This is a genomic window from Streptomyces cucumeris (genome assembly GCF_024295805.1).
Taxonomy (GTDB): Bacteria; Actinomycetota; Actinomycetes; order Streptomycetales; family Streptomycetaceae; genus Streptomyces; species Streptomyces cucumeris.
In genome coordinates, this window is sequence record NZ_JANCLX010000049.1 from 1 (window position 1) to 50,034 (window position 50,034).

General features: G+C 71.5%; 45 protein-coding genes, 1 rRNA gene, 1 pseudogene and 1 riboswitch. Of the genes and pseudogenes, 25 read left to right on the forward strand and 22 right to left on the reverse strand.

From position 1 onward, the window contains the following. Positions 1 to 7 precede the first annotated feature (7 nt). From rrf to NMK44_RS38860, 11 genes are all read left to right on the forward strand, one after another. A 5S ribosomal RNA gene (gene rrf / locus NMK44_RS38805) occupies positions 8 to 124 on the forward strand. A 147-nt stretch (positions 125 to 271) separates the two neighbouring features. Further along, positions 272 to 880, forward strand: coding sequence for a cardiolipin synthase ClsA (clsA, locus tag NMK44_RS38810; protein ID WP_254752376.1), 609 nt, complete (start codon positions 272 to 274; stop codon positions 878 to 880). 110 nt (positions 881 to 990) lie between these two features. Further along, complete coding sequence (locus tag NMK44_RS38815) at positions 991 to 3,486, forward strand: mannose-1-phosphate guanyltransferase (RefSeq protein WP_254752378.1); 2,496 nt, start codon at positions 991 to 993, stop codon at positions 3,484 to 3,486. A 107-nt stretch (positions 3,487 to 3,593) separates the two neighbouring features. After that, positions 3,594 to 4,538, forward strand: coding sequence for a DUF881 domain-containing protein (locus NMK44_RS38820; RefSeq protein ID WP_254752380.1), 945 nt, complete (start codon positions 3,594 to 3,596; stop codon positions 4,536 to 4,538). Then, complete coding sequence (locus tag NMK44_RS38825; RefSeq protein WP_014058688.1) at positions 4,535 to 4,867, forward strand: small basic family protein; 333 nt, start codon at positions 4,535 to 4,537, stop codon at positions 4,865 to 4,867. Before NMK44_RS38820 ends, NMK44_RS38825 begins: the two co-directional genes overlap by 4 nt. Before the next feature lie 5 nt (positions 4,868 to 4,872). After that, entirely contained in the window at positions 4,873 to 5,982 is a 1,110-nt protein-coding gene (locus tag NMK44_RS38830; protein ID WP_254752382.1) for a DUF881 domain-containing protein, read from the forward strand. Between the two features lie 130 nt (positions 5,983 to 6,112). Beyond that, entirely contained in the window at positions 6,113 to 6,967 is an 855-nt protein-coding gene (locus NMK44_RS42835; protein WP_374215405.1) for an FHA domain-containing protein, read from the forward strand. Between the two features lie 140 nt (positions 6,968 to 7,107). Beyond that, positions 7,108 to 7,800, forward strand: a complete 693-nt coding sequence (gene ftsR, locus NMK44_RS38845) for a transcriptional regulator FtsR (protein ID WP_374215406.1) — start codon at positions 7,108 to 7,110, stop codon at positions 7,798 to 7,800. Between the two features lie 52 nt (positions 7,801 to 7,852). Further along, positions 7,853 to 8,326, forward strand: a complete 474-nt coding sequence (locus tag NMK44_RS38850) for a bifunctional nuclease family protein (protein WP_014058684.1) — start codon at positions 7,853 to 7,855, stop codon at positions 8,324 to 8,326. A gap of 214 nt (positions 8,327 to 8,540) precedes the next feature. Beyond that, entirely contained in the window at positions 8,541 to 9,170 is a 630-nt protein-coding gene (locus tag NMK44_RS38855) for a MerR family transcriptional regulator (protein ID WP_254752385.1), read from the forward strand. A gap of 88 nt (positions 9,171 to 9,258) precedes the next feature. Beyond that, positions 9,259 to 10,764, forward strand: coding sequence for a DNA polymerase IV (locus NMK44_RS38860; RefSeq protein ID WP_254752387.1), 1,506 nt, complete (start codon positions 9,259 to 9,261; stop codon positions 10,762 to 10,764). Here the strand turns inward: NMK44_RS38860 and NMK44_RS38865 are convergent. Next, complete coding sequence (locus NMK44_RS38865) at positions 10,740 to 11,057, reverse strand: PRC-barrel domain-containing protein (RefSeq protein WP_069873699.1); 318 nt, start codon at positions 11,055 to 11,057, stop codon at positions 10,740 to 10,742. The genes NMK44_RS38860 and NMK44_RS38865 overlap by 25 nt on opposite strands. Before the next feature lie 125 nt (positions 11,058 to 11,182). Next, positions 11,183 to 11,281: riboswitch (glycine riboswitch) on the forward strand. A gap of 185 nt (positions 11,282 to 11,466) precedes the next feature. Here NMK44_RS38865 and gcvP point away from each other — a divergent pair. Continuing rightward, positions 11,467 to 14,379, forward strand: a complete 2,913-nt coding sequence (gene gcvP, locus NMK44_RS38870; protein ID WP_254752389.1) for an aminomethyl-transferring glycine dehydrogenase — start codon at positions 11,467 to 11,469, stop codon at positions 14,377 to 14,379. A gap of 135 nt (positions 14,380 to 14,514) precedes the next feature. Here gcvP and NMK44_RS38875 read toward each other — a convergent pair whose 3' ends face one another. Then, on the reverse strand, positions 14,515 to 14,721 hold the full coding sequence (locus NMK44_RS38875) for a DUF5999 family protein (RefSeq protein ID WP_302889135.1): 207 nt from the start codon (positions 14,719 to 14,721) through the stop codon (positions 14,515 to 14,517). Positions 14,722 to 14,984: 263 nt separating this feature from the next. Next, positions 14,985 to 15,572, reverse strand: coding sequence for a hypothetical protein (locus NMK44_RS38880; protein ID WP_254752393.1), 588 nt, complete (start codon positions 15,570 to 15,572; stop codon positions 14,985 to 14,987). 454 nt (positions 15,573 to 16,026) lie between these two features. Here NMK44_RS38880 and NMK44_RS38885 point away from each other — a divergent pair, with 454 nt between their 5' ends. Continuing rightward, a complete protein-coding gene (locus NMK44_RS38885; protein ID WP_254752395.1) occupies positions 16,027 to 17,529 on the forward strand; it encodes a glutamate-cysteine ligase family protein in 1,503 nt (500 codons plus the stop codon). Positions 17,530 to 17,554: 25 nt separating this feature from the next. On the opposite strand, the gene NMK44_RS38890 is transcribed toward NMK44_RS38885, so the two are convergent. Both NMK44_RS38890 and NMK44_RS38895 read right to left on the reverse strand, forming a co-directional pair. Further along, positions 17,555 to 17,971, reverse strand: a complete 417-nt coding sequence (locus tag NMK44_RS38890; protein ID WP_254752397.1) for a VOC family protein — start codon at positions 17,969 to 17,971, stop codon at positions 17,555 to 17,557. Positions 17,972 to 17,981: 10 nt separating this feature from the next. Then, positions 17,982 to 18,410, reverse strand: coding sequence for a helix-turn-helix transcriptional regulator (locus NMK44_RS38895; protein ID WP_254752399.1), 429 nt, complete (start codon positions 18,408 to 18,410; stop codon positions 17,982 to 17,984). Positions 18,411 to 18,618: 208 nt separating this feature from the next. Between NMK44_RS38895 and NMK44_RS38900 the strand changes: the two genes are divergently transcribed. Both NMK44_RS38900 and NMK44_RS38905 read left to right on the forward strand, forming a co-directional pair. Further along, a complete protein-coding gene (locus tag NMK44_RS38900; RefSeq protein ID WP_254752401.1) occupies positions 18,619 to 21,006 on the forward strand; it encodes an ATP-binding cassette domain-containing protein in 2,388 nt (795 codons plus the stop codon). 165 nt (positions 21,007 to 21,171) lie between these two features. Beyond that, positions 21,172 to 21,972 carry a CPBP family intramembrane glutamic endopeptidase gene (locus NMK44_RS38905; protein ID WP_254752403.1) on the forward strand — a complete coding sequence of 267 codons (801 nt, stop codon included), beginning with the start codon at positions 21,172 to 21,174 and terminating at the stop codon, positions 21,970 to 21,972. A 39-nt stretch (positions 21,973 to 22,011) separates the two neighbouring features. Here the strand turns inward: NMK44_RS38905 and NMK44_RS38910 are convergent, their stop codons facing one another. Further along, a complete protein-coding gene (locus NMK44_RS38910) occupies positions 22,012 to 22,827 on the reverse strand; it encodes a PhzF family phenazine biosynthesis protein (RefSeq protein ID WP_254752405.1) in 816 nt (271 codons plus the stop codon). A 149-nt stretch (positions 22,828 to 22,976) separates the two neighbouring features. Here NMK44_RS38910 and NMK44_RS38915 point away from each other — a divergent pair, with 149 nt between their 5' ends. Beyond that, positions 22,977 to 23,627 carry a PadR family transcriptional regulator gene (locus NMK44_RS38915; protein WP_254752407.1) on the forward strand — a complete coding sequence of 217 codons (651 nt, stop codon included), beginning with the start codon at positions 22,977 to 22,979 and terminating at the stop codon, positions 23,625 to 23,627. A 124-nt stretch (positions 23,628 to 23,751) separates the two neighbouring features. Here the strand turns inward: NMK44_RS38915 and NMK44_RS38920 are convergent, their stop codons facing one another. Both NMK44_RS38920 and NMK44_RS38925 read right to left on the reverse strand, forming a co-directional pair. Next, positions 23,752 to 24,180, reverse strand: coding sequence for a type II toxin-antitoxin system Rv0910 family toxin (locus NMK44_RS38920; RefSeq protein WP_254752409.1), 429 nt, complete (start codon positions 24,178 to 24,180; stop codon positions 23,752 to 23,754). A 32-nt stretch (positions 24,181 to 24,212) separates the two neighbouring features. Then, positions 24,213 to 24,839 (reverse strand): HAD domain-containing protein, encoded by a 627-nt coding sequence (locus NMK44_RS38925; protein WP_254752411.1) that lies wholly within the window; start codon positions 24,837 to 24,839, stop codon positions 24,213 to 24,215. Positions 24,840 to 25,057: 218 nt separating this feature from the next. Between NMK44_RS38925 and NMK44_RS38930 the strand changes: the two genes are divergently transcribed. The 3 genes from NMK44_RS38930 to NMK44_RS38940 all read left to right on the forward strand — a co-directional run bounded on the left by NMK44_RS38930 (position 25,058) and on the right by NMK44_RS38940 (position 28,445). Next, positions 25,058 to 25,627, forward strand: a complete 570-nt coding sequence (locus NMK44_RS38930; RefSeq protein WP_254752413.1) for a Clp protease N-terminal domain-containing protein — start codon at positions 25,058 to 25,060, stop codon at positions 25,625 to 25,627. Between the two features lie 31 nt (positions 25,628 to 25,658). Next, positions 25,659 to 26,672, forward strand: a complete 1,014-nt coding sequence (locus tag NMK44_RS38935) for an EamA family transporter (RefSeq protein WP_254752415.1) — start codon at positions 25,659 to 25,661, stop codon at positions 26,670 to 26,672. Positions 26,673 to 27,455: 783 nt separating this feature from the next. Beyond that, positions 27,456 to 28,445 carry a DMT family transporter gene (locus tag NMK44_RS38940; protein ID WP_254752417.1) on the forward strand — a complete coding sequence of 330 codons (990 nt, stop codon included), beginning with the start codon at positions 27,456 to 27,458 and terminating at the stop codon, positions 28,443 to 28,445. 29 nt (positions 28,446 to 28,474) lie between these two features. On the opposite strand, the gene NMK44_RS38945 is transcribed toward NMK44_RS38940, so the two are convergent. Continuing rightward, on the reverse strand, positions 28,475 to 29,131 hold the full coding sequence (locus NMK44_RS38945) for an FMN-binding negative transcriptional regulator (protein WP_254752419.1): 657 nt from the start codon (positions 29,129 to 29,131) through the stop codon (positions 28,475 to 28,477). Between the two features lie 22 nt (positions 29,132 to 29,153). Beyond that, a complete protein-coding gene (locus tag NMK44_RS38950; RefSeq protein ID WP_254752421.1) occupies positions 29,154 to 29,837 on the reverse strand; it encodes a pyridoxamine 5'-phosphate oxidase family protein in 684 nt (227 codons plus the stop codon). 36 nt (positions 29,838 to 29,873) lie between these two features. Between NMK44_RS38950 and NMK44_RS38955 the strand changes: the two genes are divergently transcribed. Next, a complete protein-coding gene (locus NMK44_RS38955) occupies positions 29,874 to 31,202 on the forward strand; it encodes an aminotransferase class I/II-fold pyridoxal phosphate-dependent enzyme (protein WP_254752423.1) in 1,329 nt (442 codons plus the stop codon). A 23-nt stretch (positions 31,203 to 31,225) separates the two neighbouring features. Here the strand turns inward: NMK44_RS38955 and NMK44_RS38960 are convergent, their stop codons facing one another. Beyond that, positions 31,226 to 32,215, reverse strand: a complete 990-nt coding sequence (locus tag NMK44_RS38960; RefSeq protein WP_254752425.1) for a DMT family transporter — start codon at positions 32,213 to 32,215, stop codon at positions 31,226 to 31,228. A gap of 74 nt (positions 32,216 to 32,289) precedes the next feature. On the opposite strand from NMK44_RS38960, the gene NMK44_RS38965 reads away from it, so the two are divergent. After that, the gene (locus tag NMK44_RS38965) at positions 32,290 to 33,198 is read left to right on the forward strand and encodes a LysR family transcriptional regulator (protein WP_254752427.1); all 909 of its coding nucleotides are present in this window, start codon (positions 32,290 to 32,292) and stop codon (positions 33,196 to 33,198) included. 48 nt (positions 33,199 to 33,246) lie between these two features. Here NMK44_RS38965 and NMK44_RS38970 read toward each other — a convergent pair whose 3' ends face one another. Continuing rightward, on the reverse strand, positions 33,247 to 33,777 hold the full coding sequence (locus NMK44_RS38970) for a pyridoxamine 5'-phosphate oxidase family protein (RefSeq protein ID WP_254752429.1): 531 nt from the start codon (positions 33,775 to 33,777) through the stop codon (positions 33,247 to 33,249). Between the two features lie 96 nt (positions 33,778 to 33,873). On the opposite strand from NMK44_RS38970, the gene NMK44_RS38975 reads away from it, so the two are divergent. Then, the gene (locus NMK44_RS38975) at positions 33,874 to 34,518 is read left to right on the forward strand and encodes a cysteine hydrolase family protein (RefSeq protein WP_374215407.1); all 645 of its coding nucleotides are present in this window, start codon (positions 33,874 to 33,876) and stop codon (positions 34,516 to 34,518) included. An 18-nt stretch (positions 34,519 to 34,536) separates the two neighbouring features. Here NMK44_RS38975 and NMK44_RS38980 read toward each other — a convergent pair whose 3' ends face one another. Beyond that, positions 34,537 to 35,061, reverse strand: a complete 525-nt coding sequence (locus NMK44_RS38980; protein WP_254752431.1) for a Rieske (2Fe-2S) protein — start codon at positions 35,059 to 35,061, stop codon at positions 34,537 to 34,539. A 61-nt stretch (positions 35,062 to 35,122) separates the two neighbouring features. Beyond that, positions 35,123 to 37,246, reverse strand: a complete 2,124-nt coding sequence (locus NMK44_RS38985; protein ID WP_254752433.1) for a S9 family peptidase — start codon at positions 37,244 to 37,246, stop codon at positions 35,123 to 35,125. Between the two features lie 81 nt (positions 37,247 to 37,327). Here NMK44_RS38985 and ku point away from each other — a divergent pair, with 81 nt between their 5' ends. After that, complete coding sequence (gene ku / locus NMK44_RS38990) at positions 37,328 to 38,266, forward strand: non-homologous end joining protein Ku (RefSeq protein WP_254752435.1); 939 nt, start codon at positions 37,328 to 37,330, stop codon at positions 38,264 to 38,266. 24 nt (positions 38,267 to 38,290) lie between these two features. On the opposite strand, the gene NMK44_RS38995 is transcribed toward ku, so the two are convergent. After that, positions 38,291 to 40,252, reverse strand: a complete 1,962-nt coding sequence (locus NMK44_RS38995; RefSeq protein WP_254752437.1) for a heavy metal translocating P-type ATPase — start codon at positions 40,250 to 40,252, stop codon at positions 38,291 to 38,293. A 95-nt stretch (positions 40,253 to 40,347) separates the two neighbouring features. Between NMK44_RS38995 and NMK44_RS39000 the strand changes: the two genes are divergently transcribed. Beyond that, entirely contained in the window at positions 40,348 to 40,731 is a 384-nt protein-coding gene (locus NMK44_RS39000; protein WP_254752439.1) for an ArsR/SmtB family transcription factor, read from the forward strand. Between the two features lie 42 nt (positions 40,732 to 40,773). Here the strand turns inward: NMK44_RS39000 and NMK44_RS39005 are convergent, their stop codons facing one another. After that, complete coding sequence (locus NMK44_RS39005; protein ID WP_254752441.1) at positions 40,774 to 43,557, reverse strand: ATP-binding protein; 2,784 nt, start codon at positions 43,555 to 43,557, stop codon at positions 40,774 to 40,776. Positions 43,558 to 43,829: 272 nt separating this feature from the next. Between NMK44_RS39005 and NMK44_RS42305 the strand changes: the two are divergent. Then, a pseudogene (locus tag NMK44_RS42305) lies at positions 43,830 to 43,952 on the forward strand (HipA family kinase); the annotation flags it as partial. 408 nt (positions 43,953 to 44,360) lie between these two features. Here the strand turns inward: NMK44_RS42305 and NMK44_RS39010 are convergent. From NMK44_RS39010 to NMK44_RS39035, 6 genes are all read right to left on the reverse strand, one after another. Further along, positions 44,361 to 44,555, reverse strand: coding sequence for a hypothetical protein (locus tag NMK44_RS39010; protein ID WP_254752443.1), 195 nt, complete (start codon positions 44,553 to 44,555; stop codon positions 44,361 to 44,363). Continuing rightward, positions 44,552 to 45,328 carry a hypothetical protein gene (locus NMK44_RS39015; RefSeq protein ID WP_254752444.1) on the reverse strand — a complete coding sequence of 259 codons (777 nt, stop codon included), beginning with the start codon at positions 45,326 to 45,328 and terminating at the stop codon, positions 44,552 to 44,554. The genes NMK44_RS39010 and NMK44_RS39015 overlap by 4 nt, the downstream gene beginning before the upstream one ends. After that, the gene (locus NMK44_RS39020) at positions 45,325 to 47,343 is read right to left on the reverse strand and encodes a hypothetical protein (RefSeq protein WP_254752446.1); all 2,019 of its coding nucleotides are present in this window, start codon (positions 47,341 to 47,343) and stop codon (positions 45,325 to 45,327) included. The genes NMK44_RS39015 and NMK44_RS39020 overlap by 4 nt, the downstream gene beginning before the upstream one ends. After that, positions 47,343 to 48,125: a hypothetical protein gene (locus NMK44_RS39025; RefSeq protein ID WP_254752448.1), complete on the reverse strand. Its 783-nt coding sequence runs from the start codon at positions 48,123 to 48,125 to the stop codon at positions 47,343 to 47,345. The genes NMK44_RS39020 and NMK44_RS39025 overlap by 1 nt, the downstream gene beginning before the upstream one ends. 110 nt (positions 48,126 to 48,235) lie before the next feature. Then, entirely contained in the window at positions 48,236 to 48,940 is a 705-nt protein-coding gene (locus NMK44_RS39030) for a Crp/Fnr family transcriptional regulator (protein WP_254752450.1), read from the reverse strand. An 18-nt stretch (positions 48,941 to 48,958) separates the two neighbouring features. Continuing rightward, positions 48,959 to 49,453, reverse strand: a complete 495-nt coding sequence (locus NMK44_RS39035) for a Pycsar system effector family protein (protein WP_254752452.1) — start codon at positions 49,451 to 49,453, stop codon at positions 48,959 to 48,961. Positions 49,454 to 50,034: the final 581 nt, after the last annotated feature.

Below are 50,034 nucleotides of genomic sequence, written 5' to 3' on the forward strand. Positions count from 1 at the left end.
ATAGTGTTTCGGTGGTCATTGCGTTAGGGAAACGCCCGGTTACATTCCGAACCCGGAAGCTAAGCCTTTCAGCGCCGATGGTACTGCAGGGGGGACCCTGTGGGAGAGTAGGACGCCGCCGAACAATTTGTGCAAAAGCCCCCGAAGGGAACATCAATTCCCGTCGGGGGCTTTTTGCTGTCTCTGTGGTCCCGACCCGGTGCGAGGGTGGTACCTCCCTACCGGTAAGGTCATGAAGCATCATCGGAACGTTCTCGCAGGAGGCTCCCGGGTGGAGGTCCAGGAGACACGCGTTCAGACGGACCGTGTACTCACGATCCCGAACATCCTCAGCGCCGCGCGCCTCCTCGGCGTGCCGCTTTTCCTGTGGTTGATTCTCCGGCCCGAGTTCGGCGGGCCCAAGAGCGATGGCTGGGCCCTGCTGGTTCTGCTGCTCAGCGGTGTGAGCGACTATCTCGACGGCAAGCTGGCCCGCCGTTGGAACCAGATCTCCAGTCTCGGCCGGATCCTCGATCCGGCGGCCGACCGCCTCTACATTCTGTCTACACTCGTCGGCCTCACCTGGCGCGAGATCCTGCCCATCTGGTTGCCGGCGGTACTTCTCGCCCGGGAGCTGGTGCTGCTCGTGATGGTGTGGATCCTCCGCCGTCACGGCTATCCGCCACCCCAGGTGAACTTCCTCGGCAAGGCTGCCACGTTCAACCTGATGTACGCCTTCCCCTTGCTCCTTCTGAGTGATGGAACCGGCTGGCTTCACACGACCGCCGCCATTTTCGGATGGGCGTTCGCCGGATGGGGTACAACACTCTATTGGTGGGCAGGAGTCCTCTACGTGGTTCAGGTCCGCCGACTTGTCAGGGCGGACGCCGCGGCCGACTGAGCTCGCTGTTGCGCCAGCCTGTGGAGGCCGGGTGCCCGTAGCGCGGCCCAGGGCCATCGGGCGTGCGCGGTCGGCATGACCGTCGTCTCTTCAAGGAGGACGCTTCCGACATGAAGGCCGTCGTGATGGCGGGAGGCGAGGGAACTCGTCTGCGCCCGATGACCTCGACCATGCCCAAACCGCTGCTGCCTGTGGCCAACCGGCCCATCATGGAGCATGTGCTGCGGCTGCTGAAGCGGCATGGGCTGTCCGAGACCGTGGTGACCGTCCAGTTCCTCGCCTCCCTGGTGAAGAACTACTTCGGTGACGGCGAGGAGCTCGGCATGGAGCTCACGTACGCCAACGAGGAGAAGCCACTCGGTACCGCCGGCAGCGTCAAGAACGCGGAAGAGGCACTCAAGGACGATGCCTTTCTGGTCATCTCCGGTGATGCCCTGACAGATTTTGACCTGACCGAGCTGATCAATTTCCATAAGGAAAAGGGTGCGCTCGTCACCGTCTGTCTGACCCGTGTCCCCAATCCGCTGGAATTCGGCATCACCATCGTCGACGAGGGCGGGAAGGTCGAGCGCTTCCTGGAGAAGCCCACCTGGGGCCAGGTCTTCTCCGACACGGTCAACACCGGCATCTACGTCATGGAGCCGGAGGTCTTCGACTACGTCGAGCCCGATGTTCCCGTGGACTGGTCCGGCGATGTCTTCCCGCAGCTCATGAAGGAAGGCAAGCCGATCTTCGGCTATGTCGCCGAGGGCTACTGGGAGGACGTAGGCACCCATGAGAGCTATGTGAAGGCCCAGGCCGACGTCCTCGAGGGGAAGGTCGACGTCGAGATCGACGGATTCGAGATCTCGCCCGGTGTCTGGGTCGCCGAAGGCGCCGAGGTCCATCCGGACGCCGTGCTCCGCGGCCCGCTCTACATCGGCGACTACGCCAAGGTCGAAGCGGACGCCGAGATCCGTGAGCACACCGTCGTCGGTTCCAACGTCGTGGTGAAGACCGGTGCCTTCCTCCACAAGGCGGTGGTGCACGACAACGTCTACGTCGGCCAGCAGAGCAATCTGCGCGGCTGCGTCATCGGGAAGAACACCGACATCATGCGCGCCGCCCGGATCGAGGACGGCGCGGTCATCGGTGATGAAGTCCTGATCGGCGAGGAGTCGATCGTCCAGGGCAACGTCCGGGTGTATCCGTTCAAGACCATCGAGGCGGGCGCCTTCGTCAACACCTCGGTGATCTGGGAGTCCCGGGGCCAGGCCCATCTGTTCGGCACCCGAGGGGTCTCCGGGATCCTGAACGTGGAGATCACCCCGGAGCTCGCGGTGCGGCTGGCCGGGGCGTACGCGACCACCCTGAAGAAGGGCTCCACGGTCACCACGGCACGTGACCACTCCCGTGGTGCGCGCGCCCTCAAACGGGCGGTGATCTCCGCCCTGCAGACCAGCGCCATCGATGTGCGGGACCTGGAGAACGTACCGCTGCCGGTGGCCCGTCAGCAGACCGCACGCGGCAGCGCAGGCGGCATCATGATCCGTACCTCACCCGGGGTGCCGGACTCGGTCGACATCATGTTCTTCGACGAGCGCGGCGCCGATCTGTCGGCCACCCGCCAGCGCAAGCTGGACCGGGTGTACGCGCGCCAGGAGTACCGCCGGGCGTTCCCCGGCGAGATCGGTGACCTCAGCTTCCCGTCCAGCGTCTTCGACTCGTACACCGGGTCGTTGCTGCGGGCCGTGGACATCAGCGGTATCGCCGAGTCCGGTCTCAAGGTCGTCGTGGACGCCTCGAACGGAAGTGCCGGTCTGGTCCTTCCCAGCCTGCTCGGCCGACTCGGGGTGGACGCCCTGACGATCAACCCGGGTCTCAACGAGTCCCGTCCGACGGAGACCGCCGACGCCCGCCGTTCCGGCCTGGCTCGGCTCGGTGAGATCGTCGCCTCGGCCCGTGCCGCCTTCGGGGTGCGGTTCGACCCGGTCGGTGAGCGGCTGTCCCTGGTGGACGAGCGCGGCCGCATCGTGGAGGACGACCGGGCGCTGCTCGTCATGCTGGACCTGGTGGCCGCCGAGCGGCGCAGCGGACAGGTGGCGCTCCCGGTCACCACCACCCGTATCGCCGAGCAGGTCGCGGCGTACCACGGCACCCAGGTGGAGTGGACGACCACGGCCGCGGACGACCTGACCCGGGTGGCCCGCGCGGATACGACCGTTTTCGGTGGCGACGGGCGCGGCGGTTTCATCATCCCCGAGTTCAGCAGCGTCTTCGACGGCACGGCGGCCTTCGCGCGGCTCATCGGGCTGGTGGCACGTACGCAGTTGACGTTGAGTCAGATCGACGCCAGGATCCCGCGCGCCCATGTGCAGCGTCGTGATCTGGCCACCCCCTGGGCGGTCAAGGGCCTGGTGATGCGGCATGTGGTGGAGGCCGCGGGCGACCGGTCGGTGGACACCACCGACGGGGTGCGCGTGGTCGAGGCCGACGGACGCTGGGTGATGGTGCTGCCCGATCCGGCCGAGGCCGTCACCCATCTGTGGGCCGAGGGTCCGGACGACGCCTCCGCGCAGGCCCTGCTGGACGAGTGGTCGGGCGTCGTGGACAGCGCGGGGCGCTGACCTGGGGGGCGTTCCGTCGCCTTTGCGCGCGTCGGGGCGCCGCCTCGCGGCCCCGGATCCGGCACGCCGGTGGGGCCATTGGGTGACGGCGCCCCCGACGTGCGACGATGTGCGGCATGTCGCAGGAGCCCCCCGTTCGGAGCACAGCATCGCCGAGCCCGCGCCCGCGTCTCGACGCGTCCATGTCGTTGCTGACCAATGTGATGGACCACAGCCTCGACGACGGCTATGCGGAGGCGGCGGCACGGCGCGGCGAAACCGGGCGCTCGAGGCTGCCCCGGACGCTGCGCGCCAAGCTGGGGCTGGCCTTCGGCCTGGTGCTGGTGGCGGTCGTGGTGACGATCGGGGCCGCCGAGGCGCGGATATCTGCGCCCACGCTCGCCAAGGAGCGGGAGGAGCTCATCGACCGCATCGAGCGGGGCAACGCGGATGCGGACGAGCTCACCGAGAATGTGGACGAGCTCCGCGACGAGGTCGGGGAGATGCAGCGGCAGGCGCTGGAGAAGCACGGCGGGGACAAGGGGGAACTGGTCGCGCTGCTGTCGGGGGCGACCGAGGTGACCGGTCCCGGTCTGAAGCTGGTCGTCAATGACGCCAAGCACGCCGAGAGCAGTGGCGGGGGGCCGCGGGAGCGCTCCGACTTCTCCGACACCGGGCGGGTCCGCGACCACGACATGCAACGCGTGATCAACGGGCTGTGGGAGGCGGGGGCGGAAGCCGTCTCGATCAACGGTCAGCGGCTGACCGCACTGTCGGCGATCCGGGCCGCCGGTGACGCCATACTGGTCGACAACAAGCCGCTGGCGCCGCCCTATACGGTGCTCGCGGTGGGGGACGGCCAGCGGCTGAGCACCCGCTTCCAGGACAGTGCCGACGGACAGTATCTCCATGTCCTCAAGGAGAACTACGACATCCGCACCAGCATTACCGCCCAGGACACGGTCCGGCTCCCGGCCGCGCCGAGTCTGATCGTACGTACCGCGGAACCGATAGCCGGTGGCGCGGGCAAGGGTGGCGCCGAAACCGCCGACACAGGGAAGGGCACATCGTGATCGCCGTATTGGGCCTCATCGTGGGAGTCGTGGTCGGACTTGTGGTCCGACCCGTGGTGCCGACGGTGGTCGAGCCCTATCTGCCGATCGCTGTCGTCGCGGCACTCGACGCGGTCTTCGGCGGCTTCCGCGCGATGCTGGACGGCATCTTCGACGACAAGGTCTTCGTCGTGTCGTTCCTGTCCAACGTGGTGGTGGCCGCGCTGATCGTCTTCCTGGGCGACAAGCTGGGCGTCGGCGCCCAGCTGTCCACGGGGGTCGTGGTGGTCCTCGGTATCCGGATCTTCTCCAATGCCGCCGCGATCCGGCGCCATGTGTTCCGGGCGTGAGGCCGATGACGACTGACAACACCCCCGAGCAGCCGGAGCGGCCCGGACAGGAGCCGCGACCCGAGCGACCTGAGCGGACCGAGCGACCTGAGCCGGAGGCCGGGAGCCAGGGGCGCCCGGAGCGGAACGGCCCGGGCGAGCGGCCCGAGCGGTCCCAGCCCCAGAAGCCTCAGCAGTCCCGTGGGCCTCAGACGTCCCGACCGCAATCCGATGAGCCGGGCACGGCCGATCGTCCCGCCGCGGCCGGACGCCCGCTTCCGCCCGAGCGGCCGCGCGATGAGCGTGCCGGGGACGAGCAGTCCGCCGCCCCGTCCGGCGAGGAGCCGCGTAAGGGTGCCCACGACGCCGCGGGGCCCGCGCCCGACCGGTCGGCCGAGGAGGACGCGGAGGAGCCGCTCACCGGCCGTCAGCGCCTGGTGAAGGGCCTCTGGCCGCCCCGGATGACGCGTGCCCAGCTGATCGTCGCCCTGCTGCTGTTCGGACTCGGCCTCGGTCTGGCCATCCAGGTGCGCTCGACCAACGAGAACAGCGTGCTGCGCGGCGCCCGCCAGGAGGATCTGGTGCGGATCCTCGACGAGTTGGACGACCGCACCCAGCGGCTCCAGGACGAGAAGCGCCGTCTGGAGGGGCAGCGCACCGAACTGGAGAACAGCTCGGACCAGGCCGAGGAGGCCCGTAAGCAGACGCTCCAGAAGGAGCAGCAGCTCGGGGTGCTCGCCGGTACGGTCGGTGCCCAGGGACCCGGGATCACGATGACGATCAACGACTCCCGGGGCGCCGTGGAGGCCGACATGCTGCTGGACACCGTCCAGGAACTGCGGGCCGCGGGCGCGGAGGCGATCCAGATCGGCAATGTCCGGGTCGTCGCGAACACCTACTTCGCGGACACCGGCGGAGGGGTCGAGATCGATGGACGGAGGGTGACGCGCCCGTACGTCGTCAAGGTGATCGGCAAGCCGGAGGATCTGGAGCCGGCGCTCAACATTCCGGGCGGTGTGGTGCAGAGTCTGGAGAAGGAGCAGGCCACTGTGTCCATCGTGCGGCAGAAGAAGATCATTGTGGATGCCTTGCGGTCCACGAAGCGGCCTGACTACGCTCGGTCGTCATCACGGTGAGGCGGTTCGAAATGAGGGTCTCTCAGGGAGACCATGTGGACGCGGGGGGTCAACGCACCGGAAGAGTCCCGCGTGATGGAAACTGTCTGGTGGTCACGGACGTTGTGAGGGTGTCCGGACCGTCTGGTGTGTGCGTAGAGGGTTTGTCCTGCCCCACGGGCGGGTCTGTTTCAGTCAAGGGGAATCGCCCGTGAAATTGTTCGGGAAGTTGTTCGGCAAGAGTGCTCGCCAGGACGGCGGCAGCAGCACCGCCCGCCACCGTGCCCCGCGTGCCGCGGAAGAGAGCGGAGGGGGGAGCGAGGAGCGCCCGCTGTTCCGGGATCAGGTCGGTGGTCCGCAGGGCGGCGACATTTCGGGCGGACGGGGCGCGTCTTCTGTTGACCCCTCGACGGCCGGACGCATAGGTTTCGAAGAACCATCGACCTCGAGTGGTGGAGGGTTCGGCTTGCCTGTTTGTACGAGGTGCGGGCATCGGAATGCCGAGGCCAGCCGGTTCTGCTCCAACTGTGGCGCGCCCCTGCGGGGCGGTGCCCCGTCCGAGCGTGCGTCCGAGACCACCTCGACCATCTCGATCTCCGGTCTCGAGGCGTACGACGCCGAGGTCACCGGGCAGACGCAGCTGCCCTCGCTCAGCCCCGAGGCCCAGGCCGCCGTCGAGGCGCTGCCCCTGGGATCGGCGCTGCTGGTGGTCCGCCGCGGCCCCAACTCCGGCAGTCGCTTCCTGCTGGACAGCGATGTGACCACGGCCGGCCGCCACCCGCAGAGCGACATCTTCCTGGACGACGTCACGGTCTCCCGCCGCCATGTGGAGTTCCGGCGCGGCCAGGACGGCAGCTTCACCGTCGTGGATGTCGGCAGCCTCAACGGGACGTACGTGAACCGCGAGCAGATCGATGCGCCGGTGGTCCTGGCCAGCGGTGACGAGGTGCAGATCGGGAAGTACCGGCTGGTCTTCTACCCGAGCCAGCGAGGCGTCGGCATCTGACCCGTCAGGGGAGGTCCATGCTTCAGACACCGTCGGGGGGGGGCGGGGCCGGCCCCCCCCCCCCCCGGGGGCGGGCCCCCCCCCCCCCCCCGGGGGGGGGGGGGGCCCCCCCCGCCCCCCCCCCCGCGGGTGGCCGGACGATGAGCATCGGCACCGTGCTGAATCTGCTGCGGGACGAGTTCCCCGAGGTCACCCTCTCCAAGATCCGCTTCTTGGAGTCCGAGGGGCTGGTGGAGCCGCGCCGCACCCCCTCCGGGTATCGCAAATTCAGCCAGGAGGATGTGCGGCGGCTCGCCGTGATCCTCCGGATGCAGCGTGATCACTATCTGCCGCTCAAGGTCATCCGGGAGCATCTGGAGGCCCTGGAGCGCGGTGAGCGGCCACCGCTGCCCGCCGGTGCGCAGGGGGAGCCGGGGCGCGAGCTGCTGGACCCGGCGTCCGAGGCGCCCCCGGAGGGCCCCACCGCCGCCCGGGTGGGCCGCGCCGAGCTGCTGGCGGCGGCCGAGGTCGGCGAGGCGGAGCTGGCCGAATGGGAGTCCTACGGTCTGATCGTGGCCACCGGGGACGGCGGATACGACAGCGAGGCGGTGACCGTCGCCCGGCTCCTCGCCGAGCTGGGCCGTTTCGGTCTGGAGCCACGCCATCTGCGGATCATGAAAGCGTCGGCCGAGCGGGAGGCCGGGCTGGTCGAGCAGCTCGTCGCCCCGTTGCGGTTGCATCGAAATCCGCAGACCAGGGCCCATGCGGAGGCCAGTGCACGGGAGCTTGCCACCCTCTCCGTACGGCTTCATGCGGCCCTTGTGCAGACCGCTCTGCGGGCCCAGGCGCACTGAGCGGCTGGGCCCCGACTATCCAAACCGACCGCGCACGTCCTAGGGTTGCTGTGTGAACGAGCTCGACGTCGTGGGTGTCCGGGTGGAAATGCCCTCCAACCAACCGATCGTGCTCCTGCGCGAAGTGGGAGGCGACCGCTACCTCCCCATCTGGATCGGACCAGGGGAGGCGACAGCGATTGCCTTCGCCCAGCAGGGCATGGCACCGGCGCGCCCGCTGACCCACGACCTTTTCAAGGACGTGCTCGAAGCGGTCGGCCAGCAGCTCACCGAGGTCCGGATCACGGACCTGCGCGAGGGGGTCTTCTACGCGGAGCTGGTGTTCGCCAGCGGTGTCGAGGTCAGCGCACGGCCGTCCGACGCCATAGCGCTCGCCCTGCGGACCGGGACGCCGATCTACGGCAGCGACGGTGTGCTGGACGACGCCGGCATCGCGATCCCGGACGAGCAGGAGGACGAGGTCGAGAAGTTCCGCGAGTTCCTCGACCAGATCTCGCCCGAGGATTTCGGGACCAGCAGCCAGTAAGCCTCCGACATGCCGTGACAACAAGACATGCCGTGACAACAAGTGGCCACGAATGCCGGTCCTCGCTAGAGCATTCGAGTAGCCTTTCCCGGAAGAGGGACACGGGAAACCACCCTTAGGGTGATTATCACTCGGCGTGGCGAGTGTGGCGATCGTTGACGCACCCCGGGTGACTGCCTACCTTCAAGATGGCAGGTCGAGGACGGAGGTCGGCGTGAGAAGCACCGGCGACGGCACGGCGGCCGGCGGTCCGTTTGCGCTCCAGGGGGGCGCACCGGCCGAACCGGCACTCAAGGCTCGGGTCGCGGCACAGGTCGCGCCGCCGGGCGGGGAGCCCGCCGCGGAGGGGACGGAGCGGGTCGGCTACCGCGGACCCACCGCGTGCGCGGCCGCGGGTATCACCTACCGCCAGCTGGACTACTGGGCCCGTACCGGCCTGGTGGAGCCCAGCGTACGGCCCGCCTACGGCTCGGGGAGCCAGCGGCTGTACAGCTTCCGGGACGTGGTCGTCCTGAAGATCGTCAAGCGGCTGCTGGACACCGGTGTGTCCTTGCAGAACATCCGGGCCGCCGTCCAGCACCTGCGCGCCCGCGGGCTGGACGACCTCGCCCAGATGACCCTGATGAGTGACGGCGCCACCGTGTACGAGTGCACCTCGCCCGATGAGGTCGTCGACCTGCTCCAGGGTGGTCAGGGCGTCTTCGGGATCGCGGTCGGCGTGGTGTGGCGGGATGTCGAGAGCGCGCTGTCCCAGCTCCACGGGGAGCGTGTGGACACCGGCGAGACGCTGGTCGGCAACAACCCCGCCGATGAGCTGGCCCGCCGCCGGAACAGGGCGGGCTGACGGGACGGGGGGCTCCTCCCGGCGGTGGCCGGGGGAGCGCCTGGCCCGTACGGCCCGGATGTCAGTGGCGTAGGGCAGCATCGGAGATGTGAGGGCCGCGCCGACGATCCTGCATCTGGACATGGACGCCTTCTTCGCCGCGGCGGAGCAGGCGGCCAAGCCCAGCCTGCGCGGCAAACCGGTGATCGTGGGTGGCCTCGGGCCGCGGGGCGTGGTCGCCACGGCTTCCTATGAGGCGCGGGTGTTCGGGGTCCATTCGGCCATGGCGATGGCGCAGGCCCGCCGGCTGTGTCCGAACGCCGCCTATCTCACCCCCCGCTTCACCTTGTACCGCCGGGTGAGTGACGCCGTGATGACGCTGCTGCACACCCTGTCGCCGCTGGTGGAGCCGCTGAGCCTGGACGAGGCGTTCGTGGACTTGGAGGCGGGCGGCACCGAGCCATCGGTCGGCGCCGCGCGGGCGGTGGGGGAGCGGCTGCGGACCGAGATACGGGCGGTGACGGGGCTGACCGGTTCGGTCGGGCTGGCCGGGTCCAAGATGCTCGCCAAGATCGCCTCGGAGCGGGCCAAGCCCGACGGCCTGGTGGTCATCGAGCCGGGTACGGAGCGGGAGCTGCTCGCGCCCCTGTCCGTGCGCACCCTGCCGGGCGTCGGTCCGGCCACGGCCGAGGCGCTGCGGAGGGCCGGGATCCACACCGTGCTGGAGACCCGGGAGGCGGGCGAGGCGGAGCTGGTGCGGCTGCTGGGCCGGGCACACGGGGCGTCGCTGTATCTGATGGCCTGCGGACGGGACGAGCGCCCGGTGGTGGCGGAGCGGGATACCAAGTCCGTGTCGGTGGAGGACACCTTCGACGTCGATCTGACCGACCGCACCCGGGTGCAGCTTGAGGTGGCGCGGCTCGCCGACCGCTGTGTGGGGCGGCTGCGCGCGGCGGGTCATTCGGGGCGCACGATCGTGCTCAAGGTGCGGCGGTACGACTTCTCCACGATGACCCGCTCGGAGACGCTGCGGGGTCCCACGGACGACCCCGCGGTGGTGCGGGAGGCGGCGGCCCGGCTGCTGGAGGGCGTGGACACCACGGCGGGTGTGCGGCTGCTGGGCGTGGGGGTGAGCGGTCTGGCGGACTTCACCCAGGAGGACCTGTTCGCACAGGCGGCGCAGGCGGCACAGGCCGCGGAGGCGGCGCGGGCCGCTCATGAGGCGCCGGAGGGCGGGGAGGCGGCTCCGGGCGGCGGTGGCCCCGAGGGCCCGGGAGCGGGCGCGGAGGGGGCCGCCGAGCACCCCGGAGCGCCGCGGCGCTGGCTGCCGGGGACGGATGTACGGCACAGCGAGTTCGGTGAGGGATGGGTGCAGGGCAGTGGGGTGGGCCGGGTGACGGTGCGCTTCGAGACGCCCTGGTCCGGGCCCGGCCGGGTGCGGACGTTCGCCGTGGACGACCCGGCGCTGGAGCCGGGTGAGCCGCTGCCGCTGCTGGAGCCCGGCGGGGCCGGGGCCGGGCCCGCCGCTTCCGACGGCCCCGGCGCCGCTGCGGCCCCTGACTCCGACCGGGTCCAGGGCTCCGGCCGGGGTCAGCCGGTGACGTCCAGTCCGTAGTGGTGGTAGAGCTGGAGCTCCTGCTCGGGTGAGAGATGGCGGCCCACCCCGAAGTCGGGGGCGTCCTTGATCAGCGCCCGTTCGTAGGGCACCCGGAGCGTGTCGCCGACGACCTCGCTCGGTTCCAGCGGTACGAACACATCACGGCTGAACAGTCCGGTGCGTACCGCCGCCCATTCGGGCTCGCCGGTCGCGTCGTCGAGATAGACCTCGTCCACGGTGCCGATCTTGGCGCCCTCGCGGTCGAATGCCTTGCGGCCGATCAGGGTCCGCGGGTCGATATCGGTCTGCACGCTCTCTCCCACAGGTGGCAATTGTCCAGTGATAACTACAAAAAGCCACATCACGTCGCGCGTCCACTCGAGCGGTCGGGGCCCCGCCCGTGCGACAGATGCGCTGGTACGCTGGCTGTGGCTGTAGACCCCGCGCGGGAGAGTTCTCCGTCGATCGCTGACGGAGACGCCGAAGGAGCAAATCCTCCCCGGAATCTCTCAGGCACACGTACCGTGCGGATGAGGTCACTCTGGAAAGCAGGGTGGGTCACGGGCGGGCGTCGCCCCGAAACCCCTCCTCACCGACGGTGAAAGCCGGTCACGGTAAGCGGGCCGGTGAAGCTCTCAGGTTGATGACAGAGGGGGAGGCCGTCCGGGCACCCGCGCCGTGGTGCCCCTCGTCGGTCGTGAGACCAGGAGGCCCCCGCAGATGACCGCCAACCGCATCTCGCTCTCCGATCTGGAGCGCGGTACTCCGTTCGAGCAGCGCCACATCGGTCCCGACAGCGAGGCGCAGGCCAAGATGCTCGCCCAGGTCGGGTTCGGCTCGCTCGACGAGCTGACCGAGACGGCCGTACCGGACGTCATCAAGAGCACCGAGGCTCTGGACCTGCCCCCGGCCCGCACCGAGCCGGAGGTCCTCGCCGAGCTCCGCGGTCTCGCCGACCGCAACCAGGTGCTGCCGTCCATGATCGGCCTGGGTTACTACGGCACCTTCACCCCGCCGGTGATCCTGCGCAACGTCATGGAGAACCCGGCCTGGTACACCGCCTACACCCCCTACCAGCCGGAGATCTCCCAGGGCCGGCTGGAGGCGCTGCTCAACTTCCAGACCGTCGTCTCCGAGCTGACCGGGCTGCCCACCGCCGGTTCCTCGCTGCTGGACGAGGGCACCGCGGCCGCCGAGGCGATGGCGCTCTCGCGCCGCGTCGGCAAGGTCAAGGAAGGCGTCTTCCTGATCGACGCCGACTGTCTGCCGCAGACCATCGCGGTCATCCAGACCCGGGCCGAGCCCACCGGGGTCGAGGTCGTCGTCGCCGATCTGTCGGGGGGCATCCCGGAGGAGGTCGCCGAGCGCGGTGTCTTCGGCGTGCTGCTCCAGTACCCGGGCGCCTCCGGTGAGGTGCGCGACCCCCGCCCGGTCATCGAGCGGGCGCATGAACTCGGCGCGATCGTCACCGTCGCCACCGATCTGCTCGCCCTCACGCTGCTCACCTCCCCCGGTGAGCTGGGCGCGGACATCGCGGTCGGCAACAGCCAGCGGTTCGGTGTGCCGATGGGCTTCGGCGGCCCGCACGCCGGTTTCATGGCCGTCCGGGACACCTTCGCCCGCAGCCTGCCCGGCCGCCTCGTCGGGGTCTCGGTCGACGCCGACGGCGACAAGGCGTACCGGCTGGCCCTCCAGACGCGTGAGCAGCACATCCGCCGGGAGAAGGCCACCAGCAACATCTGCACCGCCCAGGTCCTGTTGGCCGTCATGGCCGGGATGTACGCGGTCTACCACGGTCCCGACGGGCTGGCGGTCATCGCCCGCCGCACCCACCGCTACGCCACCGTCCTGGCCGAGGGGCTGCGCGCGGGCGGGGTCGAGGTCGCGCACGGCGCCTTCTTCGACACCCTCACCGCCAGGGTGCCCGGCCGCGCCGCCGACGTCGTCGCCGCGGCCCGCGAGGCCGGGGTGAATCTGCGGCTGACCGACGCCGACCACGTCGGCATCGCCTGTGACGAGACCACCGGGCGCGCCCAGCTCGCCGCCGTCTGGTCCGCCTTCGGCGTCGACGGCGGCAGCGGTGAGGGCAGCGGCATCCCCTCCATAGACGAACTGGACGCCGCCGCGGGCGAGGCGCTGCCGCAGGAGCTGCTGCGCGGGGACGCCTATCTGACCCACCCGGTCTTCCACCAGCACCGCTCCGAGACCGCGATGCTGCGCTATCTGCGCCGGCTCTCCGACCGGGACTACGCCCTGGACCGGGGCATGATCCCGCTCGGCTCGTGCACCATGAAGCTCAACGCCACGACCGAGATGGAGCCGGTCACCTGGCCCGAGTTCGGTGCCCTGCACCCGTTCGCGCCGATCGAGCAGGCCCAGGGCTATCTGACGCTCATCCGCGAGCTGGAGGAGCGGCTGGCCGCCGTCACCGGCTACGACAAGGTCTCCCTCCAGCCCAACGCGGGTTCCCAGGGTGAGCTGTCCGGGCTGCTGGCCGTGCGCGCCTACCACCGGGCCAACGGCGACACCCAGCGGACCGTCTGTCTGATCCCGTCCTCCGCGCACGGCACCAACGCGGCCAGCGCCGTGATGGCGGGCATGAAGGTCGTCGTGGTGAAGACCGGCGAGGACGGCGAGGTGGACACCGACGACCTGCGCGCCAAGATCGAGAAGCACGGCGACGAACTGTCCGTCCTGATGGTCACCTACCCCTCCACCCACGGGGTGTTCGAGGAGCACATCACCGAGATCTGCGCCGCCGTGCACGACGCGGGCGGCCAGGTCTACGTGGACGGCGCCAACCTCAACGCGCTGGTCGGGCTCGCCGAGCCGGGCCGGTTCGGCGGCGACGTCTCGCACCTCAACCTGCACAAGACCTTCTGCATCCCGCACGGCGGCGGCGGTCCGGGCGTGGGCCCGGTCGCGGTGCGCGAGCACCTGGCGCCGTTCCTCCCCAACCACCCGCTGCAGCCCGCCGCCGGTCCGGCCACCGGCGTCGGCCCGGTCTCGGCCGCCCCGTGGGGTTCCGCGGGCATCCTGCCGATCTCCTGGGCGTACGTCCGGCTGATGGGCGGCGAGGGACTGCGCCGCGCCACCCAGGTCGCGGTGCTGGGCGCCAACTACATCGCCAAGCGGCTGGAGCCGCACTACCCGGTGCTCTACACCGGCCCCGGCGGTCTGGTGGCCCATGAGTGCATCATCGATCTGCGCCCGCTCACCAAGGCGACCGGTGTGACCGTCGACGATGTGGCCAAGCGGCTGATCGACTACGGCTTCCACGCGCCCACCATGTCGTTCCCGGTGGCCGGCACGCTGATGATCGAGCCGACGGAGAGCGAGGACCTGGCGGAGCTGGACCGCTTCTGCGAGACGATGATCGCGATCCGCGCGGAGATCGACAAGGTCGCCTCGGGCGAATGGGCCAAGGAGGACAACCCGCTGCGGAACGCTCCGCACACCGCCGCGGCGCTCGGCGGGGAGTGGGACCACCCGTACTCCCGGGAGGAAGCGGTGTTCCCGGCCGGGGTGTCGGCCGCGGACAAGTACTGGCCGCCGGTGCGGCGGATCGACGGGGCGTTCGGGGACCGCAACCTCGTCTGCTCCTGCCCGCCGCTGGACTCCTACGAGGGCTGATCCGGGGGCTGGACATGCGAACGGGGTGCCATCGGGCACCCCGGGATGCGGGGCCGGTTCGGCGAAGGCGCCGGGCCGGCCCCGGTGTTTCTGCCGTCCTCGGCCGTGTGGGCCAAGGCGGCGGTCGGGTGACGTCTAGGCGGCGGTCACCACGTGTTCGGAACCGCGCGGGCGGCACGGAGCGATGACGCGTCCGTCCGGCAGCAGCTCACCGGTGTCCTCGAAGAGCAGGACGCCGTTGCACAGCAGGCTCCAGCCCTGCTCCGGATGGTGCGCCACCAGATGGGCGGCCTCCCGGTCGGCGGAGTCGGCTGACGGACAGGGTGGTTGGTGCTGGCACATGGCAGGGTTCTTTCGCTGCGGTGTGGTGAAGGTGCTGCGGTTCTTCGCGGCGTTCATGGCCGCCCCCCGTGGTGAGTAGGTCGGTTGCACCCAGTGTTGCCCTACGGGCCGGATTCCGCAGGGATTTAGCGGTACCGGTCTTGCTAGATAATGACGCATCACCCGTCCGGACGGTTCATCGCGGCGGGACTGTTACCAGGACGCAGCGGAGCGCCCTGTGACCCGGTGGTCACAGGGCGCTCCGCTCCTGGTGAACGCACTGGTCAGGCAGGCTGGCCCAACAGTGGTGCCCGGGTGAGCCGCAGTGTGAGGGCGGGCAGCAGATCCGCCGCGCGGTGTGCCCGGTGGGCCGCGATCCCGGGTGGCGCCGGGGCCAGCGGCACCAGGAGGTCGCCCGCGCCCAGCGAGCCGTCGGCCGCCTCCGCCGCCGGGTTCTCGTGCAGCCACAGCGTGACCATGTACATCTCCGGGATCGACAGCAGCCTCGGCTGGTAGCCCGTCGGCAGCGACTCCGCCTCGCGCAGGGCCAGTTCGGCCGATGCGACGTACGGCCCCTCGGAGAAGTGCGAGAACGCCCAGCCGTCCGCGGTGAGTACGGCCTCGGCGGCGGCCACCGTACGGCCCTCGTCACGGATCATGAAGCGCCATCCATGGAGCCGGGTCCGCGGTGACCCCGAGGGTGCGTTGATGGCGTCCAAGACGTGTACGGGCAGCGGGAGTTCAGGATCGAAGGGGCCCGGAAGGGCGGCGAGCCCCGGGGTGCGGACCTCATGGACGGCGGTGGGGGAACCGAGGGCCGTGAGGACGCTGCGCAGGGCGGGCGCGGGAGCCGGGGGCACGAGCAGCGGCATGGTGGGTGGCCTCTCACTCAGGAGACACGGTGAAGCGGCAGCGGGCCGTTGTGCCGACAACGCTGTCGGTGTGCGGGGGTCATACGCGGGTCAGAGGGCGCCGGGACAAACTGTCCGGGCGTTATCTCTCCGCCTCGTTAACCGAGTTTATACGAACTATGTTCCCGGCATGTTTCCGCTAGCTGTGCGCGGTATTGCCGACAAGGGGTATTCAGGACCGCGCAGGCGTGGGGATTTTCCCCGATTCTGTGCCAGATGCATGGATATGACCTGGCTTTTTGTCACCATCGCGGTAGGCTGGATCTCGCCGGTGCATTTCCCGGCCCTTTGCGCCGTGGTTGAGAGCGTACCGGTTGGGGGGTCCGCGCGGGGCGTTATCGATCACATTGGTGGGCATCATCGAGCGTGGTGTACGCGGCTGATGCCGGTGATCCACACGAGGAAGGACGCTTCGATGGGGGAGAAGGTCGTAGCCGGTGAGTTCGACCCGTCCGGTCGGCAGCGGCAGCGCGGTCGGCTCCGGCAGTGCCTGGACGGGCTCGGCCGGCTCCTGGCGGAGAAGCGATTCGACCGCCCGCGGAATCTCATGGGGCTGGAGATCGAACTCAATCTCGCCGGTGCCGACGGGATGCCCAGGATGATGAACGCGGAGGTTCTGGAGCGCATCGCGAGCCATGATTTCCAGACGGAACTCGGGCAGTGCAATCTTGAAGTGAACATCGTGCCCCACCGTTTGCACGGCAGGGTTCTCGATCAGCTCTCGGAGGAGCTTCGAACCGGGTTGTCATATGCCGACCGCAAGGCGCGGGAAGTGTCCTCCGAGATCGTGATGATCGGAATTCTGCCCACCCTCGCCGCCCGGGACCTGGGATCGGCGAACCTGTCCTACGACGATCGCTACAAACTCCTCAACGAACAGATGCTGGCGGCCCGCGGCGAGGATTTCCTCATCGACATGGAGGGGCAGGAGCGCTTCACCTACGCCAGTTCCTCGATCGCCCCCGAGGCCGCCTGCACCTCGGTACAGCTCCATCTCCAGGTCACGCCCGGGCGGTTCGCGGCGGTGTGGAACGCGGCGCAGGCGGTGGCCGCGGTGCAGATCGCGGTGGGCGCCAACGCCCCGTTCGTCTTCGGGCGGGAGGTGTGGCGGGAGTCCAGGCCACCGCTGTTCCTCCAGGCCACCGACGTCCGTCCACCGGAGTACGCCGCCCAGGGCGTCCGGCCGCGCACCTGGTTCGGTGAGCGCTGGATCAGCGACGCCTATGAGCTGTTCGAGGAGAACCTGCGGTACTTCCCCCCGCTGCTGTCGACCGGTCAGGACGAGGACCCGCTGCGGGTGCTGGACGACGGCGGGGTGCCCGCCCTGCATGAACTGGTCCTGCACAACGGCACGATCTACCGCTGGAACCGGCCGGTCTACGACATCGCCGGCGGGGTGCCGCATCTGCGCGTGGAGAACCGGGTGCTGCCCGCGGGTCCCACCGTCACCGACGTCATCGCCAACGCGGCCTTCTACTACGGACTGGTGCGGGCACTGGCCGAGGAACCCCGCCCGGTGTGGTCGCGGTTGCCGTTCACCGCCGCCGCGAACAACTTCGACGCGGCCTGCCGCCACGGTATCGACGCGGTCCTCCAGTGGCCAAAGCCCGGCCGCTCGGCCGCCCTGGCCCGGACCCCCGCGGTCCGGCTGATACGTGAGGAGCTGCTGCCGCTGGCCGCGGCCGGACTGGACGGCTGGGGCGTCGAACCCGCCGACCGCGACCGCTATCTCGGGGTGATCGAGGAGCGCTGCAAACTGCGGACCAACGGCGCGTCCTGGCAGGCCGCGACCTATCACCGGGCGCTGGGCAGCGGACTGGGGCGGGAGGCGGCGCTGGCCGCCATGACCCGCCGCTACTGCGCCCTGATGCGCACCGACGCACCGGTGCACACCTGGCCGACCGACCTGTCCGGCTGACGCCGGACAGGGGGCCGGCCGGGGCTCACTTCGCCAGGGGCTGGGTGAAGCGCAGCAGGTTGCCCGCGGGGTCGCGGAACGCGCAGTCGCGCACACCGTAGAACTGGTCCATGGGCTCCTGCAGCACTTCGCCGCCCGCGGCGCTGATGCGCTCGAAGGTGGCGTCGCAGTCGTCGGTGGCGAAGATGACGCCGCGCAGCATGCCCTTGGCCATCAGCTCGGCCATGGCCTGCTTGTCGTCGGGCGAGGCGTTGGGGTCGGCCAGGGGCGGTTCCAGGACGATGTTCACATCCGGCTGGGAAGGCGCCCCGACGGTCACCCAGCGCATCCCCTCGAAACCGACGTCGTTGCGGACCTCGAGGCCGAGTACGTCACGGTAGAAGGCGATCGCCTTGTCATGGTCGTCGACGGCGATGAAGCATTGGGACAGCGTGATGGTCATGCCGTTCACGCTACGGCTGAGCGGCGGGGCGCGCTTCTCCGTTCCTGACCGGTCTTGTGTGGATCTTGGCGATGCACGCCGGGATCGCGGCGCCATGATCATGACTGCGGGCCCGGTAGGCGCTCGGGCTCTCGCCGACCAGCTGGGTGAAGCGCGAACTGAACGAACCCAGGGAGGTACAGCCGACCGCGAAGCAGACCTCGGTCACGGTGAGGTCGCCGCGCCGCAGCAGTGCCTTGGCCCGCTCGACACGGCGGGTCATGAGGTAGCCGTAGGGCGTCTCGCCGAAGGCGGCGCGGAAGCTGCGGGAGAAGTGGCCCGGCGACATCAGGGCGCCGCGCGCCAGCGCCGGGACGTCGAGCGGTTCCGCGTAGTCGCGGTCCATCCGGTCACGGGCCCGCCGCAGCCGGACGAGATCGTCGAGATCCTGCCGTTTCACCGGATCAGTTTCGCATGGCGCCGCGGGCCGCGAGCCATGGGCGGACCGGTCAGGAATGGAGAAGCACCGGTCACCGGAGCCTGCCTAGGCTGACGGCCCGTGCTGCGTCTCCGCCGGTGCCCTCCGGAGAAAGCCGGATCGAAGAGAACCAGAAATACTGCTCGAAGCCGGTCAGAGCGAGCCAGGCGCCGACACAGATGGAGATCCCATGAGCAAGGCCCAGCAGAAGGATCAGCGGTCGCCTGTGCCGCACGCCGCCGACAGCCACGATCTGATCCGTGTCCATGGCGCGCGGGAGAACAATCTCAAGGACGTCAGCATCGAGATCCCCAAGCGCCGGCTGACCGTGTTCACCGGTGTCTCGGGCTCGGGCAAGAGCTCGCTGGTGTTCAACACGATCGCCGGGGAGTCGCAGCGGCTGATCAACGAGACCTACAGCGCCTTCGTCCAGGGCTTCATGCCGACGCTGGCCCGGCCCGAGGTCGACGTCCTCGACGGGCTGACCACCGCCATCACCGTCGACCAGCAGCGGATGGGCGGTGACCCCCGCTCCACCGTCGGCACCGCCACCGACGCCAACGCGATGCTGCGCATCCTCTTCAGCAGACTCGGGAAGCCGTATATCGGCCCGCCCAGCGCGTACTCCTTCAATGTGGCCTCGGTGCGGGCGAGCGGCGCGATCACCGTCGAGCGCGGCGCCAAGAAGACGGTGAAGGCGACCTATCAGCGCACCGGCGGTATGTGTGTCCACTGCGAGGGCCGCGGAGCCGTCTCCGACATCGACCTCACCCAGCTCTACGACGACACCAAATCGCTCAGCGAGGGCGCGCTCACCATCCCCGGCTACACGGCGGGCGGCTGGAACCACCGGCTCTACGCCGAGTCGGGCCTGGTCGACCCGGACAAGCCGATCCGCAGGTACACCAAGAAGGAGCTGCAGGACTTCCTGCACCATGAGCCGACCCGGCGGAAGATCGCGGGGATCAATATGACCTACGAGGGTCTGATCCCGCGCATCCAGAAGTCGTTCCTGTCCAAGGACAAGGAGGCGATGCAGCCGCATATCCGGGCGTTCGTGGAGCGCGCGGTCACCTTCACCACCTGCCCCGAGTGCGACGGCACCCGGCTCGGCGAGGGGGCCCGCTCCTCGAAGATCAAGCGGATCTCCATCGCGGACGCCTGCGCGATGGAGATCAGGGACCTCGCGGCATGGGCCGGCGGTCTCACCGAGCCGTCGGTGGCACCGCTGCTCACCGCGTTGCGGCACACCCTCGACTCGTTCGTGGAGATCGGTCTGGGCTATCTCTCGCTGGACCGGGCATCGGGCACGCTCTCGGGCGGCGAGGCGCAGCGGGTCAAGATGATCCGCCACCTCGGCTCCTCGCTCACCGATGTCACCTACGTCTTCGACGAGCCCACCACCGGTCTGCACCCCCATGACATCCAGCGGATGAACGACCTGCTGCTGCGGCTGCGGGACAAGGGCAACACGGTGCTCGTGGTGGAGCACAAGCCCGAGACGATCGCCATCGCCGACCACATCGTCGACCTCGGCCCCGGTGCCGGGGCGGCGGGCGGCACCGTCTGCTTCGAGGGGACCGTCGAGGGGCTGCGGGCCGGGGGCACCGTCACCGGCCGTCACTTCGACGACCGGGCCTCGCTCAAGGAGACCGTGCGCAAGCCCACCGGCGCGCTGGAGATCCGCGGCGCCACGGCGAACAACCTGCGCGAGGTGGACGTCGACATCCCGCTCGGTGTGCTGACCGTCGTCACCGGCGTGGCCGGTTCCGGAAAGAGCTCCCTCGTCCACGGCTCGATCCCCGCCGCCGAGGGCGTGGTGTCGGTCGACCAGACCCCGATCCGCGGTTCGCGGCGCAGCAACCCGGCGACGTACACCGGACTGCTCGAACCGATCCGCAAGGCGTTCGCCAAGGCGGGCGGTGTGAAGCCGGGGCTGTTCAGCGCCAACTCCGAGGGTGCCTGCCCCGCCTGCAACGGCGCCGGGGTCATCTACACCGATCTGGCGATGATGGCCGGTATGGCCACCACCTGCGAGGACTGCGAGGGGAAGCGTTTCCAGCCGGCGGTCCTCGACCACCGGCTCGGCGGCCGGGACATCAGCGAGGTACTCGCGATGTCGGTGACCGAGGCGGAGGAGTTCTTCCGCGCCGGGGAGGCGCGCGTTCCGGCCGCGCACCGAGTCCTGGAACGGCTGGCCGATGTCGGGCTCGGCTACCTCACCATCGGCCAGCCGCTCACCACGCTGTCCGGCGGTGAGCGGCAGCGGCTGAAGCTGGCCACGCATATGGCCGAGAAGGGCGGTGTCTACGTCCTCGACGAGCCGACCGCCGGTCTGCACCTCGCCGATGTCGAGCAGTTGCTCGGGCTGCTCGACCGGCTGGTGGACTCCGGCAAGTCGGTGATCGTCGTCGAGCACCACCAGGCGGTGATGGCGCACGCCGACTGGATCATCGACCTCGGCCCCGGAGCCGGTCATGACGGCGGTTCGGTCGTCTTCGAGGGCACCCCCGCCGACCTGGTCGCCGCCCGTTCCACCCTCACCGGTGAGCACCTCGCGGACTACGTCGGCGGCTGAGGCCCGCGCGCCGCGCGGGCGCCCGCTCCGCAACCTCCGGCCTCGCCGTACGTCCACCCCGGCGACCACGTATTGTCCGGTCGGGAAGGGCCGGTGAGGCCGGGGTGCCCCTCGGCCGTCCAGGTGGCGGACGGTGCGGGCGCTCCGGAGGGAGTGGAGGCAGGAGTGCGGTCACAGGCGCGCGACGCGGAGCTGCCCGTGTACGAGGGCGGGCTTGCGCGGCGGACCCTGCGCAACGAGACGCTGCTGGTGCTCGCGCTGTCACTGGGGGCGAGCGGGCTGTCCGCGCTGATCGACTTCATCGGTTCGGTGACCAAGCCCGGCGGGCTGAAGGACCAGGCGGCCACGCTCAACGCCTCCGACGCGCCGGGGCGGCCCTGGCTGGACCTCGTCTGGCAGCTCTTCGGGATCTCGACCGCGCTGGTCCCGGTCGCGCTGGTGGCCCATCTGCTGCTGCGGGAGGGCGTGGGGCTGCGCACGATCGGCTTCGACCTGACCCGGCCCCGTTTCGACCTGGCGTGGGGAGCCGTGGTCGCGGCCGGTATCGGCGGCTCCGGGCTGCTGCTCTACCTGGGTGCGCGGGCGGCCGGGGGCAATCTCACGGTGGTGCCCGAGGCGCTCCCCGACGTGTGGTGGAAGATCCCGGTCCTGATCGCCTCCGCGGTGCAGAACGCCGTGCTGGAGGAGGTGATCGTGGTCGGCTATCTGCTGCGCAGGCTCGGGCAGTTGGGGTGGACCCCGATGGCCGCACTGCTGGCCAGTTCGGTGCTGCGCGGCTCCTACCACCTCTACCAGGGCATCGGCGGCTTCTTCGGCAATATGGCGATGGGCGTGATCTTCGTCCTGCTCTACCGAAGGTGGGGGCGGGTGGGACCGCTGGTGGCCGCCCATGCGCTGATCGACATCGTGGCGTTCGTCGGCTACGCCCTGCTGGAGGGCCGGGTGGACTGGCTGCCCACCGCCTGACCCGCGCGCGTCGGCACCGGCCCGGCGGCGGGCGGGGCCTCAGACCAGCAATTCGCCGTCGATCACCGTCACCGCGCCGCCGGTCAGCAGGGTGCGGTCACCGTGCAGCGCGGTGCGCACCAGCCCGGTACGGGCGGACGCCTGGAGGCCGGTGAGCTCGGTACGGCCGAACCGCGCGGACCAGAACGGCGCGAGCGCGGTGTGCGCGCTGCCGGTCACCGGGTCCTCGTCGATACCGACGGCCGGTGCGAAGACCCGGGAGACGAAGTCATAGCCGCGGGCCGGATCCTCGGCCTCGGCGGTCACGATCACGGCCCGTCCGGTCAGCCGGGCGAGCGGCGCCAGATCGGGGGCCAGGGCGCGCACGGTCTTCTCGTCGGCCACCTCCACCAGGATGTCGCCGACATGCGGTCCGGTGTCCCGGGCGGTCAGGATCCGCGCCCCGAGCGCCTCGGCCAGGGTGTCCGGCACCCGCATGCCGGTCAGTTCGGCGGTGGGGAAGTCCAGGGTGATCGTGTCGCCGTCCCCCGCGGTCGCGGACAGCACCCCGCTGAGGGTGGCGAACCGGACGGTTCCGGTCGCGATGCCCGTGGTGTGCAGGATGTGGGCGGTGGCGAGGGTGGCATGACCGCACATGCTGACCTCGGTGGTCGGTGTGAACCAGCGCAGCGCCCAGTCGGCCGCGGCCTCCTCCGGAAGGGGGTGGGCGAACGCGGTCTCGGACAGGTTGACCTCGTTGGCGATCCGCTGGAGCCGGGCGTCGTCCGGGAAGGTGCCGGTGTCGAGGAGGACGACTCCCGCGGGGTTCCCGGCGAAGGGGCGGTCGGTGAACGCGTCGACGATTCGTATACGCATGGCTCGACCGTAGGCAGGTTCCGGCGGTGTCGACCATGGCCAATATGCGCGGTGTGGCCTGGGCGAGTGATATCGGTGCCTTGCCATGCGATCGGTTCCGATATATCGTCGAAGCATCGTGATGGATCGACGATGAAAGGAGCGTCACGATGCGTACCCAAGGACACCGACAAGGACATTGCGGACCCGGCCACCGGGGCCGCGGCGACGGCGAGGAGCGGCGCGCGGCCTTCGGCCCGTTCGGCCCGCCCTTCGGCGGCCCTCCGTTCGGGGGTCGTGGCCGGGGCGGACCCGGCGGCAGGGGGCCGCGGGGCCGGGCGCGGCGCGGCGATGTGCGCGCCTCGATCCTCGCTCTGCTGAAGGACCGCCCGATGCACGGTTACGAGATGATCCAGGAGATCGCCGAGCGCAGCGGAGGCGCGTGGAAGCCGAGCCCCGGCTCGGTCTACCCGACCCTCCAGTTGCTCGAGGACGAGGGACTCATCAGCAGTGAGAGCGAGGGGGGCAAGAAGCTGTTCGCGCTCACCGAAGAGGGCCGCACCGAGGCCGGCGCCGGAGCGCAGGCCCCCTGGGAGGAGGCCGGCCGCGGCGTCGACTGGGAGGCGATGCAGGAGATCCGGCAGGCCGGGTTCGGTCTGATGGAGGCGTTCGGACAGGTCTGGAAGACCGGTACGGCCGAGCAGCGCAAGAAGGCCGTCGCCATCATCAACGAGTCGCGCAAGCGGATGTATCTGATCCTCGCCGAACAGGACGACGAGGGCGGCGAGGGCGATGACCGCGCCGCGAGCGGTGAGAGCTGATGCCGTAGGGGGGATACGCGGGCCGGCGGGGGCCCGGGCCGATGGGCTTCGGCTCCCGTCAGTCGTCCGTGGCCGGGGCTCTCGGACGACCGGGCGGCCGGGAGGCCGGGAGACCGGGGGTCTTTCAGGTGACCAGGGTGCCCAGCCGGCTCAGGGACTCCTCGAGCGCGGCGGTCGCCGACGCCGTGAGCTTCGCGGCCATCAGGGACACCGCGCCCCCGGTGAACTGCCCGTCGATGCGCATCGTCGTGGCATCGCCGTCCGGGGTGAGCGTGTAGCGCATCTGGAGGTTCACCCCCATCGGGCCCTTGCCCCGGGTGGCCAGCACCCGCGCCGGTTCGCACGCCTCCACGGTCCAGCTCACCTCGGCGGGAAAGCCCATGAGCTTCATGTTCTCCGAGTACGTGGCCGCCACGTCGAGGCGCTCGGGACCGCCCTGCGGAAAGCCGGTGTGGGTGGCGTTCCACCGTGCGTGTGTGGAGAAGTCCGTCAGGGTGGCCCAGATCCGCTCGGCCGGTGCCTCGATACGTGACTGCGCGCTGACCTCGGCCATGGGGTGATCCCTTCGGTGCGCGGTAGCGGCCGCTACGCCGGGCGCCGCGGCTCGGGTGCCCCGGCGGCATCGCGCACCGTAGTCCCGGGGGCCTCAACCCTCAAGCCTGATGGAGTGTCAGATCCGGACGTCCCGGCGACGGCCGGGCGCCGCCGCGGGGACAGCCACCGACGGGCGGGCGGACGCTCCAGCAGCCGGTCCACATGCTCCCGGCGCAGCCCGCGCCCCGGTTCGACCGGCAACAGCAGCCGGTCCCGGCGCCAGCGGGAACGTCGTACCAGCCGGTCCGGCATGACGTCGTCCACCCAGGCGAAGGGGCGGCCCGCGGCGAACCGCAGGATCGGCGCCCACTTCCGGCCGGTCAGCAGCTCGAGGGCGGGCAGTTTGGGGTCGCCGGGCTGGTCCCGGTAGCCGCTGAACTCCACGACCGGCAGCACCGGCAGTTCCAGGAGTGGCGCGATATGGCGGTTGGCCTCGTGCTCCCAGGTCGTCGCCCACACCAGGTCATAGCGTTCCGACAGCTCACGCAGCCAGTCGGCGTGGGTCGCCGAGAGCAGGACGGTGAAGTCGAGGATGTCGTACCCGGTGAACCCCTCGGCGGGCAGCACCGGGTTGAGCACCCCGTCGATGTCCAGGAACAGCAGCGGCCGGTCGGTCATCGGACTCCTTCACTGCGGCGCCGGGTGGCGGAAAGGCGCGGTTGCTTCTCAGGGACGTCCGGTGGCCGGGTGGCGGTTGCAGTGCCGCGCACGCCGTCCTCCCCGAACCCCTCCTCCCCGAGGAGGAGATCCGGTCATCGGTGCCCAACTACGGTGGGATGCGCACATGCTTCCCGACGAGGATGCTCCGACCCCTCGGGGACTGATGGGGTGAGAGCGTGCAAAGTCCTACCGTTTCCAGCGGCGCGACCGCCGCCGGGATCGAGGACCGGCTCGGCGGCCGGCTGACCGCCGTGGTCGCCGGTGCCCGCCGACGGGCGTTCCGCGACGGCGACCGGCATATCGACACCGCCCATCTGCTGCACTCCCTGGTCGAGTCCGACCCGCGGGTGCATGACGCGTTCGCGGGGGGACCGCCGCAGGTGGTGCGGCTGCTCGGCTATCTGGTGCAGCGCACCATCGGCTACGGCCTGCGGTGGAGCCGCACGGTCGAGGAACCGGGCACTGGTCCGGTGGCGGCCGCGGCGGAGCGCGACGGCGCCGAGGCGTCCGCGGCACCGGGCCGGTCCGCCCCCCGCTGGTCACCGTCCGCGGCGGTCGTCCTGGAGGCGGCGGTCCGGCGGGCGGCCGCGCGCGGTGCGGTGTACGCAGACGGCCCCGACCTCTTCGCGGCGCTCCTCCATGACCCCGGCTGCCGGGCGGTGGAGGTGCTGCGCCGCTCGGGGGTGGAGGTGGAGCTCCTGGTCATGGCCGTGGAGGGGAGCATCTGCCAGCAGTCAACGGGATGACGGTCCTGACCGGAGCTGACATGATGTCCCGGTGCACGAATCGCAAGGTCAGAGTGGGAATCAGGAACGGAACGCGGCGCTGGGGCTCGCCCTGGCGTCGGCTCTCGCGTTCGGCGGGTCGGGGGTGGCCGCCAAGCCGCTGATCGAGGCGGGGCTCGAACCGCTCCAGGTCACCTGGCTGCGGGTGATGGGTGCCGCCCTGGTGATGCTGCCCCTGGCCTGGCAGCACCGCCGACTGCTCACCCGGCGCCCGGGCTTGCTGTTCGGCTTCGGCCTGCTGGCCGTCGCCGGGGTGCAGGCGTGTTTCTTCGCCGCGCTCTCGCGCATCCCCGTCGGTGTCGCCCTGCTCGTGGAGTACCTCGCGCCCGCCCTGGTGCTGGGGTGGGTCCGGTTCGTCCAGCGCCGACCGGTCAGCCGGGCAGCGGCGGTCGGTGTCGTGCTGGCCGTCGGCGGACTGGCATGTGTGGTGGAGGTGTGGGCCGGGCTCAGCTTCGACGCCGTCGGACTGCTGCTCGCCCTCGGCGCGGCCTGTTGCCAGGTCGGCTATTTCGTCCTCTCCGACCACGGAAGTGACGGTCAGGACCCGGCCGATCCGCTCGGCGTCATCGCCTACGGTCTCCTCATCGGCGCCGCGATGCTGACCGTCGTGGGCCGTCCCTGGCAGATGGACTGGTCGGTGCTGACCGGCCGGGCCGATCTGGGCGGCGCCCGGGTGCCGGCGATCCTGCTGCTGGCGTGGATCGTGCTGGTCGCCACCGTCGTCGCCTACCTCACCGGCGTCCTGTCGGTGCGGCGGCTCTCCCCGCAGGTGGCCGGGGTGGTCGCCTGTCTGGAGGCGGTCATCGCCACCGTGCTCGCCTGGGTGCTGCTGGACGAACACCTGGGGGCCGTCCAGGTCGTGGGCGGTGCGGTGGTGCTGGCGGGCGCGCTGATCGCCCAGACCTCGGCGCCGAAGGCGGCGCCCCCCGAACCGGTGGCGACATCCGGCCCCCTGCCGGAAGGCGCCGGTCGGCACGTTCCGACGGAGGACCCGACACGGCGCTGACGGTCCGCCGTGTGCCGGGCGCGTACGTGCGCCCCGGGTGAGACGTTTTGCGAGGTCGGCCCGCGAGCCGGGTGTGTGCGATGTGCCCGCGGGGCGGGTATCCGTGCGGTGCGCCCTCATGGGGCCGTTCGCGAGTCGGGCGGCTATGGCGTGCGCTGGTGTGCCGGGGTCGACCAGGTGCGCCCGCGTTACTGGGCGTCGTTCGGCGTCTCCGCGGTTCGCCCGCGGACCGGCGTCCGTGGGGTCCGCCCGCGTGTCGGCCCGGCCGAGGATTCACGAGCTTCGCCCGTGCTGTCGGGCGTCTGCGAGGTCCGTCCTGCGGTCTGGGGTGCGCGTCCACGGGGTGGGCCCGCCTGTCGGTGTGTGTGAGGTCTGCCGCGAGTGGGGGGGGCGTCTACGAGGCACGCTCCGCTCCGGGCGTCCAGGAGGCTTGCCCGTGGACGTGGCGTCCGTCATGTGGCCTGGTCCGGACTGGTGTCCGGGGTATGGGTTAGCATCCCGGCATGCGACTCACCGTGCTGCCCCCTCCCGCCGTCTGACGCGGGCTGCCGCCGCCGTGGAGCCGGGACCGGGGAATGATCCCCGGCCGACCGGCCGGTTCCGGCGTGCGATGCCACCGAGGGTTCCGGCAGACGACGGCCGCGCCCGCTGACGGCCGATTCCGGTCCGGCGAGCGCATCCCACCGATCGGTCCTGCCGGTTCACCACCGGACCCCGCGATGACGCCCGGACCGTCCCGGGCGCGTCCCGGCCGCCCGCATACGGAATGACGCGATCCGATTCATGTCTTCCGCGGGAGAACTCCTCGTGCTGCACACCCTTTCGCCGTCCCCTGCCCTGCCCGTGGGCAGAGGGCTGTTCTACGTCATCGTCGCCGCCACCGCCTGGGGCACCGCCGGTGCCGCCGCCGCGCTGCTCTACGGCGCCAGCGGGCTCGGGCCCCTCGCACTGACCTTCTGGCGGGCGGTGGGCGGGTGCGTCCTGCTGCTGGCCGTCCGCGCGTCGCGGGCGCGCCGCCGCGCCGGGCGGGCCGGCATCCCACGCCCGGCCGAGGCGCCACGGCGCCGGGCGGTGCGGATCCTGGTCACCGGGGTCGGGCTGACGGTCTTCCAGGGCGCCTACTTCGCCGCCGTCGAGGCGACCGGACTCGCGGTCGCGACCGTGGTGACCCTCGGTGCCGCACCGGTGATGGTGGCGCTGGCCGGGCGGGTGACCATGGGCGAACGCCTGGGCGCCGGCGGCGCGCTGGCCGTCGCGGGCGGGCTCGGCGGGCTGCTGGTGCTGGTGCTCGGCGGTGACGGAGCGGGGACCGTACGGCCCGCGGGGGTCGCCCTGGCCCTGCTGTCCGCCGCCGGTTACTCCCTCACCACCCTCTACGCCCGCCACCTCGGCAGCCGTGGCGCGGCGGTCGACCCGTACCGCACCACGCTGGAGTCGTTCGCCGTCTGCGCGGTGCTGCTGCTGCCGTTCGCCGCCGCGGAGGGGCTGTGGCCGCATACGCAGGACCTGGTCCGCACGCTCGCGCTGATGGTCTACATCGCCGCGGTGCCCACCGCCCTCGCGTACGGGCTGTACTTCGCGGGGCTCGCCGTGCTCCGCGCCACCACGGTCACGGTGATCACGCTCATCGAACCGGTGACGGCCGCGGTCATCGCCGTGGTGCTGCTGGGGGAGCGGCTGACCGCCGCGACCGTGACCGGTACGGCTGTCCTGCTCGGCGCCGTCGCCGCGCTGGCCGTGACCGAGGCGCGCACCGGCTCCCCGGCGGGCTGACACGCCGGGGAGCCCGGTGCGGTCGGGCGCTACCCGCCCCGGCGCGCGGGGGCCATGGTCACTGCGCGCCGGAGGTGGTGCTCCCGTACCGCCGCGTCACCGGGGGCGGCGCGCTCGGCGAGCCCGGCCGCGGTGCGCCGGCGCGCCGACTCCGGTTTATGGCTGCCGTACTTGAACTTGGCCCGGACCTCGGACACCACCAGCCGCAACCCCCGGATCCCCGGCAGCAGCCGCCCGTACGGCGCCTCGCCGGGGGCGACCGGGCCGTGGTCGCCCGCCGGGTGGAAGTATCCGAGCTGGGCGCGCAGCAGGGCCGCCTTCTCCTCCGGGTCGTCCACGATCTCCGCGGTGCAGCGCAGTTGGACGGCGGCGTAGAAGCTGGTGGGCGTTCCGTGTTCGGGCGGCACCCCGTCGGGCGCCTGCCACGGGGCGGGGATGAAGGCGTAGTCGCCGACCACGCTCAGCAGCACCGACGGGTTCGCCTCCAGGGCGGACCACAGCGGATTGGGGCGGGCGAGGTGGGCGGCCACCTCGCCGCGCTCCGCGTCGTAGGCGAAGTGCAGTGGCTGCGCGAACGGGGGTTCACCGGGCGGGCCGTTGACCACGAGCTGGCCGAAGTCGTGGTCGGCCAGCCACTCCTGCCACTCGGCGTCGTCGTGCGGGGCGTCCCAGGGGTGGATCAGCATGCGCCGGACTCCTTCCCGGCGGTCAGTGCCGGGTGAGGTAGCCGGGCACGGGAGTGCCCGGTGCGAGGTCGTCGGCGGGCACCGGTGTGCCGTAGCCGCTGGTGACCGGCAGTACCCCGCTCCAGTAGGGGAGCGCCAGGTCCTCGGCGTCATCGCTGGGTCCACCGGTACGGATCTTGGCGGAGACCTCGGCGAGATCGAGCCGCAGTACGGCGGTGGCAGCCAGCTCCTTGGCGTTCGCGCGGCGGGAGTCGGCGGCGCGGCCGGGCAGGACGTGGTCCACCAGCGCGTCGAGGGCGGCGGCGCGCTCCTCGGCGTCGAGGACCGGGCGGGCGGTGCCGTGCACCACCACCGAGCGGTAGTTGATCGAGTGGTGGAACGCCGAGCGGGCCAGCACCAGACCGTCCACATGGGTCACGGTCAGACACACCGCAAGACCCGGCTCCCCGTCGTCCGGCCGCTCCGCCGCGTTCCGCAGCGGACGGGAGCCGGTCGAACCGTGGACGTAGAGGCTTTCGCCGACCCGTCCGTAGAGGGTCGGCAATACGACGGGCGCGCCGTCGCGTATGAAGCCCAGATGGCAGACGCAGCCCGCGTCGAGGATGGCGTGCACCACCTCGCGGTCGTACGAGGCGCGCTCGCGGGCGCGGGTCGGCACGGTCCGGTCGGTGGTCGCGTAGGCGTCCTGCGCGGTGGGCGCGGTCATTTGCGTCCTCCATTGCACTAGTGCAAAATACGGTTTGTGCTAGGAGAATATCCGATCGAAGGTCGGCGCGCAGCCGAGATCGCGGCCAGTGTGGAGCGCGCGGTCGGCACCGGCGCGCTGGGGCCCGGGCAACTCCTCCCGCCGCTGCGGCAGTTGGCCGAGCAGCTCGGGGTCAATCCCAATACCGTTGCGGCCGCCTACCGCGTCCTGCGGGAACGGGGGGTGATCGAGACGGCGGGCCGCCGGGGGAGCCGGGTGCGCCCGCGCCCCGCCAGCACGCCCCGTGAGTGGATCCGGGTCGAGGCCGCGGGCGCCCGTGACCTGGCCACGGGCAACCCCGACCCCGCGCTGCTGCCCCCGCTCGGCGAGGCGCTCGCGGCGGCCGCGGCCCGCGCGGCGAAGCATCCGACGCTCTACGGCGCGCCGGAGGTCGCCCCGGAACTCGCCGAACGGGCTCGTGCCGCGCTCGACGCCGACGGTGTGCCGGGCGGACCCGTCGCCGTCACCTCCGGTTCGCTCGACGCCATCGAGCGGGTGCTCACGGCCCATCTCCGGCCCGGTGACGCGGTCGCGGTCGAGGACCCGGGCTGGGGCAGTCTGCTCGACATCATCCCGGCGCTGGGGCTGCGCGCCGTGCCCGTCGGGGTCGACGACGACGGACCGCTGCCCGAGGAGGTCGAACGGGCGCTGCGCCAGGGCGCGCGGGCGCTCGTGGTCACCGACCGGGCGCAGAATCCGACCGGTGCGGCGATCGGCGCCGCGCGCGCCCGTGAGCTGCGGAAGGTGCTCGCCGGGCATCCCCGGGTGCTGCTGATCGAGGACGACCACGGCCACGGCATCGTGGACCTGCCGCTGCATCCGCTCGCGGGCGGTACCGACCACTGGGTGCTGGTCCGCTCCACCGCCAAGGCGTACGGACCCGATCTGCGGCTCGCCGTGCTGACCGGCGACGACGTCACGCTGGACCGGGTGCGCGGGCGGCAGCGGCTCGGACCGGGCTGGGTCAGCCATCTGCTCCAGGAGACGGTGCTCTGGCTGTGGCGCGGGGACGCGGTGGACCCGAAGGCGGTCGCGGCGTCGTACGGCGAGCGGCGCGAGGCGCTGGTGCGAGCGCTGCGGGAGCGGGGGATCGCCGCGCACGGCCGCAGCGGGATGAACGTATGGGTGCCGGTGGCCGACGAGACGGGCGCGGTGGCCCGGCTGCTCCAGGCGGGCTGGGCGGTCGCGCCCGGCGCGCGTTTCCGGGTGGCGTCACCGCAGGGGGTGCGGCTGACGGTCTCGCCGCTGGCCCCGGCGGACATCGGCCCCGTCGCGGACGCGGTGGCGGCGGCGACGGGACCGGCCCCGGCGGGTCGCTATGACTGAGCGGGCGGCGCGGGCCGCGGCCGTCACCCCTTGATGATGGCCCGGCGCTCCCGGCGCGGCCCGTGCCGTCCGCTCTGGGTCAGCGCCGCGCCGATGAGCACCACCAGCGCTCCCACCGGTGTGTTCCAGCTGAGGTGTTCGCCGAGGATCGCCACACCGGCGGCGGTGGCGATCACCGGGACGAAGTACGTCACCATCATGGCGGTCGTCGGGCCGACCTCCTCCACCAGGCCGTACTGGATCAGGAACGCCACGCCGGTGCCCAGTGCGCCGAGGGCGAGCACCGACAGCAGCGGCAATGCGGGGAACGAGTGGGGCGTCCTCGCGAACACCGGCGCGACCACGGCGAGCTGGACGGTGCCCAGGAGGAGCTGGGTGCCGGACATCGACAGGTGCGAGGCGCCCGTACCGACCAGGGTGCGGCGGACGTGACTCCAGCCCACCGCGTAGCTCGCCGAGGCGACGAGGGCCAGCACGGTGCCGAGCGGGTCCTGCCCGGAGAAGCCCTGCCAGGCGCCGAGTACGATCAACACGCCGATGAAACCGACTCCGAGGCCCGCGACCCGCTGCCGGGTCGGCCGGTCGTCGGAGACCACGACCACCGCGAGCAGCATGGCCCACAGCGGCGATGCCGCGTTGCAGATGCCCGCCAGGGTCGAGGGGATGGTCAGCTCGGCATAGGCGAACAGCGAGAACGGAAGGGCGTTGAGAAGGAAGGCGGAGACCGCCAGGTGCCCCCACACCCGTCCGCCGCGCGGCAGCCGCTCCCGCTTCACCGCCAGGACCGCGAACAGCACCGCCGTGCCGAACAGCATCCGCCCCAGCGTGACGTAGAGCGGTGCGAACGCCTCGTTGCCGACCTTGATGAACAGGAAGCTGAAACCCCAGATCAGCGAGAGCACCCCGAACCGGATCCGCCAGTCGAGCAGCGGGCGGCGCGGGGCGGGTGAGGCGGGGGAGAGGTCCGGGACCACCGGGGCGGGAGCGGTGGTCGGGGCGGGAGCTGTGGTCATGGCAACACCTTGAGGGACCTGAACCTCTTAGAACAAGCGAGATTTTGTGCCAGGCGTCGCGTAGCATTGCTTACATGATGAACCTGGATCGCCTACGGACCCTCCACGCCGTGGCCCGCCACGGCTCCGTGAGCGGCGCGGCCGAAGGGCTGCACGTCACCACCTCCGCCGTCTCCCAGCAGCTTTCGAAGCTGGAGCGGGAGACCGGTCAGCAGCTCCTCGCCAAGAACGGCCGAGGAGTGCGTCTGACCGACGCCGGGAGACTCCTCTCCGACCATGCGGCGCGCATCCTCTCCCAGGTGGAGCTGGCCCAGTCGGACCTGGAGGCCCAGCGCGGACACGCGGTGGGCGAGCTGCTGCTCGGTGCCTTTCCCACGGCGGTCCGCGGGCTGTTCCCCGAGGCGCTGGCCCGGATGCGCACCGAACACCCCCAGCTTCGCGCCCGGCTCCAGGAGATGGAGCCGGACGAGTCGGTGCCCGCGGTGGTGCGCGGGGACATCGACGTCGCGGTGGTCCTGGACTGGTACAACAAGCCGCTGCCGGTGCCCGACGGGCTGGTCAAGGCGCCGCTGATGGACGATCCGGTGGATGTGGCCATGCCCGCGGACCACCCGTTCGCCGACCGGCTCTCGGTCGAGCCCGAGGACTTCGTCGAGGACGAGTGGATCTCCTGGCCGCAGGGCGGGTTCTGCTACGACTGGCTGATGGTGACCCTGCGCAGCAAGGGCATCGAGCCCCGGGTCCGGCACACCGCCCGGGAGCACCACACCCAGCTTGCGCTGATCGCCGCCGGGCTCGGGGTCGCCGTGGTGCCCCGGCTGGGCCGCGGCCCGGTGCCGTCGGGAGTGCGGATGGTCCCGGTCAGCCCGCCCACCATGCTGCGCCATATCTACGCGATCTGGCGGGCCGACGCCGACCGCAGGCCCTCGATCCGCGCGGCCGTCGAGGTGCTGCGCTCGGTGGGGGAGAAGATCGGCGACTGACCGCGCGGCGGGGCGGGCCCGGCCCGTCCGGGCCCGTCGAGCGGCCGCTCAGCCCGCGCGCTCCGGCCGGTCGCCGGAAGCGCTTCCCGGCCGGTCGTCCGAAGCCCCCGGCCGGTCGCCGGGGAGCTTGCGGAAGTCCCAGGACACGACCGTCTCCGGGACCAGCCGCAGCCATGCGTGGCGCCCGTCGTACGGCATGGTGTCCAGACCGAAGTACTTCGCGGCGAACAGCCGCTCCGGCGTGTCGAGTTCAGGACACGGCGCGCCGGAGCGCGGGGCCTCGCCGACGGCCACCGCCTCTCCGGACAGCTCCGCGCCGCGCAGTTCCCCGTAGTCGTGTCCGTCGTCGACGACCACGGCGATCCGCGGATCGCGGCGCGCCTGGGCCCAGCGGCGGCTGCGGGTGAGGGAGTACAGCCACAGCGCGGTGCCGTCCCAGCCGAACCACAGCGCGCTCACATGCGGCCGCCCGTCCGCGCCCACCGTCGCCACCCGGCACACCCGCTGCTCGGTGAGGAAGGCATCCAGCTCGTCCCGGGTCATCATGATGCGGCGGCCCCGCCGCTGGGTGACGGCCATCCGTTCCGGCACCTCCCTGGCTGATGTGGTGCGGCACAGGATGGGGGCTCTTCCTTCCACACGCAAGGGCCGCTAGCCTCCCGCGCCGTGACCCCACTGCCATCCGAACCACCCCGGCGGACAGCCGGACCGGCCGGACCACTGCGGCCCGCACACTGCGCGCTGCTGACCGTGGAGTGCCAGCGCGGAGTCGTGGGACCGGACAGCGCGCTGCCCGAACTGGCCGCCGCGGCACGGGAGTCCGGGGCACTCGGGCGTGTCGCCCGGCTGGTCTCGGCCGCCCACGACACGGGCGTACCGGTGCTGCACGCGGTGGCCGAGCGGCGCGCCGACGGACGCGGCGCCAGCCGTAACGCCCGGCTGTTCCGGGCTGCCGAGCGGCTGCCGGTCCAGCAACTCGCCGGGAGCGAGGCGGTCCGCATCGCCGAGCCGATCCCGGTCGCGGACCAGGACTTCGTGGTGCGACGGCTGCACGGGCTGTCGCCGATCGCCGGGACCGAAGTGGACGCGCTGCTGCGCAATCTGGGCTGCCGCACCCTGGTCATCTGCGGGGTGTCGGCCAATGTGGCCATCCCCAACGCCGTCTTCGACGCCGTCAACCTGGGCTACACGGCGGTGGTGCCGGAAGACGCGATCGCCGGGGTGCCCGCCTCGTACACCCCGGCGATGGTCCGCAACACCCTCTCCCTCGTGGCCGCCGTCACCACGACCGACGAGGTGATCTCCGGCTGGAGCGGATGAGCCGTCCGGCGGACGGGCTCAGGCCATCCAGATGGAGCTTCCCTGCACCTTGATCTGCGCCCCGGGCAGCGCCTTGGTGGCGGGGCCGCCCTTGACGCTGCCGTCGGTGATGTCGAACTTGCTCTGGTGGCAGGGGCAGTTGATGGTTCCGCCGGTCACATCGCCGACCGAGCAGCCCGCATGGGTGCAGACCGACGAGAACGCCTTGAACTCACCGGCCTTCGGCTGCGTCACCACGACCTTGTGATCCTTGAAGATCATGCCTCCGCCCTCGGGGATCTGGGACGTCTTGGCCAGCTCCATCCCGTCGCCCCCGCTGTCGCCGTCGGCGCCGCCCGTCCCACTGCTGTCACCGGCGTCGGACCCGCCGCCCTGCGACGGCTGTCCGGCGCCCGCGTCCTGCGCACTGCCCCCGCCCTGCTGGTCCGACCCGCCGTCGTCGCTGCCACAGGCGGTGAGCGCCGCGGCGAGTCCGGCGGCTCCCGCGGCCGAGACGACGGCGCGACGGGTGGAGCCCCGCCCGGTGATGGCCGGCTGCGTCATGGTGGTGCCTCCTGTCAGGGGGACGATTGGCCCTTCCATACGGAACGGGCGGTCCCCTTGTTCAGTCGGCGAGTCCGGGCGCGAGTTCGGCCAGCGCCTCCCGGAGGAAGTCGAGCTGGAAGCGGAGAAGGTGCTCGGTGACCGCCTCGTCCGTCGGCACATGGCCCGCGCCGGGCAGCGGCAGCACCCGGTGCGGACGTCCGGCGGCGAGCAGCTCGGCGGAGAACCGCAGCATATGGGCGGGGGCCACGTTGTCGTCCGCGAGCCCGTGGATCAGCAGCAGCGGACGGCGCAGTTTATGGGCGTGGCCGAGCAGGGAGTTGCGCGCGTAGTTCTCCGGCTCCTCGTCCGGGTGGCCGAGGAACCGCTCCTCCCAGTGGGTGTCGTACAGCCTCCGGTCGGTCGGCGCGGCGCCCGCGATCGCGGCGTGCACGACATCGGGATGGTGCAGCACCGCCGCCGCGGCCAGCGCGCCGCTGAACGACCAGCCGCGCATCGCGACACGCCCGAGGTCCAGATCCGGGCAGTGCCGGGCGGCCTCGCGCAGCGCGTCGAACTGGTCCTGGAGCACCGGGCCGAACCGGTCGCCGCGGATCGCCTTCTCCCAGGCCGGACCACGCCCCGGCGTGCCCCGGCCGTCGGTGACCAGCACCGCGAAGCCGTGCTCGGCGAACCACTGCGACACACACGCCCACCAGGCACGGGCACGCACCACCTGCTGAGCCCCCGCCCCGGCGTAGGGATCGAGCAGCACCGGCAGCTTCCGCGCGCCCGGTTCGTACCAGGACGGCAGATACAGCGCGGCGCGCAGGGCGCGCTCACCGAGCCGGAGCTGCCGCGGCGCGACCGCGAGCCCCGGATCCTCGGCGAGCGAGCCGATCCGGCCGGCCGGCGCGCCGTCCCGCAGCACGGTCACCGAGCCGCCGCCGGGGGTGAGGCTCGCCAGCACCGCGGTCGGTCCGCCGATCGCGCCGTGGTGCGTCCCGGGTTCCGCACTGATCCGCAGGAAGCCGTCGGCGGGGTCGTAGGCCCACAGATGGCACTCGGTCGGCTCCTCGCACGCGGTGAACAGCACCCGCTCCCCATCCACCCCGAGCACCTCGTGGACCTGGAGCCCCGACGGGGACAGCGCCTCCCCGATCCGCAGCCCGCGCGTGTCGTCCCGTTCCACCACCCCGACCGACACGCCGGAGGCGGTACGGGCCGGGGTGCCGGGCACCAGCTGCACCCAGGCCGGATCGCGCCGCTCGTCCAGTGGCCGGGTCGCCCCGGTGACGGGGTCCACCGCCAGGGTGCGCACCGTGCGCTGGTCCCGGCTCTGCACGGTGACCATCGGCCCGTGCGCGTCCCAGCGCGCGTCCACGACGTACTCGAAGGCCGCGCGGTCCCAGTCGACCTCGGTCCGCCGTCCGTCGACGGTCACCAGATGCAGCGTCACCTCCGCGTTGGCGGTGCCCGCCGCCGGATAGCGCAGCGCACGCGGCTTCCGGGACGGATCCGAGGGATCGGTGAGGTAGCGGACGGCCACCGCCCTCGGATCGGTCCGCGCGACGAGCAGGGCGTCGCCGTCCGGTGCCCACCAGTGGCCGCGCAGCCGTCCGATGGACTCGGCGGAGACGTAGTCGGACAGCCCGTAGGTCACCTCGGGCTCCTCCGGTACGGCCAGCGGCCGGTCCCCGGTCCCGTCGAGGCCGACCACATGCAGCGCACCGCCCGTCACATAGGCGATCAGCCGTCCGTCGGGGGAGGGACGCGGGTCGGTCACCGGACCGGCGGCCGTGACCGGGAACGGCGCGCCGCCGTCGGTGCGCACCGCCCACAGCGCCCCGCCCAGCGCGAACACCGCGACCCGCAGCTCCCGGTCGGCCGCGTAGCCGACCACGCCCTCGGAGCGCTCCCGGGCCCGCTCCCGCCGCGCCCGTTCGGCCGCCGGGACCGTACCGCCGCCCGCCAGCCGCCGCGGATCCGCCAGCAGCCGCTCGCCCCCGTCCGGGCCCGTGTCATAACTCCACAGCAGACTCACCGGATCGGTGCCGCCGCCGGTGCGGACGAACAGCACACGCTCCCCGTCCGGCGAGACGCCGAAGTGCCGTGGAACACCGAGCGCGAAGCGGCGGGTGCGGGCCAGCCGGCGCGGGAAAGCGGACACCGCGGAGGAGACGGAGGGGTCGGAGGAGGCAGCCATGCGGGGGACTATGCCATGCCGGAAATCGCGTCGCGCGCCTACGCTGGACACCCCAGGGGGGTGCAGCCTGTGGAGGTCGTGATGCGCCCCGTGTGGTCCGGTGCCGTGTCGTTCGGGCTCGTCACGATTCCGATCAAGGTGTTGCCCGCCACCGAGGACCACTCGGTGTCCTTCCGGCAGATCCACACCACCGACGGCGGCCGGATCCGTTACCGCAAGGTCTGCGAGCTGGATGAGAAGGTCCTGGAACAGGACGAGATCGGCCGGGCCTACGAGGAGAGCAAGGACCATCTCGTGCCGATCGCGGACGAGGAGCTGGACCGGCTGCCGCTGCCGACCGCGAAGGCGATCGACGTCCAGGCCTTCGTCCCCGCGGAGACACTGGATCCGATCCGCTTCGGACGCCCCTACTACCTCCAGGGTGACGGGGCCGTCGCCGCCAAGCCGTACACCCTGCTGCGCGAGGCCCTGGAGCGCAGCGCCAACGTGGCCATCGCGAAGTTCGCCTGGCACGGTCGTGAGCGGCTCGGCGCGCTGCGGGTGGTGGGCGACGCCATCGTGCTCCAGGCGCTGCACTGGCCGGATGAGATCCGCTCCAGCGAGGGACTCGCGCCGACGGGTGTGGAGCTCTCCGACTCCGAGGTCGACGAGGCGATCACCCTGATGGACGCCATCGGGGGAGCCGATGTCAGTCAGTACCGCGACCAGTACCGGGAAGCCGTCGAGGCCGTGGTCCAGGCGATGGCGGCCGGAGTGGAGCCCCCGGAGACGGAGGCACCGGCCGAGGCCGGGGGGAAGGTCGTGGATCTCATGGCCGCCCTGAAGGACAGCGTGCGCGAGGCCAGGAAGGCGCGCGGTGAGGCCCCGGACGAGACCGCGGGCGAGGGCGAGGTGCATGAGATGCCGTCGAAGCCGCCGAAGAAGAAGGCGACGGGCAAGAAGGCCGCCGCGAAGGCCGCCGCGAAGACCGCCAAGAAGGCTCCGGCGAAGAAGACGGCCAGGAAGCGGACCGCGTCCTGACGGCGGACGGCGGACGGTGGCTGCTCATCCGGCGGTGGGGCGGGGCCAGGCGGCCTCGCGCAGCAGACGCAGGCCGTTGAGGCCGACGACGACGGTGGAGCCCTCGTGTCCGGCGACGCCGAGGGGCAGCGGGAGGGTGCCGGCCAGGTCCCAGACCACCAGGGCGGTGATGAACACGCCCGCGATGACCAGGTTCTGGACGACCAGGCGCCGGGCGGTCCGGGAGAGCGACACGACGGCGGGGACGGTGGCCAGTTCGTCGCGGACGACGACGGCGTCGGCGGTCTCCAGCGCGAGGTCGGAGCCGCCCCGGCCCATGGCGATACCGCAGTGGGCGGCGGCCAGCGCGGGGGCGTCGTTGACACCGTCCCCGACGACCAGCACCCGGCGCCCCGCGGCCGCCCACTCCTGGACGGCCGCCGCCTTGTCCTGCGGCAGCAGTCCGGCCCGGACCTCGTCGATACCGACCTCGGTGGCCAACTGCCCGGCGGCGCGCTCGTTGTCGCCGGTCAACAGCACCGGGGTGCGGCCGGTCAGCCGGGTGAGTGCGGCGACGGTCGCGGCGGCGTCCGGCCGCAGCCGGTCGGCGATCCCCAGCACCCCCACGGGGACGCCGTCGCGCAGCACCGCCACGGCGGTCCGCCCGGCCTCCTCCAGTTCCCGTACCACCGCTTCCCCGGCGCCTTCGGGGAGGAGGCGGGCGGGGGAACCGACCTGGACCGCGTGGCCGTCGACGGTGGCGCCGACGCCCCGGCCGGGGGCCGAGGTGAAGCCGGCGGCGTCCGACAGGCGCAGCCCCCGTTCACGGGCGGCGTCGACGACGGCACGGGCCAGGGGGTGTTCGCTGGGGTGCTCGGCCGAGGCGGCCAGGGCCAGCAGGGCGCTCTCGTCCAGTCCGCCGCCGGGCAGCGGGCGGAGGTCGGTGACGCGGGGCGTGCCTTCGGTCAGGGTGCCGGTCTTGTCGAGGGCGACGGTGTCGATCCGGCCCAGGCGTTCCATGGCGACGGCGGACTTGGCGAGTACGCCGTGGCGCCCGGCGTTGGCGATCGCGGACAGCAGCGGCGGCATGGTGGAGAGCACCACCGCGCACGGTGAGGCGACGATCATGAACGTCATCGCCCGCAGCAGGGACGGCTGGAGCGCCGAGCCGAGGGCGAGGGGGAGTGCGAAGACGGCGAGGGTCGCGACGACCATGCCGATCGAGTAGCGCTGTTCGACCTTCTCGATGAAGAGCTGGGTGGGGGCCTTGGTCTCGGAGGCCTCCTCGACCATCTTCACGATCCGGGCGATCACCGAGTCGGAGGGGTCGCGTCCGACGCGTACCCGCAGGGCGCCGGTTCCGTTGACGGTGGCGGCGAACACCTCGTCCCCCGCCTGTTTGGCCACCGGCAGGGGTTCACCGGTGATGGTGGCCTGGTCGACCTCGCCGGTCCCGTCGACCACCGTTCCGTCGGCGCCGATCCGCTCGCCCGGGCGGACCAGGATGGTGTCCCCGACGGCGAGCCGTTCCGCGTCCACGGTCTCCTCGGTGCCGTCGGGCAGCAGCCGGGTCGCGGTGGCGGGGGCGAGGTCGAGCAGACCGCGTACGGAGTCCGCGGTCCGCGCGGTTGCCACCGCCTCCAGGGCGCCGGAGGTGGCGAAGATGACGATCAGCAGTGCGCCGTCGAGGACCTGGCCGATCGCGGCGGCGCCGAGCGCCGCGACGACCATCAGCAGGTCCACGTCCAGCGTCCGGTCCCGGAGCGCCTTCAGCCCCTCCCACCCCGGCTCCCAGCCGCCGGTGACGTAGGTGGCGGCGAACAGCGTCCCCCACAGCCAGCCCGGTGCCCCGAACGCGTACAGCGGGAGGGCGAGCAGGAACAGTGCCAGGGCGGCGAGCGCCCACCGGGCCTCCGGCAGCGCCAGGAGGCGCGTACGACGGCGCGGCGAGACGGCTCGCGCACCGCCGACGGGTGGCGCGGCCTGCTGGTCCAGGACGGAAGACATGACGGAGCAACCCTTCGCGGGGCGGACGGGGTGACGGCGTCCACCGTACAGGAACATCTGAACAGGTCTTCAGTTGTCGTCGCTATCATGACCGCATGGGCCATGGACGCGACGCCACCAGCAGTGCCACCACCCGCGAACGCCTGGACGCGGTGGGCACCGCCGATGTCGCCGCCACCCTCCAGGCCCTGGCCACCCCCTCCCGGCTGCGCATCCTGGCCCGGCTCCAGGAGGGCCCCTGCGCGGTGGGCGACCTCGCGGACGCCGTCGGCATGGAAGCCTCGGCCTGCTCCCACCAGTTGCGCCTGCTGCGCAACCTCGGTCTGGTCACCGGCGAGCGGCACGGGCGCTCGATCGTCTACGCCCTCTACGACGACCATGTCGCCGAACTCCTCGACCAGGCCCTCTACCACGTCGAACATCTGCGCCTCGGGGTGCGCGACATGCCGGGGGAGCGACTCCGGCCCGATTCCGTGTAGCTGTCGCCGCCCGGGTGTCCGGGAAGGGCGGTGCGACGCGCCTCAGCCGCCGGGCGAACCGTCCTGCTGGATCAGGTTCCGGAGCTGGCGGCGCCCGGAGATGACGAGCTTCTGGTACACGTGGCCGAGGTGGTACTCGACCGTCTTGCTGCTGATGAACAGCTTGGCGGCGATCTCCCGGTTGGTCAGCCCGCGGCCGACGAGCAGGGAGATGTCACGTTCGCGGCCGGTCAGTCCGGACAGCGCGGCCCCGGCCGAATGGGGCCGGGCGGCGGGCCAGTCCGCGAAGTCGTCCCGGTAGCGCAGGAGGAACGGCTGCGCCCCCAGCGCCGCGAAGAGGTCACGGGCCTCGGTGAAGCGCGCGGCCGCCCGGTGGTGCTCCCCGGCATGGGCCAGCAGCCGACCGTGACCGTGCGCCAGCAGCGCCCGGTGCAGGGGCGGATCATCGGCGCAGGCGGGGGCGGCGAGCGCCGCTTCGAAGGTGTCACGGGCCCGCCTGGCGTCCCCGCGCGCCTGGGACAGCCGGCCCGAGAGCCATGCCACCGCGAGCCGCAGCGAGGGCGCCTCCTCGCCCAGCGCCGCCAGGGAGGTCATGGCGGGAGCGGCCTTGTCCAGGTCGCCACCGGCGATCAGGGCCTCGACGAGCAGCGGGCGCCACCAGGTCTGGAACGCCAGCGGACCCGCGTCGGGACGGGCCCCGAGGACCGCCCGCAGCGCGGCGAGCACGGTGGGGTGGTCGCCCCGGGCCTGCGCCAGTACGGCGTTCCCGAGGGCGGCCAGCGGCACTCCGTAGTCAGGTCCCATCTCCCTGGACCACCGGTACGAGCGCTCCACCAGTTCCCGGGCCCGCTGCCACTGTCCGCGTCCGGAGGGCACCCATGACGCGATGGAGTAGGCGTACGAGAACGCCCAGGGCTTCTCCTCGGCGTCGGCGATGGCCAGCGCGTGGTCGGCGCTGATCGCGGCCTCGTCCCAGAGGCCGAGGAGGTACTGCGAGGCGGCGAGATTGGCGTAGGTGAACTCCGAGGTCACGGCGGAGCCTTGGGTACGCGCGGTGTCCAGGGCCGCGGCGAGCTCATGCTGTGCGTCGGCCAGGTCCCCGGCCCACATCTGGAGCATGCCGCGGTAGGCGCGCTGGAGGGCCTGGTCCGCGGCGGAGCGCGGACTGCCGGGCGGGGCCACGGTGTTGTACTCGCCCAGGGCCGCGCGTGCCCCGTCGGCGTAGGCGCGGGCCAGTCCCAGGCTGCCGGCCGCCCACGGCGCCAGTTGTGGCTCCAGGCGGTCGATCGCCAGCACGTCCCGGAGCACCGGCACGGCCTTCGCGCCGTGGCCGTCCACGACGTGCTTGATGCCGAGCCAGGTACCCGCCATGGCGGGCACGAACTCCGTACCGGGTTCGGCCGGACGGGCCTCCAGCGCCTCCCTCAGCAGCTCCGCGGCGCCGGGAGTGCCGCGGGGTGTTCCGTAGCCGCCCAGCACCAGGCTGCGCAGCGGGGACGGTCCGGCTGCCTCGATCCTCGTCAGGAGCGCTTCCACGCGCAGGTACTGCTGGGCCCACAACAGGCGTGCGGCCGCTGTGAGCAGCAGACGCTCCTGCTCCCGCCGGGGGAGCGCCACCTCCGAGGCCCACAGCAGGAGGTTCGCGGCCCGCACCGCCTCGCCCGCCGAGTCGTACTCCCCGGCGGCCCGTTCGAGCTCACCGGCGAGCCGGGGGTCGGCGCCGTGCGTGGCCGCGACCCGGTGCGACCAGGACGCGGCGCGATCGACGAGGGTGGCCGCGGTCGCGTGCAGCGCCCGCAGCCGGTCGGGCGGGGTGGCGCCCATGATGGCCTCCCGCTGCAACGCATGGGCGATCGCGACCGGGGTGGACGGCCGGTGGGGCCACCAGCGCACGATGCCGTGCCGCAGCAGGGGCGCGAGCGCCGCGTCGGGCTCCGCGACGGAGGCGACGCGCGCGGCCGTGGCCAGGGGTGCCGGGCCGCCCAGGACGGCGATGCCCTCGATCAGGGCGCGCGCCGCACCGGGCAGGGCCTCCAACTGCCGCCGCAGGGCCTGGACCAGGGAGGTCGGCACCGGCAGGGCGTCCCGCCCGTCGGCCGCCCCCTCCAGTGAGACCTCGGTGAGCAGCGTCCGGAGGTACAGCGCATGGCCGCCGGTGTGCTCCCGCAGCCGCTCGGCCGTTCCGCTGCCGACGGGACGCCCGTAGACCAGCCCGGCCAGCTCGGCCACCTCGGCGACACCGAGCCCGGTCAGATTCAGCTCGCAGTTGTGCGGCATACGGGCGATGAGGCGGTGCAGATCCAGCCCGCCGGCCCGGCCGGGCTCCGTATCGCTGCGGGCCAGCAGCACGGTGAGGACCGCGTCGGCCTCCAGGCGGCGCAGTACGAAGCCCAGCGTCTGGGCCGAGGGCTGATCGGCCCACTGGACATCGTCGACGATCATCACCACCGGTCCGCCGCCCTGGAGCTCACCGAGGAGTCCCAGCAGTTCGGCGCCCACCTGGAACGGCTCCGAGGCCGCCGGGATCGCCCCCGCGAGCAGCGGGAACCGCTCCAGGAGCACCGCCGGCACCCGGGACGTGAGCTGCCCGATCATGCCGAAGGCCAGATCCTCCTCGGAGGTGTCACAGGTGGCTCGGAGCACCGGGAAGCCCTCCGGCGCGAGCCCCTCCAGCCAGCGGCGGACCAGCGCGGTCTTCCCGATCCCCGCCGGGCCCTGGACGAGCACGCTCGACGCCTTGCCGGAGCGCGCTTCGCGCAGACATGTGTGCATGCGCTCCAGCTCAGGGGCGCGCCCCACGAAGGCGGTGTCGGCGGCGGCAGCCATCGCGGCACCTAGTGCCGGGCGAGTGGACGCTGCGCGTCAGCGCTCCGGGGGGCCTGTGGCGGCAAGGCGACAACTCCCTCATCGTGTGATGGGCGTCCCGGTCCCGGGGCTCCGGTCCAAGATCTCAGCCTACGCCCCGGCCCTCCGCACGCCCACCGTATGGCCCGGCGCCGGACCGCGTTCCCCGGGCCCGCCGCGGCGTATCGCCCGGTGTCCGCGCACCGGGGGAAAATCACTGATGGCACCGTCGATGTCTCGGATAGCTTGAGGAAATGCTTTCCGAAGTCACGGCCACCCGCTATGTCACGCCCTTGCGTGAGGGCGGGTCGCTCCCCGGCATCGTCGAGGCCGACGATCTCGGTACCTACGTCATGAAGTTGTCTCCCTCGGGGCGCTGACCTGCATCGATTGCCTCAGAGAGCCGTCTGAGCTGCGGCTTTGCATCTTTCCGGGGCTTTCATCGTGCGGCAGATTTGCGCGGTCGATTCTCCCCAGACGCTCCCCAGCGGTGGTCATTCTCCCCAGATTCTGCCCAGGGGAAGCTGCGCTGAGAGGGAGTAGCCACTGGTGGGGTCGTCGTCCTGCCGTGCGAACGTCGACTACGTAGCGTTCCCAGGCCGAGCGGGCACGTTGGGCTCCGCCCGCATCAACGGCTTCGCAGTGTCCCAGGGCGGAGGCGACTGCGACCTCGAGCCTCAGTCACCAGCCTGGCCCCACGGTGCTGCCCATGAGTCCGGCAGCACCACCTGATCGCGTATGTGACCGGTCTCTTCGAGACACCCTGCAGCAGCACTGCCCCGTGATCAAGGAAGCGGGTCTCCAGGGTCGTCGGGTCGGTGGCCGTGAACGCGGTACACGAGCTCGTCCGGGTGGCGCATGACCCTGGCCAGCCGCCACGCCGCCTCGTACGGCCTGCGGCCGCGCTCCCGGTACCAAAGGCGGAGGGCGAGCAGACTGGTGAGCGGGTCGAGTAACCAGCGCAGTACGGAGGTCTTCACTGCCCGTCCTCCGTTGCGTAGGGGCCGGTCGCGGGGGACGGCGCCACGGACTCCAGGTCGCCGGACGGCGACGGCCAGGGGAATCCGTCGGACCAACCCATCTGCTCGAAGAGCGTGCGGGCCGTGGCCATGAACCGCGCCTGCCGTCCCGGCACGTCGGCCAATTGCTCCCAGACGTAGAGGAGGGTGTGGGCGAGCCGCTCGGCTTGCGTGCGCTCGGTGACCGACGTCCCCACTAAGGGGAGGATCGTGTCCCTGAACGATGCCCAGTTGAGGGCCGACAGGTCGTCCAGATGTCGCTCCAGCCACCACAGGCGGGCGCTGTCCCGGTCGGTGCACACGGTCCGAGCCAGCTCTTGCCGGCGCAAGCGGTCCTGTGCGAGACGGAGCTCAACCTCGCGCAGGGCGTTCTGGTGTCTTAGGGCCCGATCGGCGTCCTGCTGGGGGAGCAGCAGGGTGAGTCGTGCCCTGAGCCAGAGCCCGGGGTGGCTGTCGGGGCTGTGCCACGGCGAGACCGCCAGGGTGAGCCTCTGCTGAGCGCATTCCAGTTCCTCGGGCCGGTGATCCCCGGCGATGCCGCGGCCGAGTTCGTCCAGGGCCAGGCGCGCCGCCGCTCGCGTGGCGGCCGCGTGGTGGGTCCCGGTCGCCCGGGGAGGGACTAGATGGGTGAGAGTGCCGCGTGCCAGGAAGCGGACGCCCGGCAGGCAGGTGGGCCAGTACGCCGTGAACCGGCCGACCCGCCGTCTCCACCAGGGACCGGGACGTTCGGTCATGCCTCCGACGCTTTCTGGACGAGGCTGTAGTGCTGCATGGCGCGGCCGAGGATGTCCCGCCAGAACGGCCGGACCACCGCTTCGTCGGCCACCAAGAGCCGGTCGAGCCGCAACCGCAGCCGCGGTGGGGCGAAGACCTCAGCCAGCAGGGCAATCACCGCGTCCCCCTGGTCGGCGTCGTGCTCGAACCGCTCCTGCCACCGGGTGAGCTGGCCGAGCACCGGGTCCACGGCATCGTTGGTGGACAGCAGCGTTTGCCAGGCACGGACGAAGTGCTCCCTGCTGGACGCGTCGCCGGCCGAGGCGAGGACCAGGTCTGTACCCGTGTCACTGGAGACGAGTGCCAGGAAGGCCCCCAACGCTTGGCGGTGCGCCTTTCCGGCGGCCTCGGTGCCGTGCTTCTTCAGCCACTGCACGACCGTCTTGGCCACGAGGTCGGGGGCTCGTCGGACGAGCTCGCGGAAGGCGCTGACCAGTTTCTCGGCACCGAAATCCTGCTCACCCGCTGCCTTTCCCAGGCGAGTGAGGGCGAGCGCCGACTGCTGCTGGCCCCAGGGCCCGCCACAGACGTCGACGACCAGATCGACCTTCTCCGTGTTGCTGGACTCCGCCCAGTTGAGGAGGCGGTCCCGGACGTAGCGGCCGAGTTCGGCGTCCGTTGCGGCCTTCGTGAGCGCCTCGACGGCCAAGATCCGCCTAGGGCCGGTGAGCCCCGTCGCGAGAGCGTCGAGCACCTTCCTGTCGTGCCGACGTACCGCCAGGCGCAGGAGGGCTTCGCTTGCGAGTCGGGCATCGTCCTCCGGGACGGACCGATTCGCGGCGACACCGACCGCCCACGTCGTCAGCAGGTCATGCTGGGTGGGGAACTCGTCCCACAGATGACGCAGGAGGGCGGCGGGCAGCCCCTGACACCTGCGGTCGTGGTGGGCACGTTCGCCGACGGGCTCGATCTCGGCTGCTTGGAGCCGACGGGATGACGTCGCGTCGGTGAGTACGTCGGCCGGTCCGCGGGCCTGGCCCAGCGAGGCGAGCAGGTCGTCGGACGCGCGGACGATGGAACCGCGCCGCGCTCCGTCGAGCAGCGCTCCGGCCCACACCGTGACCCGAGTGGACAGCAACGACGGACTCCCGTCCACCGCACCGCGCTTGTTGAGCAGCTTCTCCACCGTGATGTGCCAGTCCCCGAAAAGGTCCACGGCTTCCTTGAGCTGTTCCCTGCCCTTGGCCGCACCGATGAGTCCGGCCAGCCGGCACGCCTCACGGGCGGACGGGTCGGCTTCCCAGATGGGGGAGAGCTTCTCGTCCGTCAGCCAGGCCAACCGGTCCCCGTGACCGTGCGCGTCGAGCTCTGCCTCGACAAGAAGCCGCGCACTGGGGGACTCCAGCCGTACGGTGACGTCGCCGGTGGCATCGGCCCACGCGCCCTGCCAGTCGCCCGGGGTGGCGAGCACGACCAGGAAGGACCCCTGTTTGCGCAGCGCCGCTCCATGATGGACCAGGTCTTGGCCGAAGCGGGCGGGCGGCTCGTCCGGGAGGTCGGAGAGGTCGAGCAGGTAGCCCGTCGCCGAGCGCACCGGCAGGCACTGGGTCCCGGGCTTGGTCCACTCCGGTTCCAGGTCGAACAGCTCCGGCTCCTGCGGTCCCGCCGTATGGCGCAGGAGTCGTACCGCCGCGGTTCGCCGGCCGCTGCCGGCGGGCGCGCACAGCACCACTACGCCGTGCGTTTCGAGGACCTTGGCGGCGTCGGGCAGACGGTTCGGATCCCGGGGTTCGACGAAGCGCCCGTCTTCGCTCGCACGGTAGGCGGGGTCGCGGCCGTCGATGGGCAGGGTCTGGACGTAGTCACCGTTCAGGTGTACGGCGTAGTGGACTGCCTGGACGCTGTGGTCGCCGTATTGGTGGAACTCCGACGCGTTCGATGGCGGCGCGTCGGCCGGGTCCTCGTGCGCCCGGGGCCTCACCGGGTCGATTTTGTCGTACGTCGGGTCGGGTGCTTCGCTGCTGCGGTCGCTCATTACCGCCCCCGCTCGTCGTAGAAGTTGTAGCCCTGCTTGCCGTGCTCGCCGTACTGGTGGAAGTTCACCGCGCCGGGACCCACCGGAGCCGTGGGAGCAGACGCCACGAGCGCCCCGGATCCCGGCTCCTCCTCATCCGCCGCCGCAGCGGACGGCTCGAAGATGTCCGGATCCGCGAGCCCCCAATCGAAGCCGGGAAGGTGCAGATAGGCCGGCTGCTCGAACTTCTTCACCCTCACCAGATGCCGGTGGAAGTGCGTCGGCAGTACGTCGTCGTTGACGCAGCCGCTGTCGAAGACGTCCTCGTACACCCGCTGGGAGACGATCACGGCGGTGTTGGTGATCTCGGGATGCCCGCGCTCGAGCACCGCCCGCAGCGCCTTGTCGTCCAGAAGTCGGTGAGTGTGCACCATGGGCACGCCCAGACCGCTCTGCGGCAACGGCCCGACGTGGATGCTGACCCGCAGCTGCAGCGGCTTGAGATGCGGGTTCTCGGCCCGCCGACGGGAGAGCGCCTGGCGAAGCGCGTCGGGGAAGTGCCCCACCAGCGCGGGCAGGACCTCAGGGTCCATGCCGGCGACATAACCGTCGCCCGTGTGCTGGCCGAACACGCGCCGTTCCCAGTGCGCGCTGACGTTGCTGGCGCTCAGCGCTTGCGCTAGCAGGGGCGGGATGTCGGCGTTGACTCGCTGCATCCCTTTGCTGTCGAGTGATCCGAAGTCCCTGGCGTCGACGGCCAGCACGGCCCGGTAGGGCCACAAGGGCTCCCATGACGGCAGCATGCGCCGCTCCTCTCGTAGCTCTCCCCGCCCACGCGGCGGGGAGAGCACCACCCTGTTCGAGGAGCCGGCAGCCGACCGTCCAGTGATGGACGGTACGGGCGTGCCGCCCGTCACATCACAGGAGCTCCGCGCGGCGGTCGGTCGCCGTCACCCACCCCGTCATCCTGGGCTGCGGCCCTCAACAGGGCAGGATCTCTGACAACGAGCCGCCGACGGCCGAGCGTGACAATGCCGTCGGACTGGAGACGCGCGAGGGCGGCAAACGCTGATGACCGGCTCATGCCCGCCATCGTGGCCAAATCCTCCCTGGGTATGCCGAGTTCGACGACAACACCGCCAGCCCCATCACGGTGCCCCACCTCGTCCGCGAGATGCACGACCACCCGTGCCAGGCGCGCCAGCGGCGGCAGATGAGCAAGGTCAGCGCGCAAACGCTCCTGACTGTTCAGCCGGTCCACGCTCAGCCGGTACACGACAGACTCCAGGCGATGCCGGGCCACATATCCACGGAAGGCATGCGCGGCCATGACGACACCGGTGCAAGGGCGTACCGCAGTCACGGTTGCCGAGCGCGGCCGGTCGAGCAGCACACCCATCTCACCGAGGACCTCGCCGGGACCGCGGAGCATCAACGTCAGACGGTCCCCGGCCTCATTGCCCTGCACCACCTTCACGAGACCCTCGACCAGCGCGATCACACCGTCGGGCGACTCGCCCTGGGCCAGGAGCACCGCCTGGCTCCGGTAGGTGCGCCGATGCCCGCGTTCGATCAAGTCGCGCCATACCTCAGGAGAGACGAGGGACAGGAAGTTCACCGTGACACCTCCTCGCCCTCACGCGAAGACGGTGGCCACGGCGAAGCAGCCGCAGCCCGCGACTGCCAGGACGAGAGAGCACTGCACCCGGCGGTGTTTGGCCCAGGCGATCTCGCTCATCACCACCACCTGCCGGGCAAGCGAAGGCAGTGGATCTGTGCTCCGCAGCACCCCCTCCAGCACGGCGGGTTCCATGAGCCGCAGGTGTCCGAAGTACAGGAAGTCGCCATCCGGTTCTGGCCCTCGCCGCTCCTTGCCAAGCCGGGGAGACACAGCCCATGCGGCACAACAGGCACCCGCCATGATGAGCACGATGCCGAGCCACAACAGCGTCTGCGACGCGGCGGACTCGAACCCGCCCACCGCCCGCCGGGAACTCGCCAGCAAACTGAGTACGGCCAGCGTGGTGGACTGCAGGGTTAAGGCGAGTGCGGCTTTCGAGTCCGCCTTAGCCGTCGCATCCGCGACGGCTGACTGGATTTTCCACGCTGTTTCGGTTGGCTCAGTTGGCACGGTGGCATCCCCCCAGGTGCAGCGAGTAGCGCTCACTGGTGCTGCGCTGAAGCTGCGCAGGCATGCCCGTCCGAAAACGTACGGCGGACAATTTGGCCTGAACACGTGGGGAAGCGGGCGATCTCCGCGCGCTGCCGTAAACAAATGATCTTGGACCGCGTGCCCGAGTGCACGGTGCAACACCGTGTGATCACCCCGTGGCCGGGGCGGGCGCAGGTGACGTCAGATTGAGCGACGATGCCCACGCGCGTTGGCCGTCGAGTACTGGCAGGCTGCGCGCCCGGCAGCCTCCTGCATCGTCCGGTCGGGCACCGCCGTCCGGACGCCGGCCGTTGGCGTCGGGCGCGCTCGGGAGCCGTGGCCCCCGGTCCGTAGAGTCGGGAAAGCGCTCCGCGTATGCCACCCGAAGGGGAGGCCGCTTACGACACCGCACCAGAAGGACCGTCGACGCCGACTAGTGCTGTGACCGCATAGGTTCGCCGGGTTCAGGCTGCGGCTGCGAGGGGGCGTCCGCCCCAGCGGATGCCCTTCTCGCTGCGAATGCGGGCCCGTTCCTTGCGTTGGGCGGCGAGTACATCGGG

What these genes read in the sequence shown, in the direction of transcription:
- NMK44_RS38830 (WP_254752382.1), top strand. Translation starts at nt 4,873, where the DNA reads ATGACGACTGACAACACCCCCGAGCAGCCGGAGCGGCCCGGACAGGAG.
- NMK44_RS38950 (WP_254752421.1), bottom strand. Translation starts at nt 29,837, where the DNA reads ATGACCGCGCCCACCGCGCAGGACGCCTACGCGACCACCGACCGGACC.
- NMK44_RS38945 (WP_254752419.1), bottom strand. Translation starts at nt 29,131, where the DNA reads ATGCTGATCCACCCCTGGGACGCCCCGCACGACGACGCCGAGTGGCAG.
- NMK44_RS38985 (WP_254752433.1), bottom strand. Translation starts at nt 37,246, where the DNA reads ATGGCTGCCTCCTCCGACCCCTCCGTCTCCTCCGCGGTGTCCGCTTTC.
- NMK44_RS38980 (WP_254752431.1), bottom strand. Translation starts at nt 35,061, where the DNA reads ATGACGCAGCCGGCCATCACCGGGCGGGGCTCCACCCGTCGCGCCGTC.
- NMK44_RS38920 (WP_254752409.1), bottom strand. Translation starts at nt 24,180, where the DNA reads ATGGCCGAGGTCAGCGCGCAGTCACGTATCGAGGCACCGGCCGAGCGG.
- NMK44_RS39005 (WP_254752441.1), bottom strand. Translation starts at nt 43,557, where the DNA reads ATGGCTGCCGCCGCCGACACCGCCTTCGTGGGGCGCGCCCCTGAGCTG.
- NMK44_RS38900 (WP_254752401.1), top strand. Translation starts at nt 18,619, where the DNA reads ATGAGCAAGGCCCAGCAGAAGGATCAGCGGTCGCCTGTGCCGCACGCC.
- gcvP (WP_254752389.1), top strand. Translation starts at nt 11,467, where the DNA reads ATGACCGCCAACCGCATCTCGCTCTCCGATCTGGAGCGCGGTACTCCG.
- NMK44_RS38995 (WP_254752437.1), bottom strand. Translation starts at nt 40,252, where the DNA reads ATGTCTTCCGTCCTGGACCAGCAGGCCGCGCCACCCGTCGGCGGTGCG.
- NMK44_RS38915 (WP_254752407.1), top strand. Translation starts at nt 22,977, where the DNA reads ATGCGTACCCAAGGACACCGACAAGGACATTGCGGACCCGGCCACCGG.
- ftsR (WP_374215406.1), top strand. Translation starts at nt 7,108, where the DNA reads ATGAGCATCGGCACCGTGCTGAATCTGCTGCGGGACGAGTTCCCCGAG.
- NMK44_RS38910 (WP_254752405.1), bottom strand. Translation starts at nt 22,827, where the DNA reads ATGCGTATACGAATCGTCGACGCGTTCACCGACCGCCCCTTCGCCGGG.
- ku (WP_254752435.1), top strand. Translation starts at nt 37,328, where the DNA reads ATGCGCCCCGTGTGGTCCGGTGCCGTGTCGTTCGGGCTCGTCACGATT.
- NMK44_RS39000 (WP_254752439.1), top strand. Translation starts at nt 40,348, where the DNA reads ATGGGCCATGGACGCGACGCCACCAGCAGTGCCACCACCCGCGAACGC.
- NMK44_RS39015 (WP_254752444.1), bottom strand. Translation starts at nt 45,328, where the DNA reads ATGACCGAACGTCCCGGTCCCTGGTGGAGACGGCGGGTCGGCCGGTTC.
- NMK44_RS38970 (WP_254752429.1), bottom strand. Translation starts at nt 33,777, where the DNA reads ATGGCCGTCACCCAGCGGCGGGGCCGCCGCATCATGATGACCCGGGAC.
- NMK44_RS38925 (WP_254752411.1), bottom strand. Translation starts at nt 24,839, where the DNA reads ATGACCGACCGGCCGCTGCTGTTCCTGGACATCGACGGGGTGCTCAAC.
- NMK44_RS39025 (WP_254752448.1), bottom strand. Translation starts at nt 48,125, where the DNA reads ATGCTGCCGTCATGGGAGCCCTTGTGGCCCTACCGGGCCGTGCTGGCC.
- NMK44_RS38875 (WP_302889135.1), bottom strand. Translation starts at nt 14,721, where the DNA reads ATGTGCCAGCACCAACCACCCTGTCCGTCAGCCGACTCCGCCGACCGG.
- NMK44_RS38820 (WP_254752380.1), top strand. Translation starts at nt 3,594, where the DNA reads ATGTGCGGCATGTCGCAGGAGCCCCCCGTTCGGAGCACAGCATCGCCG.
- NMK44_RS38940 (WP_254752417.1), top strand. Translation starts at nt 27,456, where the DNA reads ATGTCTTCCGCGGGAGAACTCCTCGTGCTGCACACCCTTTCGCCGTCC.
- NMK44_RS38815 (WP_254752378.1), top strand. Translation starts at nt 991, where the DNA reads ATGAAGGCCGTCGTGATGGCGGGAGGCGAGGGAACTCGTCTGCGCCCG.
- NMK44_RS39020 (WP_254752446.1), bottom strand. Translation starts at nt 47,343, where the DNA reads ATGAGCGACCGCAGCAGCGAAGCACCCGACCCGACGTACGACAAAATC.
- NMK44_RS38960 (WP_254752425.1), bottom strand. Translation starts at nt 32,215, where the DNA reads ATGACCACAGCTCCCGCCCCGACCACCGCTCCCGCCCCGGTGGTCCCG.
- NMK44_RS38965 (WP_254752427.1), top strand. Translation starts at nt 32,290, where the DNA reads ATGATGAACCTGGATCGCCTACGGACCCTCCACGCCGTGGCCCGCCAC.
- NMK44_RS38885 (WP_254752395.1), top strand. Translation starts at nt 16,027, where the DNA reads ATGGGGGAGAAGGTCGTAGCCGGTGAGTTCGACCCGTCCGGTCGGCAG.
- NMK44_RS38890 (WP_254752397.1), bottom strand. Translation starts at nt 17,971, where the DNA reads ATGACCATCACGCTGTCCCAATGCTTCATCGCCGTCGACGACCATGAC.
- NMK44_RS38880 (WP_254752393.1), bottom strand. Translation starts at nt 15,572, where the DNA reads ATGCCGCTGCTCGTGCCCCCGGCTCCCGCGCCCGCCCTGCGCAGCGTC.